This is a genomic window from Arthrobacter sp. HMSC06H05, from assembly GCF_001807395.1.
Lineage (GTDB): Bacteria > Actinomycetota > Actinomycetes > Actinomycetales > Micrococcaceae > Pseudoglutamicibacter > Pseudoglutamicibacter albus.
In genome coordinates, this window is record NZ_KV788972.1 from 13,379 (window position 1) to 65,652 (window position 52,274).

Consider the following 52,274-nt stretch of genomic DNA (forward strand, 5'->3'; position numbering starts at 1 on the left):
GTTTCGCAGATTCTTTGCCGCTACCGGAAGTGTTTTCGTCTTTCGCTTCCTTATCGCTCGAGCTCGCTGACGGTACCGCTTCGGCGGGCTTCGCATCGTCATTTGCTCCACAACTCGCCAGACCGGAGGCAAGAGCCAGAGTCATTGCTGTGGCGATGGAGCTTCGTTTCAGGTTTGTCATGATGGCGCACCTTAGACATGTGTTTATGTTTAGAACCTAAAGTAGCCAAGCGCACTCAAAAGCACCATAGAAGAACAAAACCTTACCTGCCTACCGCGTCACACGAACGTACGAGATGCTCTCATGTGGCTTCTCAACACCAGGTTGAAGCACGCCCTCCGCGACGCGTCGCCACAGTCGTATCAACGCCTTTTGGGCATAAAAATGTCGGGACATCGTGTGAACGATGTCCCGACACATTACAAAAGTGGCAGATGAGGGATTCGAACCCCCGAAGGCAGTGCCAGCTGATTTACAGTCAGCCCCCGTTGGCCGCTTGGGTAATCTGCCATATTCATTTATCTCGCTTGCCCACCCCTTCATGGGCTGTTCAAGCGAACGATTCATAACCATACCAAACCAACCCAGCCCCCACCAATTCGGGGCCAACCCCAACCAGCAACCGCCACCGGCCGGCCGTGGTGGAACCCGCGGCAGCACCGTCCCCAGCTAGGCTTGAAAGCAAACACTTAATCAATAGCACAGCCCAGCTTCAGCTGGCATCACCATCCAGCCCAGCTTCAGCTGGCTCAATCAACTCACCCGAGGAGGCCACGATGGCTAAAGACTCAACGTTCGATGTTGTCAGCAAGGTCGATAAGCAGGAAGTCAGCAACGCGCTGAACCAGGCGCAGAAGGAGATCGCGCAGCGCTACGACTTCCGTGACGTCGGCGCCGAAATCGATTTCGCTGGCGAAGGCAAACTGCTGATCAAAGCCAATGCTGAAGAACGCGCCAAGGCAGTTTTGGATGTTTTCCAATCCAAACTCGTCAAACGCGGCATCTCGCTGAAGTCGCTCGAGGTTGGCGACCCCTACGCGTCCGGCAAGGAGGTCCGCATCGACGCGAGCATCAAGGAAGGCATCGATCAAGCGACCGCCAAGAAGATCTCCAAACTCATCCGCGACGAAGCCCCTAAATCCGTCAAAGCCACCATCCAGGGCGACGAACTCCGTGTCTCCTCGAAGTCCCGCGACGACCTGCAGGCCACCATCGCGCTGTTGAAGAACTTCGAAGACGCAGACCTCCAGTTCGTCAACATGCGCTAAACATGGATTAAACAAAACCGGGGTGAGGTAGCCAAGCGATCCTGACAGGATCACGAGGCGACCTCACCCCGATGTTTAACGCCACAAACACTACACGGAACACGTCCACCATGAAGGCGACGCGCGGGCGTCTGACGGTAACCGGGCCTTAGGCGGCGTTGCGGGCTTCCTGGCGGCTGTTCATCAGACGTGTAGCCAGTTCCGGGCGGCCATTGCGGCGCAACAGCGAATACAATGCGCTGAAGCTGTAAGGGTAACCCGAACGTTCCGGGATCGTATCCGGCTCCGCATGGGTATCCAACAGGAATTCAACGTCCTCAACAACCGCTGCGTCGTACTCCGCTCGCTCCTGACGATTCATGGCTGATAGACCTCCTTGAGTCACTTCACTCCATGCCTGTCTGGCATAACGGCAGAAACCGCGTCAATGTTCCCACCGCATCATTCGTGTGACTAATCACACAGATTTTTTGTTCATCCCCAGGGTTGCCCCATTTCCTCCGCTTGTGCACGTAAACGCTCGATGCGGTCACGCGTTGGCGGGTGGGTGCTGAACAAACCTTTGATCTTGCCAAATGGGTTGGCAAACATCATGTGCGCAGCAGACTCCGTACGGGGAGTCTCCTGCAACGGGGCATCCTGGACGCCCTGTGAAATCTTGAAAAGCGCGGAAGCCAAAGCCGCCGGGTCCCCCGTCAGCTCCGCGCCGGTCGCGTCCGCATCATATTCGCGGGTCCGTGAAACAGACATCTGGATAATCGAAGCCGCGATTGGGGCGAGGAAGGCCATAGCGAGCATCGCCAAAATATTGCCGCCATCACGGTTACGGCTATTGCCTCCAAAGAACATGAGGAACTGCGCAATCGATGTGATGACACCCGCAATAGCGGCCGCGACCGAAGAAATGAGAATGTCGCGGTTATAGACGTGCATCAACTCGTGCCCCAAAACGCCACGCAACTCGCGGCGGTTCAACAACGTCAAAATACCCTCAGTGCAGCACACCGCCGCGTTCTCCGGGTTACGGCCCGTCGCGAACGCGTTCGGGTTCATAGTGGGCGAAACATACAGCCGCGGCATCGGTTTACCCGCACGTTGAGACAGCTCACGCACAATCGCATACATCTCAGGCTGCTCCGCCTCCGAAACCGGGCGGGCCTGCATCGCGCGGATCGCGATCTTATCCGAATTCCAGTAACCGATCGCTGTGCTCACCACACCGAAAGCCGCGAACCCAAACAGCCACACCGAATTGCCGGTACCGGCGCTAATCAAGCCGCCAATCATCAGCAAAAGACCAAACATGCCTCCGATGAGGAGAGCCGTTTTCAAGCCGTTGAACGAGGACTTCACGCTAAAACTTTCGATCGTTGCAGTGTTATACCGGCAATCTTGTTGCCGGTTACACCCGGGTTCCGCTCACGCGGTTTAACCCGGCTGTAATCATTACAACGCATCAATGTTCAAAAACGTTCCCAAAAGCCTGAATGAAAGCTGGGAAGATCCGATGACGAGCCGTAGAAGCGGCTGAGGTCTATTTGAGCGACTGCCCCTTGCGTGCGATCTCAACCATCTCTTCGCGTGGAACAACCTTGATCCGCTCGCGGTCCCCCTTGCCTGCGGCGGCCCACTCTTCACCGAGTTTGCGTTCGTGCGCATCGAGGGCAAGCCAGCCTTCCCACGTGGTGAACTCAACGCCGCGCTCACGCAGCAAATCCACCACGGCGTCTTCGGAAGGGTTCGATGCCGGGGCCAGGTTCTCATGGTCCTCCAGCAGGTTGCCGATCGTCTCCAGGGCGTCACCTTTGGTGTGGCCGATCAAGCCGACCGGGCCGCGCTTGATCCATCCGGTCGTGTAAACGCCGGGGACCACGGCGCCGTCCTCGTCCAGTACGCGGCCTCCTTCATTGCGGATCACGCCGCGTTTCTCATCGAACGCAACCTCCGGGATTTCGGTGCCGAAGTACCCCACCGCCCGGTAGACCGCCTGGACTGGGTAGTCGATCATCTCGCCGGTGCCGCGCACGTTACCTGTGCCATCGAGCTCCTGGCGTTCCATGCGGATACCTACGACCTTGCCGTCCTCCCCCAGGATCTCAACTGGGGCCTGCAAGAAGTGCAGGTGCAGGCGCCGCGATGCGGTCTGCTCTTCCTCTTCCTGCTCAACAACCCAGTTCGTCAGCGTGTTGACCATAGTCTTGACCTGGTTGTTGGTCCGGATCGCCTCGTCCGAGGCGTCATCGAATTCGAAGTCCTCCGGGTACAGGACAACGTCCACGTCACGGGAATGGGACAGCTCACGCAGCTCGAGCGGAGTGAACTTGACTTGGGCCGGGCCGCGGCGGCCAAAAATATGCACGTCGGTGACCGGGGACTTCTTCAGACCCGCGTGCACGTTGTCTGCGATCTCCGTGACCAAGAGGTCATCGGCGTGCTTGGAGAGCACACGCGCCACATCGAGAGCCACGTTGCCGTTACCGATCACGGCGATTTCCTTGGCATCCAGCGGCCAGTCGCGTGGCACGTCAGGGTGGCCGTCGTACCACGAGACCACACGCGAGGCACCGAAAGAACCCTCGAGGTCGATGCCCGGGATGTCGAGAGCAGCATCGTCATTGGCGCCGGTAGCGAAAATCACTGCGTCATACAGGTCGCGAATGTCAGAAAGGGTCAAGTCACGGCCGTAGGTCACATCCCCGATGAATCGGATGTCGCCGCGGTCCAGGACCTTATGCAGGGCGTTGATGATGCCCTTGATGCGTGGATGGTCAGGCGCCACACCGTAGCGGATCAGTCCGAACGGCGCCGGATGCTGGTCGAATAAGTCGATGCTGACCTCAAAATCGCGTTCCGCTTTGGTGAGGATATCCGCGGCATAGACACCGGCCGGGCCGGCACCGATAATCGCCACACGCAGTGGACGCTGGCTGAGGTGTTGCTTCAACGTCAATCCTTTCGGCAATGTCCCTCACGTGTGCACCGTGCTGGCACACACGGTTCTTCAAACTCACTTGTAACTCGTTGTGTTGCGCTCTGGAGGGCGCCCTTGCGAACCGGCGCGCACGCGTGATGCGCGGGGTGAGGGAACGGAAAACATCCGCCCACTATTCTAATGGGCGGGCCTCACGGAACGATCCATCCCAGCCGTTGGGGGTGCAACTGCCCGATGCGGTCCGTCCCCGGAAGGCCGTACCGCATCGGGCACAGACTGACCCAGCCCAGACTAGAGGTCGTCTTCTTTGGCTTCGTCAGGGCGAACCATGAGGTTCACGATGGCGGCGGCGAGCCCGCCCCACACTGTCACGATCGAAAGAATCAGGAAACCGATCGCTGCCGGTGTCATGCTGTTGTCCCTTTCTGGTCGCCGTTGTCAACGGCGTCCTTTCCAGCGTCGTCTTTGCCTGCAGCACCTTCTTCGGCGGCGTCTTTTTCTGCGGCGTCGCGGCGAGTGTACTCTTCGAACTCTGGATCGAATTTGTCCTTGGACTTAGCCGACCACGGGATGAGGCTGAGCAGGATGGCGGCCACGACCAATGCACCGGCCATGCCCCACCCGAACACGTAGACGAACCATTCAGCGTATCCGTTGGCTTCGGCATACGAATTGCGGATGAGCTTCACGAATTCGGAAGCCAACAGGTAGGTCAAAAGGATCGGCAGCAGGCCGCCAACGAGGAACATCCAGAACTTACCGACCTTGAACGAGGAACGGTGGTTGAGGTGTTCGGCAAGCACCGGCAGCTTGCGGGAGAACCACGCAACCGCAATCAGGGTTACGGCGGCGACGAAGGTGATGCCGAAGCTGTTGACGAACTTATCGACAACGTCCAGTAGCGGCAGGCCCGTGGTGGATGCAAAGAGCAGGGTCGATGCGATCGACAGCGGAAGCAGCACGGCCAGCGTAGTCTGGACGCGGCCCCAACCGAGCTTGTCTTGGAACGCGGAGACGATGACTTCGAGGATCGAGACCATCGAGGTCACTCCCGCGAAGGTCAGGGAGCCGAAGAACAGCACACCCAAAACTGGGCCCATGAACGCGTTGGATGCGATGGTTGGGAACGCTACGAACGCGAGGATCGGGCCGCTCGTGACGGCTTCGCTCACGCTCACCCCTTGCGCTTGGGCCATGAACCCGAGGGCCGCGAACACACCGATCCCGGCAAGGATTTCGAAGGACGAGTTCGCGAAGGCGACCACCAGGCCGGAACCGGTCAGATCCGTCTTACGTTTGAGGTAGGACGAGTAGGTGACCATGATGCCGAACGCGATCGACAGCGAGAAGAAGATGTGGCCGTAGGCGGTGATCCACACGCTCGTGTCTTTGAGTGCTTCCCAGTTGGGTGTGAAGAACTCGTTGAGCCCGGTTGCAGCCCCCGGGAGCATGAGCGACTGGATGACCAGCAGAATGAACATCACGGTCAACAGCGGCATGAAGATGTTGTTGGCTCGACCGATGCCCTTACGAATGCCGGCGCTCATCACGATGATAATGAAAACCCACACGAGGATCATCGGGATCAGCACGCCCATAGGGAACGAGGTGGAAAGGCCAGCTTCCGGGGCTTCCATCTGCAGGTATTTCTCGAGGAAGAACTCTTGTTCGCTACCTTTACCCCATGCGAGCCGCGCCGAGTAGACGGTATATACGGCAGCCCACGCGACGATCGCGGCGTAATAGATGCCGATGATCACGCAAATCAGGACCTGCCACCAGCCGAGCGCCTCAGTGCGTTTGTTGAGCCGGCGCATCGCAAGCGGCGCCGAGCCACGGTATTTGTGCCCGATCGCGTAATCGAAGAACAGCAACGGGATACCCGCGGTCAGTAGCGCGCACAGGTATGGGATGAGGAACGCGCCGCCACCGGATTCGTAGGCGACCGATGGGAAACGCCAAATGTTGCCCAGCCCCACGGCGGAGCCGATCGCGGACAGGATGAAGACGTTGCGGGAACCGAACGCTTCACGTTTGGTGCGTTTGTTCCCTGCATTACCTTTGTTCCCCGCCATGCCTGAAGCGGGACTGGTGCTTGCTTGAGACATGCGCCATACATTATGACGATTCCACGCGGTGTTCTACTAAACGACGCTCTATTTCGCTGTTTCTCTGCGGTGGCGCTGTCTGAGATTCTTTTCGTCATTCGTGCCCCACGCGTGCCCGTAACGTGACAAACTGGAAGTATGTCTGAGCTGTTTTCGCAGTCCTACCGGAACCTTGTGACCGACCATTTCGAAGGTGAATGGGAACCAGATGACGGCCTGAGTGAGCAAGAATACGCAGACGCTTTGGCTGAATCTGATGTCTCTGTGTTGCCTGCCGCGTTGGAGCAGTTTTACCGTTCCGTGGGCGCTGTCGAGGACATCATGGAGGCCTACTATTTCGTGTGGGATCCCGATGAGCTCGAGATCCAGGACGGTTTCGTGTGCTTCATGGAAGATGAAGACGACCGTTACACGTGGGGTTTCCCCGTCGAATCGTTGAGTGTCCCTGACCCGCTGGTGTTCCGGCGTTTCAACGCTAAAGACTCCTGGGCTGAAACCGGGGCGACCATCTCCGAGTACCTCCTGGATTATTTCGAGTGGGTGTTCACCGAGGTTGAGCCGGCGGTGGAAGAAGACCTGTGACCGCTACTCCACATGGTTCCGCGCGGGTATGGGCCTCGCACGCTCCAGCCGATTACGCGTGCCCGTTCTGCGAGATCGTTGGCGGCGTGCGGCCGTTTTCGGAAGGTAACCTGTGTGTGCCGAGTGATTTGGTGTACCGGGATGAGGTGGTCTCGGTCATCATCGGTTGTGATGGTTTCGGTGAGCACGCCGGGCACGCGATGGTGATCCCTTCGGGCCACTATGAGGCGCTGTATGACTTACCCGACGATGTGAACGCGGCCTTAGCTGTCATGACCCGCCTGGTAGCGGTCGCGATGAAGCGCGCGTGGGCCCCCGAAGGGATTTCAACGCGCCAACACAACGAGCCGTCCGGTAATCAGCACGTGTGGCACTACCACCAGCACGTGTTTCCGCGTTGGGCCGCAGATGACTTGTACCGGCAGTTACGCCGCCGGTTGCCGGTTGACTTCCGGGCGCTCAAAGCCCGCGAACTCGCTGCCGCGTTACGCGAAGTCCTCAACGAGGAAGGCCGCGACAGCAACGGAATCATCACGGGCTAAACGCGGTAGTTTTCGCGGCGATAGGCCCTCACGGCATGAGCCATAGCGAGGCTATAGTGAGGCTAGCCTTCGCGGGTCACCACCGCGTCAGCGAACGCCTCAAGCGCCGAACGCACCGTCCCGTGCGGTAGCGGGGCAAGCGCCTCGATTGCTTTACGCGACCAAGCGCGGGCCTCATCCCACGCCCGTTGCGTTGCCGGGTGAGCAGCCAGCGCGGTAACCGCGGTCTTGAGGTCCTGATCGCTAGTGAGGTCGCCATCGACCAGTTCAACAACCCGCTGAGCTTCCGCATCGCCGGCAGCGGCATCTTGACGCGCATACAGGACCGGGAGCGTATCCACGCCCTCACGCAGGTCCGTACCGTTGATCTTGCCGGACGCCTTCTCTTGGCCCATGATGTCGATGACGTCATCAGCCAGCTGGAACGCAATGCCAACCTTCTCGCCGTAATCGACCAGCACATCGCGCAGCTCGTCACTCGCGCCACCATAGAACGTGCCGTAATAGCCGGCGCACGCGATCAAGGACGCCGTCTTATCGGACAAAACCTGGATGTAGTGCGCGATGGGGTCCTCCCCCTCGCGCACGCCAGCGAACTCGTGCAACTGGCCTAAGCACAAACGCTCAAACGTGCGGGCCTGAACCTCAACAGCGCCCGGACCAAGCTGAGCCGCGAGCACCGAAGCCCGCGCAAGAATCAAATCCCCGGTGAGGATCGCAACCGAATTCCCCCACACATGCTGCGCGGTCGGGGCGCCGCGGCGCATCGGGGCATCATCCATGACGTCATCGTGATACAGCGTCGCAAGGTGCGTCATCTCAACAATGCAGGCGGCCTTAACGACCTCATCCGTGATCCCCCGCTCCCCCAAGAGGGAAGACAAAACCACCAAAAGCGGACGCACACGCTTACCGCCCGCCTCAGCGAGGTGACGCGAAGCACGGTCAATAATCGGATCAGAATTCGCGACCGCGTTCAATAGCATCTTCTCGACCCGCGCGAGAGCTTCGAAAACCTGCGGCGCGAACTCGACATCATCCGCTACAGCACGGAAACCCTGCGGCAACTGGATTGTCGTAGCAAGAGCCTGGGTCTGCGGATCCAAGTCAACCGACTTCTCGACGTCATGGCCAGCAGACGTCCAAGAGGATTCTGTCACGATACTTTCAGCCTTACTTCTTCCGGAGAGAATTTCGCCGAGTGCTTCCCCGAGTTCCGCCCCGGAGTGCTCACAGTATTGCGCACGGGAGGCACAACACGTTCTAATGCTTGAACTACTCTATCCACCAAAGCCGGTGAATTCCGGTCAGACAAGTTACCCATGGCGCGTACAACAAAACGCATCAACGCATTCGAGCCCATCCCCAACCGGACCGCGGTACGCATGATCTTCGGGTTACCCACCATGTGAGCGAAAACCTTGCCCGCACCATAATGTGCGCCAAAGTGCTGCTGAATCAGCTCGGGATACCGCTGAAGACCGGCATCGAACGCCGCGAGCACCTGAGCCGTTGTTCCGCCACGGTAGCGGGCCGCGATCACCGCGTCATCAATCACATCAGCTGCGATCCGGGCCGACTCCATCGCCGCGTCGATCCCCTCGCCGTTGAACGGGGAAACCAACCCTGCCGCGTCCCCCAGCAACACAGCTCCCGGAACCACGTGCGGGGTGCGGTTGAACGCCATTGGAAGTGCCGCCCCACGCACCACACCAACCTGGTTCTCCGGGACGAAACCGCGGGTCGGCTCTTGTTCCTGCATGACTTCGACCCACTCGCTCAACGTCGAACGCAAGTCGATGCTGCGGAAATCCTTAGCGGTATCCAAAATCCCCAAGCCAACATTCGCGGTGCCATCCCCCACACCGAAAACCCAACCGTAGCCGGGCATCAAATCCCCGTTACGGTCCGGTAGCTGAAGCCACGTCTCCATCCACGGTGAATAGGACATCGGCGAGGTGTAGTACACGCGCTGAGCCACACCCATCGGGCGGTCGGCCCGCGGCAGGATCCCCAGCGACTTCGCGACAGGGGAAGAATTACCGTCCGCGGCCACCACCACATCGGCGGCGACCGTGAACGGCTCACCATCACGCCTACCTTCAGGTGTGGTTCGCTGAACCGTGACGCCGACAACGCGGCCCGCGTCATCCCGGACCGCGCCGCGCACGGTGTGGCCCTCCAGGACCTCAGCCCCAGCCGCGGCCGCCATGCGCGCCAACTGCTGATCGAAATCGGCGCGGGTACGCGTCAAACCATAAGACGGGATGTCCGAGCTGAACCCCTCAAACGAAACCGTCGATGCGCGCCCACCAGCCACGAAACGCAGGCCTCGGGTACGCTGCCAGCCGTCGGCCTCATCGTGAGCCATGCCAAGGTAGTTCATCTCCCGCACAGCACGAGGGGTCAGGCCATCCCCGCAGACCTTCTCACGCGGATAACGCGTCTTCTCCAAAACCGTGACGCGATGCCCGGCGCGAGCCAAATACGTGGCGGCCGTGGCACCTGCCGGGCCACCACCGGCGATCACAACATTGAGGGTCATGAATCTTGGGCAGCCTTAAACCCGCGGTGGATCGCCACAATACCGCCGGTCATGTTGCGGTACTGAACCTTCTGCCAGCCCGCATCCTCAATCCAGTGCGCGAACTCGTCCTGAGCCGGCCAGTCACGGATCGACTCCGCCAAGTACTGGTACGCCTCAGCGTTCGAGGACACCTTGGAGGCAACCCACGGCAGAGCCTTCATGAGGTATTCCTTATACACCACACGGAACGGAGTGAACGTAGGGTCAGAGAACTCCGCGATCACAAGGCGGCCACCCGGTTTAGCCACACGCAGCATCTCACGGAGGGCCTTGTGCGGGTCATGGATGTTGCGGATGCCATAAGAGATCGTGACAACATCGAACGTGTTGTCCTCAAACGGCAGGTTCATCGCGTCAGCCTGAACAAAGTTGATGTCCGGACGGCGGCGGCGCCCCACCGCGAGCATCCCTTCCGAGAAATCCGATGCCACAACATCGATCCCGGCATCCGCGTACGGTTCCGAGCTCGTGCCGGTACCTGCAGCGAGGTCAAGGACCTTCTCCCCCTGCTTGGCATCCACGGCGCGCACCACAACACGGCGCCAGTACGGGGTCAGCCCGAACGTGAGCACATCGTTAGTGAGGTCGTAGCGTTCGGCCACGCCATCGAACATGCGGGCGACGTCATCCGGGTTTTTCTGCAGAGTAGCTCTCATCACGCTAGCTATTGTCTCTTACGACTCGCACGCAGTCGAAACCATCGGCCCGGTGCGTTAGCCCGAAACTAGCTGAACGTTCACACCACACAACCCCTGTGATAGCACCAAAGATGGGGTGCGGCGGCAAAGAACATCCAGCTCGATTGTGGCGGGCTAATACAATGAGTGCCGACATGACTACTTCCGTGAACACTGACGAGCCTGCGTTCAGCCTGCCGTCCCTCCCCCACTTGCGCGTGATCACGCGCGCCCGCGGCACCCATCCGGCGATGGCCGCCCCAGCAACCCTCGCCGATGTTGCAGGCCCGTGGGATCACGTGTGGGCCCGTGGCGAAACCTCGATGGTCGGCGCCGGCGAGGTTCTGCGTCTGCAGGCCCGCGGGGATGGCCGCATCGATGCGTTGGCATCCGCGTGGCGCGCCTTGAGCTCCGCCGCCACAGTGGACGATGCGGTCGCGGCCTCCGGCACGGGCCTCGCCGCATTCTCCTCGGTGGCTTTCTCCCGCGCATCAGGCCGCGACTCGGTGCTGATTGTCCCGCGTGTGGTGTGGGGCCGCAACGGGGACCTCGCCTGGATCACGGTCATCCTCGACCCCGAAGAAGCCGACGCGCTCGGGCCGGACCCGAGCCGCGACGACCTCGAAACCTACGCCGCACAGGTGCGCCGTAAGGCGGCCAGCGATACTCGTGCGTCCGATGGTGTTGTGTTGGCTGGCAGTGCTGGGGCGCGCATCGTCGATGATGCGCACACAAGTGAGGCCCGCTTCCAAGACGGAGTCCGCGAAGCGATCCAGAGGATCCGTTCCGGTGAGTTAGCGAAAGCGGTGCTCTCCCGCGACGTCACCGTGGACGTGCCAGGTGGCGTTCAGGTAGTCCCCACGCTGCAGGCGTTGGCGGCCCGCTACACCGACTGCTGGGTGTATTCCGTGGACGGGATCATTGGCGCTACACCCGAAATGCTGATCGAAGCGCACGAGGGCATCGCGCGCGCCCGCGTGCTCGCCGGAACACTCGACCGCGCGAACCACGGTGAAGACGGCGCGTTCCAGCTGGCCAATGACCAGAAACAGATTGAAGAGCACCAGTACGCGATCGACTCCCTCGTAGAAGAGCTTAAACCGTTCGTGACCGAACTACACTCTCCCGCCGCCCCGTTCGTTTTGACGCTACCGAACGTGTGGCACCTCGCCTCGGACGTGCGGGCACGCATCGGCGCGAGCGAAACCGGCCCCTACAGTGTGCTCGACCTGCTGCGTGCCGTGCACCCTACCGCGGCGGTGTGTGGGACTCCGCGTTTGCATGCGGGGCGTATCATCCGTGAGATCGAGCGTCTTGACCGCGGAGCGTATGCCGGCCCCGTCGGGTGGGTTGACGCCCGCGGCAACGGCGAATTCGGTATCGCTTTGCGATGCGGGGTCCTGGAAGGCTACGGCCCCACCGAGCCGACGGCCGCGTACGTTGGCCAGGGCACGTTCCCGACCGAGGTGACACTGACACGTCCAGGCGGCGATGGTGACACTGGCGAGCCGGTTCCGGAGCGGATCCGTTTGTGGGCCGGCTGCGGGATCGTCGCGGACTCCGAGCCAGCAGCCGAACTGCAGGAGACATGGGCGAAGATGCGGCCGATGCTCCAAGCACTCGGCGTAGCCGCCCCCCGCCCGCAACTAGGCGAGGGCTTCAGCCGCGGCCGCGGCGAGCGCGCGGTGTAGTTCGCGTGGCTTTTCGCGTTCCGTATCCACTACCAGCAGCCGGCAGCCGTGTGCGGTGCGTCCGGCGTCGAGCCATTCGCGCACGTGTTCGTGTGAGCTGACCCGTTGCGCGTCCCAACCGTAGACAAGTGCTAGCTCGACCGCGTCGAGGCCGTGTGGGACACGGAAGAACCTGTCGACGGCTTCCTGGTAGCCGCCGCGGGCTGCGACAGTGCCGTGTTCCAGGGTTGAGAAGATGGTGCCTCCGCCGTCGTCGGCGACCACAACATCGAGCTGGGGAACCGCTTCGAGTGAGGGCACCAGCATTCCCGCCGCCCCGTAGAGGAACGTGACGTCCCCCATGAACGCGAGCGTGCGGCGGCGTTCGGCAAGCGCGATCCCTGCGGCGGTGGAGATAGTGCCATCGATGCCAGCGAGCCCACGGTTCGCATACACGCGCGGGCCGCGGCCCCGCCGCGGGGTTGCGGCGATGTCCATGTCTCGCACCGGCCGTGATGACCCGATCACGGCTGGCCCGGATAGCCCGGACCACACGTCGGCTGCCAGCGATGGGCCCGTGAGCCTACCCGTGACGTGTTCGCGTTCCGCGACCACCATGTTCACGGCCGCCACGACACGTTCGTCGGCCTCACGCCACGCCTCGACCCAGCCTTGCGGGCCTATACCCGCGAACTGGGCGGCTTGAGCGAAACTACGCACGGGCGTCTCGGGGCGTTTGGACAGTTCGCACCACGCGAGCGGACCCGGGGCATAGATCGCCGAGTCGATGTCATCACGGGCAAGTAGAGCGTTGATTGGCCGTGAGAGAGTCGGGCGGCCAAACAAGACCACCGCCTCGATCTGGTCCGCGAACGCCGCCAGCGTGAACTGATACGCCGTCAACGCGTTCTCGCCGTGGCGTGCATTCGAAGAGGGCTCCGCTAAAAGCGGCAGGTCTAAAGCGTGAGCGAAATGCGCGGCTTCCTCCCCCGCATCGTGGCCTGCAACCACAACAGTCCTGCGGTGAACATCGGGGCGTTCGCTGCCTGTGCGGTGTACCGCGCTCTCTTCCGTGCCGCGTGCTGTGGTCCCTTCCGCGCAGTGTTCCGTACCGTGTTCAGCGCCGTGTTCCGTACGCCGTGCCGCGGCTTCCCTGAGTGTTTCGCAGGATAGGGCGCGCGGGACCGGTACTGCGGCTGCGAGCGCATCGATCTCGAGTAGCTCAACATCACTGAGTTCGGGGTATTGGCGGGCGGCACGCTCGGCGGGTTGTTCCGCGGCGGTGATCATCGCGTCATTCGGCGGGTAGAGCGGGTCTTCGAATGCACAGTTGATGTGTACCGGGCCCGGAGCGTGCTGCTTGTTGCCAAGCGTCGCCACCAAGGCTTCAGCGACTGCGGCTGTAGGGCCCTCGCCCGCCGGAATGTGCACGCTTGAACGCGTGTGGTGCGCGAAGATACCAGCCTGTTGGGTAGTTTGTGATGCGCCCGTACCGTGCAAACGTTCGGGCCGGTCGGCTGTCAACAGCACGAGCTTGACGCCCGCGTGCGTAGCCTCCACCAACGCCGGGAACAGATTCGCTACAGCAGAACCGGACGTCGTGACAACCGCAACCGGCGCGTTGGAGGCCAAAGAAAGCCCGAGCGCGAGGAACCCCGCCTCACGCTCATCGAGCCGCGCATACACCGACAGCACACCGTCGCGCTCGGCCTCGGCGAGCGCATACGCCAACGGCGCCGAACGCGACCCAGGCGCCACCACAACATGCCGCATCCCGGCGGAGACACATCCCTGGACGACCAGCCGCGCAGACTCAACAGCAGGCACAGACGGCCCAACAGACATAGAAGGCATAACCCCAGTGTATGAGCGGGGCTATGCGTGCGGAGGCACTCCAGGTGCCTGTTTCTGGGCCAGCAGCTCCTGGACTTTCCGCGGTGTCGGCTCCATGCGGGCGATCGCTTCCCACTCGGGGTGGGACCCCGGCGGCGCAATGCCTTCCAGCCCGGGCCGCATCGGGATCAAGAACAGCCTACGCCGCGGACTGGGGAAGGCATCCATCGCATCAAACAGCATTTTCGCGGGCACCAGAGGCCCTTCGGTGAGGGAATAACGATGCCGTCCATGCTGATCGTAGATGTTCAGCATCCACTGTCCCTCACCGTGCGGCGCACCGTTTTGGTCACGGGCCTGGACCAGCCAGAGCACCGCCTGGTCGAGATCACGCCACGGCAGCTTGGCACTCAAAGGCGCCCCGCCGGTGACATACAATGCATCGCCGAGAAACTGAAGGGTACGGTGCCTTGGAGCAACGAAGAACCCGTCCACAAGCCCGCACAGGATCATGATGGCGAGCCAGACCCCCGAAAGCTCCACTCCGGCAAGCATGAGAACACCGATGACAAGCACCGGGACCGCGAGCACCACCAGGAGCGCTGTGGTGAGCGCTGAAGCGATGATGCGGCGGCGTTTCGCATAGTCGGCGACGTTCGGGACCGGGGCGGGCCAATCAATCCAGATGGTTGGGGAAGTCATAGCTCGATTTTAACCCGCTTTCGTGTGCGGTAACGAGGCCCTCATCAACGCTCACCAGCGCTAGATCATTAGCTGCGCATAGCAGGCCTCTAGCCGATCCATCCACCACGCGCGCCGATGCGCGTCGACTGCCAGGGCCTCCAGTTTCCCACGATCCGGAACTACCGGCCCCACCGGCAGAACACCGCCGCGAGGTTTCAGACCAGGCGTGAGCACGTCGTCGGCAAAGAGCGCTCCTGTACCCAGCCCGCACGCATACTTCAACTCCGGCAACGCTGCCGCCAGAGCGATCCCGCCAGCTAAACCCACCGAGGAATCCAAAGCGGAAGACACCACAGCATCCAGGCCGGACTGTTCCACGATCGCAAGCGCGGCATTCACACCACCCAGCGGCTGAACCTTGACGATAATCACCTCAGCTGCGCCCATGCGCGCAACCTTCAACGGGTCATCGGACTTACGCACCGCCTCGTCCGCGGCCAACCGCACGTCCACGCCCCGGGCGTCCAGCGCCTCCCGCAACTGGGCTAACCCCTCGATTCCCTCGACGGGTTGCTCCGCATACTCAAGATCGAACTCCGCGAGCCGGGTCAACGCATCCACCGCAGTGTGATGATCCCACCCCTGATTCGCGTCCACCCGAATTCGGGCCCCCGGAAGCTCACGGGCAACCGCGGCAACCCGGGCAACATCCTCATCGACTGACTGCCCGCGCTCGGCGACCTTGACCTTGACCGTGCCCACACCGTCGAAACGCGCTAGAACCTCAGGCACCCGGCCCGCCTCAACCGCAGGAACGGTCCCGTTGACCGGCACCACATCACGCACCGGATCGGGCCAACCACACCACGCGGCCTCGATCGCGGCAGCAAGCCAGCGGGATGCTTCCGCCGGCCCATATTCGAGGAACGGCGAGAACTCACCCCAGCCTGCAGGCCCTTCAAACAACAACACCTCACGCTCCACGACCCCGCGGAAACGCACATTCATCGGCAACCTCACCACCACCGCCGCGTCCTTCAGCTCTTCCAGCGAAGGAAACCCCACTTTCGCACCCCACGGCATGTTATTCCCCCGAAACTCACTCATAAAAAATACGATATCCGGCGGCGATGGCTCGCCCGGCGCACTCTATCCAAACTCACACCCGCAAGGCATGCAACACCCGGCGCGGCATCAGCTTCCACCCAGAAGAACGTGACACTCTAGGAACATGCCTAACCTCTCGACAGACACCGCACATATTCGTGCCGTGTCACAATCGAGGCTTTGGCCACGCGCCCTAGCAACCACCGTGCTCAGCCTCGGAACCCTAGGGCTTTTCTCGCTCACATACTGGCTTTTCATCAAGACAGTCCGCGGTCAATGGCTCGACGAACGCGCTCTACTCGGTGCGCGCCGCTTCGTTCAAGAAACCCCCGCGCTCCACAACGAACTCGGGTGGTTCACCTATATCCCCCTCGCGATCGCTATCGGTGGGGTTGCAGTAGCCATCGCCCAAGTATTCATCCGCCGTTCCGTGATCATCCCAGCGATCGCACTGACGTCGGCAGGCTTCGGGATCGTATGCGTGCGGATCCTCAAACAGACCCTCCTCGAACGACCATTCACCGGCGTCTCCGAGGCATACATCAATAGCTTCCCCTCCGGGCATTCAGCACTCGCAATCGGCGGGATGTTCGCTGCTTTGCTGTCGATGCGGGCACGTTCACGCACATGGTTCAGCATCATCGGCGCCCTCATCGCCGCTGCTGGTGGCTCCGTGACCTTCATCATGTCCTGGCACCGGCCAGCAGACATTGTGGGCTCCTACCTTGTGGTGGGCTTCTTCGCGATCCTCGCCGCGGGCATCATCGGGTGGATCGACAACGACCGCCCCGCCGTCACGTTCTCCGCGATCGCATGCACCGTGACGGGAATGGGGCTCGCCGCGCTGACTGCTGCGGCCATGTTGTTGCCGGAGTTCGTGAACGTGGCCCAGTCCCGCCCGCTCACCACAACAGCCGACGACGCCGCGGCTATGGCCAGCCAACTGTTCACCCTGCTCGCGGTGGGCCTCATCGTAGGCACCGCGCTCGCACTCTTCGGTGTTATCGAACGGCTCGCGATGCCCGCCCGCACTGCCCGCTGAAGGCGGCAGTACGCTCACACATAAAACTGCGGGCCCTGTAAAACTGCGGGTCCTGACACGTGAGGTGTCAGGACCCGCAGTCGTCTCTTCGATACTCAAGCACCGTAGCGGCTAGAGGCTTGCCAGTGCCTCCGCCGGGTTCTCAATCGCGTCGGCAACGTAGCGGAGGAACGCGCTCGCGGCACCGCCATCGCATACGCGGTGGTCAAATGCCAGGGTTAGCTCCATGATCGAGCGGACCGTGATCTCACCGTCAACTACCCACGGGCGCTCCTTGATTCGACCCAGGCCCATGATCGCGACCTGCGGATGGTTGATGATCGCCGCGGAACCGTCCACGTTGAACACGCCGTAGTTGTTGAGGGTGAACGTGCCACGCATCAACTCGTTCGGGGTGCACTTGCCATCGCGCGCGGTCGCGACCAGCTCACCGATCGCGGCATCCAGTTCGCGTGCCGAAAGCTTCTGCGCATCAGCCACCGCTGGCACCACAAGCCCACGGTCCGTCTGCGCAGCGATACCCAGGTTCACGCCCTTGAAACGAACGATCTCCGAGGTGCCGTCTTCCGCCTCATCGATGCGGGCGTTGAGTTCTGGAACCTGCATCAACCCAGCCGTGACGAAACGCCCGATCAGCGAGAGCACACCCGGGACGCGGCCTTCCGCGTTCGGTTTGAGCTTCTTGCGCCACTCAAGCAGCTCGGTTGCGTCCACATCGACCCACACGGTCGCTTCCGGAATCTCACGGCGCGAACGCGACATCGTCTCCGCAACAACCTTCCGGACCCCGGTCATCGGGGTGCGGGACTCGACCGTCAAACCGGTACGCGCATCGACCTCGCCGGCGCCAGCACCCTCCGATGCGGCCGGTGCCTTTTCGTTGCTCGGTACAGCGGCGCCCAGGATAGCGCCCGATGTGTGCGGTGCGGACTGCGCGCCAGGTGCGGACTGTGCCCCGCCGTCGATCGCTGCCTGAACGTCTGCGCGCATGATCAGACCGTCGGCCCCAGAGCCTTCCAGCGCGGCGATGTCCACGCCGTTGTCGCGAGCCAACTTACGCACCAGCGGGTTGATGACTCGCGGCGCCACCTGCTCACGCTGCTCCGACTGTTGCTCAAGCTGTGTTGCCTGGCGTTGCGGCTCGCTGTGGTCCTGTGCCGGAGCCGAGCTTTGGTTGACAGGCACCGAGTCCTGACTCACAGATGCCGAGCTCTGGCTCGTAGCAACCGGAACCTCGGCACGGTGGCGGCCGCGACGGCGACGGCGAGCGCCACCTTCGTCTTCGCTCGTTCCGTAACCGATCAGGACGTTGCCGGAACCCGTTCCGGCGCGTTCTTCTTCGCGGTAGGACTGCGCGCCTTCACGCAACACCTCAACGCCGGAAGCCGCGCCGTCATCAGCGCCGCCGCTACTAGAACCGACGCCGTCGTCATCAGCGCCGCCGTCCGTGGTTTCACCCTGCTCGCCTACGGTGATGAGCGAATCGCCCACGACCATCGTCTCGCCAGGTTCTCCATAGAGTTTCAGGACTGTGCCTTCGAACGGGCACGGGATCTCAACAACGGATTTAGCTGTCTCGACTTCGGCGACAATCTGGTCGATCTCGACCGTGTCGCCTTCGGCGACGTGCCAGGCCACCAGGTCAGCTTCGGTGAGTCCTTCCCCGAGGTCCGGGAGAGTGAACGTCTGTGCCATTAGTCCTCCCACGTCATCTCATCGACGGCATCAAGGATGCGGTCTACGCTTGGCAGCTGATATTTCTCCAGCATCGGTGATGGGAACGGGATGTCGAAGCCCGTGACGCGCTTGACTGGCGAGGCGAGCGAGAAGAAGTTCCGCTCCTGGATGCGCGCCACAAGTTCGGATGCGATCGATGCGAAGCCCGGTGTTTCAGCGACCACCAGCGCACGGCCTGTCTTACGGACCGACGCGTCCACGGTTGCGTCGTCGTAGGGAACGATGGTGCGCACGTCGATGACTTCGAGGTCGAAGCCCTCCTCAACGGCTGCTTCCGCGGCCTTCATCGCGGTTGAAACGGAAGCGCCGTAGGTCACGATGGTCGCGTCCTTACCTTCGCGTAGCACGCGCGCGGTCCCGTTGCGGCGCTCTGCTTTCTTCGTTTCGTATTCCTTCTTGAGGGCCTCTAGGTCGGCTTGTTCACGGCCGAAGTAGAGCTTCTTCGGTTCGAAGAACACCACTGGGTCATCCGAGTCGATCGCCTCACGCAACATGAGGTAGGCGTCTTCAACACCGGACGGGATGAAAACCTTCAAACCCGGTGTGTGCGCATACAGGGACTCCGAGGAGTCGCAGTGGTGCTCTACACCACCCACGCCACCTGCGTGCGGTACGCGGATGACCAGCGGCAGGCGCACGTGGCCGCGGGTACGGTTGTGCATCTTCGCGATGTGGCTCAGAATCTGCTCGAGTGCCGGGTATGCGAACGCGTCGAACTGCATCTCGATCACTGGGCGCATACCGTTCATCGCCATGCCCACCGCCATACCGGCAATGCCGGATTCAGCTAGCGGTGTGTCAAAGCAGCGTTTATTGCCGAAACGCTCCTGCAGGCCATCGGTAATGCGGAAAACGCCGCCGAGCTTACCGACGTCTTCACCGAACATCAGCACCGCATCGTCTGCTTCCATCGCATCAGCGAGCGCGGTGTTCAAGGCCGCTGCGAACGATGTGGGGCCAGCCGGGCGCGGGTCGCGGGCTGGCGGGACCGCCGGCTCGTCCTTGCCACGCACCGAATCCGCTACACCACCGAATTCCGCCTGCTTTTCCTCAGGGGACATTTGCTTGGGGCTCACTTGGCCTCACCTTCCTGGGAAGCAGAGTCACGTTCCAGCTCTTCGGCGAGCATTGCGGCTTGCTCGGCGAGCTGTGGGGTCTGCTCAACGTAGACGTATGTGAAGAGATCCTTCGGGTCAGGTGTGATCTCGCGGTTCATCGCGTCGCGAAGCTCTTTGGCTACCTGCTCGGCGTGAGCCTTGATCTGCTCGGCTTTTTCGTCATCGAGCAGGCCCTCGTTACGCAGGTACGCTTCCATACGGACCACGGGGTCTTTCGCTAGCCACTCCTGGACCTCGTCTGATTCGCGGTAGCGCGTGTCATCATCGGCGTTGGTGTGCGCCTGCATGCGGTAGGTCTCCGCCTCGATCAGCAGCGGGCCGGAGCCTTCGCGGGCGATCGTGACGGCACGGTCCAGCACAGCCAAAACAGCGGCGAGGTCATTGCCGTCCACGCGTTCCCCTGCCATGCCATAACCGACAGCCTTGTGGGCAAGCGACGGCGCTACGGACTGTTGTGAGAGCGGAACCGAGATCGCGTAACCGTTGTTCTGGACAAAGAAGATCACAGGCAGGTTGTACACGGCCGCGAAGTTCAGCGCCTCGTGGAAATCACCTTCCGAGGTCGCGCCGTCACCGCACAGCGCGATCACGACCGTGTCTTCACCTCGCATGCGTGCCGCGTGAGCAACACCCACGGCGTGCAGCAGCTGGGTTGTGAGAGGGGTGGACTGAACAGCGGTGTTGTGGTCATACGGGTTATAGCCCTGATGCCATTCACCGCGGAAGCCCGTCATGACTTCCTCCGGGACAACGCCGCGAGAAATCACGGCGACCGTGTCACGGTAGGTCGGGAACAGCCAGTCGCGCTCCTCAAGGGCTACCGCGACTGCAACCTGGCACGCTTCCTGGCCGTGGCTGGAAGGATAGACCGCCATCCGGCCCTGCCGCACAAGGGCCGCGTTCTGATCGTTGATGCGGCGGCCGATGACGAGCTTTTCATACGCGTCAAGCAACCGGGCACCATCCGGCAGTGGGTATTCGTGGCCCGGGGCGATCCCTTGTTCCTCTACCGGGCGCAACCGCCCCTGCTCGTCCACCATCTGGACGCGGCCGCGCGTGGGCAAAAGGTAGTCTTCAACGGAAATACCGAAGGAGTCCGATGCGCGGGAGACCGAGTCCCCTACGCGCGTTTCATCGAGCGGCTGAGTCACCTCAGCCCCCGAGCTTGTGGTTTGGCTCACATGATCAGTCATGGTCTATATGATGCCTGCTTGAGCTTTTCGTCGCCATGTGTGCGAAAATGATCAGAGGATTTGTCGCTCCGCAGTGCGTGCTCAGAAATTTGTCTACGCAACTTGGCGGTTGTTGTCATTTTGTCTAGTGCTTCAAGGAGCTGTGTGCAGTGGCTAAAAACCCAGCGTTTGCTCCCGCTTTAGACGCGGTGGATGCAGCTATCGTCTCCGAACTGCTCAAAGACGGTCGGGCCTCGGTTTCCGCTATCGCAAGCAATGTGCACATCTCACGGGCGCACGCGTATCAACGGATCGCAGGCCTGCGTGAACGCGGCGTGATCACCGGGTATACGGCAACCGTGAACCATGCCGCGATGGGTCTGCGCTCTTCCGCTTACGTATCCCTCAAGTTGCGTCAGCATTCGTGGCGCACCCTGCAAGAGCAGCTCCGCCAGATCCCGGAGGTCCACCATGTGGCCCTCGTGGGCGGAACGTTCGATGTGATGCTTCTGGTGCGCGCGGCCGATAACGAGGCGCTGCGGCGATTTATTTTCGAGGTGCTCCAGCCGATGCCTGAGGTCATGGACACCCAAACCCACTTGATCTTCGAAGACCACGAACCCGAGACTCCCGCCACATGACCACTCAGCCTATGAACCCTGAAGATTTCGGGGCGCTCATTTCTGCTGTCTCTCAAGCGCACTCCGAGTTCGTGTATTCCGCCGAGGTTGTGGCCTCCCACAATGACCTCACTCCCGCCCGCTGGCAGGTGATCTCCGCCGCGGCCCAGACCCCAGCGACTGTCTCTCAGATCGCCCGGGTGCTCGGGCTCACGCGCCAGTCCGTCCAGCGCGTAGCCGACGATGCGGTCAAGCTAGGGCTGGCGGCCTACCGCACCAACCCTAAGCACGCCCGCGCTTCTCTCTTGGCGCCAACCAAGAAAGGCCGCGCCGCGGTTCAAGCCGCGCAAGCCGCCCAAGCGGAATGGGCCGCTGAAGTAGCCGCGAGCCTCACCGCTGAACAAGCGCAGCAGGTGTTGGGCGCCATCGAGCTCATCTTGGAGGCAAGCCAACGCCACTGGGACGAAACCGACCCGGACGCAACCAGCGGCTAACACCGGCGCTGCTAAACGCCGAGGCTCTGGCCAGAGCTCATGCTCCGGCCAGAGCCTCGAAGTATCTAGCTAGCGTCCTTGCTGGCTACCAGCTCTCGCGTGGCGGCGTCGGCTTGAACTCCGGCTTGCGTTTCTCCTGGAAGGATTTGAAGCCTTCCTGGTAGTTATCGGTGGTGCGCAGAACTTCCTGCAAGCGGGCCTCTTCGGCAACGGATGCGTTGAAGCCGAGGTCTTCGTCCCGGATCTGGAACACGAGCTGCTTGGATGCACGGTAGGAATCCAGCGCACCCCGGGCCACACGCCCGGCGGTCTTGCGCGTGAATTCGAGCACCTCATCGGCCGGCAAGGACCGGGAGAACAAGCCTTCGCGCACGGCCTGCTCACCGGAGATCAGCTCGCCCGTGTAGATCAGGTCCAGGGCACGATGCGTGCCCAAGCGAGTCACGAACAAGTGGTGGCCGCCCGAATCAAGCAAGGCACCGAGGTTAGCGAACGGGGAACCGATTTTCGCGTCCTCAGCGACGTAGACGACGTCGCAGGATGCCGCGAGTCCCAAGCCAACACCGAGGCATGCGCCTGTGACGACGGCGAACGTCGGGACCTGTAGCTCGTGGATCGCGTCCATGACTGGGGCGGTGAGCTCACCCAGGTAGTGGTTGACGTCGTCTTTGAGCGGATCAACCTGGGAAATGTCGCGGCCTGCGCAGAACGCGCGGCCCTCACCGCGAAGGATCACGGCCTGCACCGAACCGGAGCTGACCTGCTCGGAGACCGAGGCGAGCGTGGTCTTGAGTTCTTCAAGACCGGCCTCGTCGATCGAGTTCAGCTTCTTCGGGGCATCCAGAACAATCTCGAGAACACCTTGCTGGTTGCTCTCGGTGCGAATCATCGACATGTCGTGTAGTGGACCTTTCGGTTATGAAAACACGGGTGGAAAGCGGACGGCCCGCCGGGTGGGCGGGCCGTCTAGGTTGATTAGGCGTCGAAGTCGACGGCGACCTTATCGGTCGTTGGGACGGACTGGCAGGTCAGGATGTAGCCGGCATCCAGTTCGTCTTGTTCAAGCGCGTAGTTCTCGGCCATGTCCACGTTGCCGCTGACAAGCTTGGCGCGGCACGTACCGCACACGCCACCCGAGCAAGCGAACGGGACGTCCGGGCGGGCACGCAGTGCCGCGTTGAGGATCGTTTCGCGCGCTTCGATCGGCGATTCCACGGTGCCTTTGAGGCCGTCGACCTGGAACTCGATCTCACGGGTCGGCTCGCCTTCTTCGATCTTGACTGGCTTGCCGTGCTGGCCGGTTGGGTCGCCCACCTGGCCGGTCGTGAACAGTTCGAAGCGGACGCGTTCGGCCTCGACTCCCTGCTCTGCGAGGTTGTCGCGGACCATCTGAACCAGTTCCATCGGGCCGCACAAGAACCACTCGTCTGCCAAGTCGGTGCGCAGAACCTTGTTGAGCAGCAGTTCAAGCTTCTCCTGGTCCAGGCGGCCGGTCAGTAGCGGCGAGATCCTCTGTTCACGGGAGAGCACGTGGTGCACCGCCAGGCGGGACGGGTATTTATCCTTCAGGTCAGCCAGTTCCTCAACGAACATCACGTCTGAGGAGGAACGGTTCGCGTACACGAGGTCAACCTGGGAACGGTCGTCTGCTTCCAAAACCGAGCGGGTAATAGCCATCACAGGGGTGATGCCGGAGCCCGCCGCGATCGCTACAAGGTGCTGGGCCTCGCCTGGACGGACCAGATCCTTCTTGGACACGAACGTACCCTGCGGGCTCATGACGTCAATTTCGTCACCCACAGCCAGTGTTTCGTTGGCCCACGTAGAGAACAGGCCGCCCTGGTCCTTCTTGATACCCACCTTGATCTCCCCGCGCACAGGGGCCTGGGAGATCGAGTAGGAGCGGCGCAGCTCGACGGGGGTGCCGTCATAGGACGGGACCATGGCGCGCAACGCTACATACTGGCCGGGCGCGTAGTCGAACTCATCTGCGATTTCCTCTGGAACATCGAAGGTGACTTCAACAGCGTTGGCCGTCAGGCGGCGGATCTCAGAAACCTTGAGCGTATGAAAACGGGCACGTTTACGTGTAGTGGAAGCAGCTTCAGTCATGTCAGTGCACCTTGAAGTAGTCGAACGGTTCGTGGCAGTCATTGCACTGGTACAGCGCCTTGCATGCCGTCGAAGCAAAACGAGTAAGTTCGCGGGTGTTCAGTGAGTGGCAGCGTGGGCATTTGACGCTCAGCCCGAGCATCACTTTGCCGCCATCTTTCGATAACCCGGCTGGTGGAGCGATACCGTATTCAGCGAGTTTCTTCTTGCCTTCTTCGGTCATCCAGTCGGTGGTCCACGCTGGGCTCAGCGTGAGTTCGACGCGCGCGCCGGCATAGCCTGCTTCGCGGAACGCGAGGCGCAGGTCATCGGCGATCGTATCCATGGCCGGGCAACCGGAGTAGGTTGGCGTGATGGTCACGACGGCGGTGTCGCCGTCGAGCTCAACGTCACGCAGGATACCGAGGTCATGGATGCTGAGCACCGGGATTTCCGGGTCGTTCACGCTGGATGCGATGTTCCAGAGCGTGTCCTTGTCGGCTACCGTGTCTTGCTCGGTTGCCGGCGCGCTACGTCGATCAGTTGTCACCACTTAACTCCTGGGTGTCGGCGGGCCAACACCTGCATTTCCATCAGGATGTAGCCCAAGTGTTCAGAGTGGTTGCCGGAACGGCCGTCAACCAGGGCACCGGGCTCCTCTGGGACCTCGAGCGAGGCTTCTTCGAGGACGGCCTTGATACGGGTGTCCCACTCTTCGCGGAGGGTTGATGGCAGTACGGCGATGCCCTTTTCGGCGAGGCGTTCCTGCAGTGGATGGTCGATGAAGATCTCTTCGACGTGTGGCCACAGTACGCGGAACGCGTGGACCATTTTCTCGTGTGATTCTTCGGTTCCCAGGCCAAGGCGCAGGGTCCACTGTTGGGCGTGGTCCACGTGGTACTGGACTTCGCGCAGGGACTTATCAGCGATCGCCGCGATCAGCTCGTCTTCGGAGTTCACCAGCCGCGAGTACAGCAGTTCAAGGTAGACCGAGAACAGCAGCTGGCGTGCGATGGTCACGCCGAAGTGACCGTTGGGTTGTTCAACCATGACGAGGTTACGGAAGTCGTCTTCGTCACGGAAGTATGCGAGCTCGTCTTCGTCCTTGTCCCAGAACTTACCTGCGAAGGTCAGGAAGGAGCGGGCATGGCCCAACAGGTCCAACGCGATGTTGGCTAGGGCGATGTCCTCTTCCATTTCTGGGGCGTTGGAGACCCACTTCTGCAGGCGTTGCGAGAGGATAAGCGCATCATCGCCAAGCCAGAGCGCGTATTCGGCGACGTCTTCGGAGCTTGGGGCTTCCTTGAACGCGATGTCTTCCGGGCGCAGAGCGTGGCCTGGGGTGACGCGAGTAGCGGAGGCGACGGAGTCGCCGTAGCCAGCCAGTTGCTCATCGAGTTCCTCAGACTTCACAGGTGCTTCACCCCTTCAGACTCGGTGTAGTACATGGCGTGGCGGTAGTCCTTGCCCTTTGGCGATTCAAAGAACGCGCCCTTGTCCTGCGGGTCCGAGGCAATGATGTCGTCGGACTGAACAACCCACAGGGATACGCCTTCGTTGCGGCGGGTGTAGAGGTCGCGTGCGTTGCGGACCGCCATATCGGCATCCGGTGCGTGCAGGGATCCGGCGTGCACGTGGGAGAGGCCACGTGACGAACGGACGAAGACCTCCCAGAGAGGCCATTCGTTGGTGTCTGCGAGCGATGCGCCGGTTGCGTTCGTTGGGTTCTCTGCGCTCATCAGGCTGCCTTCCTCACTTTTTCCTGCTGCTTACGTGCGTATGCTGCGGCGGCCTCACGTACCCAGGCCCCGTTCTCGTGTGCCTGGCGACGGTGCTCGAGGCGCTGGGCGTTAGCTGGGCCACCGCCCTTAACGACGCGCCAGAACTCGTCCCAGTTGAGTTCCTTGTGGATCCACTTGCCGGCTTCTTCGTCGTAGTGCAGGTCTGGGTCTGGCAGGGTTAGGCCCAGGAACTTGACCTGTTCTGCGATCATGCCGACGAAGCGCTGGCGCAGGTCGTCGTTGGAGAAGCGCTTGATGTTCCAGGCCATGGACTGCTTGGAGTGCTTCGAGTCAGCATCTGGTGGGCCGAACATGCACAGTGCTGGCTCGTAGAAGCGGTTGATGGCGTCCTGGGCCATCTGCTTCTGCTCTTCGGTTCCGCGGGCGAGCGCAAGCAGGGCTTCGAAGCCCTGGCGCTGGTGGAAGGACTCTTCCTTGCAGACGCGGACCATCGCGCGGCCGTATGGAGCGTAGGAGCAGCGGCACAGTGGAACCTGGTTGGCGATCGCCGCGCCGTCCACGAGCCAGCCGATAGCGCCGATGTCGCCCCAGTACTTGGCTGGATAGTTGAAGATCGAGGAGTACTTCGCGGTGCCGTCGAGCAACTGCTCAACGAGCTCATCGCGTGGAGTACCGAGGGTTTCTGCTGCCGAGTACAGGTAGAGGCCGTGGCCGGCTTCGTCCTGGACCTTGGCGATCAGGATGGATTTGCGCTTGAGGCTTGGTGCGCGGGTAATCCAGTTGCCTTCAGGCTGCATCCCGATGATTTCGGAGTGTGCGTGCTGGGAGATCTGGCGCACCAGCGTCTTGCGGTAGGCCTCGGGCATCCAGTCGCGCGGTTCTACACGTCCGTCTTGTGCGATCAGGGCCTCAAACTCGGCTTGCGGATCAAAGTCCTGGCCGGTTTGCTCGGTCACGGTGGTGCTCATGATCAGCTCCTGCTTCCGATGAATAAGGGTATGAGGGGCCAGTTAGATTTACTGACCGTTCGTTCAGGATATGTGATAGCACTCTCACAAGGCAAGTTATTTCGCTGTGCTCAGGCGGTGCTAACACTGTTAATAATCGCCGCCTAGCGTGGGCCTTGTAAACCATGCGGTGGCCTTATAAACAACGATGCGGTGGCCGGCACACGCTAGGTGTGCCGGCCACCGCATCGTCATGTGGGCCGCTTGTCGCGGACCTTGTTAGAGGACCTTGGCGAGGAAGCTCTGGGTGCGTTCCTGTTGCGGGTTACCGAACAGCTCCTCTGGCGGGCCTTCTTCGCAAATGACGCCGTCGGAGAGGAAGAGCACGCGGTCGGAGACTTCGCGGGCGAAGCCCATCTCGTGGGTCACCAGGATCATGGTCATGCCTTCTTGCGCGAGTTCGCGGATCACCTGGAGCACTTCCCCGACCATTTCAGGGTCGAGTGCGCTGGTCGCTTCGTCGAACAACATGATCTGCGGTTCCATAGCGAGCGCGCGGGCGATCGCTACGCGCTGCTTCTGGCCACCGGAGAGTTCCTGCGGGCGGGCCTTCGCTTTGTCCCCAAGCCCTACGCGCTCAAGCAGTGCCGCGGCTTTTTTGCGACCCTCCTGCTTATTCACTCGTCCCAGCTCAACCGGGGCGAGCATCACGTTCTCTTCAACTGTCATGTTCGGGAACAGGTTGAAGTGCTGGAACACCATACCGATGTTCTGACGAACCTTGTTGATGTTGACCTTGGGGCTGGTGATGTCTCGACCGAGCACCTTGACGGTCCCGCCCGTGGTTTCCTCAAGCCGGTTGAGGCAACGCAGGAACGTGGACTTACCGGAACCCGATGGGCCGATCATCGAGATGACTTCGCCGCGCTTGACGTTGAGGTTCATCCCCTTAAGCACTTCGTTCTTGCCGAAGGCTTTGCGCAGGTCGGTGACCTCGATGACGGTTTCGGCCGCCGCATCGGACACAGTTGGCTCCAGCGCGGCTGCCTCCGCCGCCGCATCCTGTGCCGCTGCATCCTGCGCGGCTGCCTCGTCTACTTTTTTCTCGGTTGCTTCATTGCCGTGTGATTGGGTACTCACTTGTTCACCTTCTTATCCACGAGGTCAGCAATCCACGTGAGGATGGTGATGACCACAAAGTACATAATGCCGACGATGATGAGGGTTTCGGTCACGCGGTAGTTCGCTGCGTAGATCTGTTGCGCCTGGTAGAGCAGTTCTGCGAAACCGATGGTCAGTAGCAGCGAGGAGTCTTTGAGCGTGATCACGAACTGGTTGATGATCGATGGGGTCGAGATCTTGACTGCCTGCGGGACTACGACCCGGCGCATCGACTTACCCCATCCCATGCCGAGGGAACGCGCAGCTTCCATCTGGCCTGGGTCCACGGCTTGGAGGCCACCGCGAACAATCTCTGTGAGGTAGGCGCCCGCGTTGAGGGCCAGCGTTGCGACACCGGCAACGAAGACGTCGCCCTTGACGTCGAAGAGCTGTGGCACACCGAAGTAGAACAGGAACGCCCACACAAGCAGCGGGGTTCCGCGGAAGATCGCGACGTAGGCGCGTGCGATGCCGCGTAGCACGATACTGCCGGAGATGCGCATGAACCCGAAGATGAGGCCCAGCACCATCGCGATCACAAACGAGACGCCGGTGATGACCAGGGTGTTGATGAGGCCCTTCTGAAGCGCTGGCCAGGACTGCTTGAGCAGGCCGATGATGTTGCCGGCGTTTTCAGCTTCCTGTGGGTCGAGGTACTTGCTCATGATCTTCTGGTATTCGCCAGAAGCCTTGAGGTTGGCAAGGCCGCGGTTGAAGGCCTTCAGCAGGTCCTGATTCTGACCTTTCTTGACCGCGAAAGCGTAGTCGCCGCCTGGGATCTTTGGGGTCACGATTTTCAGGCCGGAGCCCTGGGTGATGCCGTAACGCAGCACCGGGTCGTCATCGAAGACACCTACTGCGGAGCCGTTCTTGACGGACTGGACCATCGCGGCGGACTGGTCGAGAGGCTTGATTTTGAAGCCGTATTCTTTAGCGAGCTTCTTGGCGGCGCGTTCACCTTCGGAGCCGCCCTTGGCGACAACGGTCTTACCTTTGAGGTCTTCATACCCCTTGGTTTCGTCATCGTCTTCATTGATCGCCATCACAGAGCCGGACTCGTAGTAAGCATCCGAGAAGTCGAAGATCTTCTTACGTTCGTCCGTGACACCCATACCGGCGATGACGCCGTCGGCCTGGCCGGAGGTCAGAGATGAGACCGCGGCCTGGAAACCAAGCGATTTGAGATTGACTTTGAAGCCTTGGTCTTGAGCGATCGCATCCAGCAGCTCCATGTCGATACCGATCATCTCGCCGGTTCCTGGTTCGCGGAACACGAATGGCGCGAAGGTGGTGTCGGTTGCAATCGTGAAGGTCTTGCCTTCCACGGAGTCTTCGCCTTGTTTTTCAGCAGGCGATGCGGTGGCCGGCACGGTTGCCGATGGCTGGAGTCCAGTGGCGGCGCGAGCTGTTGCGGCTGGCACCAGGATGGCTGCTACTAGAGCGACAAGCATCGCCCAGATGGTCATCCGCGTCAGCGGGAGCTTGCCTTCCTGACTCTGTGCCCCGGTTGCATAAGAGTGCGAGTAACTCATATCGGGTCCGTTTCTTTTGTCTCAAGTTCGATCCGTCGCTAAAGCGCGGCGGCCCTACACCCGAGGCGATGACGAACCAACGGCATTCACCCGTGGGTGAGGAAGGTCACAAGGATGCAAGCCTAGCGGCTCTGAGGCTCTCAATCCACTTGAGATGATGGTTATACCGGTTTTCTAGCCGTCCATTGTCGGTCGATTTGACACCGTATTGAGGCTCGAGAGAAGAGGTCCGATGCCAGGAAATCCGTGGGATGCAGCACTGCATGGAGGGTGGCTCTTAACGCCTGCTAGCAATTCTTGCGTCATCGAGCCTCGTAATATTCAAGCTTCCGTGTGGTTCGCTCGTGGTTCTGCGCATTATCGGGTCCAGGAGCAAGATTCGCTTTGCAACAATTTGATCGCGATTGCCTCCTGGTGCATTGCCGGCAAGGCCGATGCGCAGGTCGATGTGCACGTCGATGTGCACGCGACGCATAACCGCGTCTCTTTCACGGGGCCAGCATCGGAGGTGGAGACAGCTTGGGCACGGCTCGTTCGGTTAGCTTCCGGAGATGCTGAGGTCGAGGCCGCAACCGAGGCTACCCTTCAGCAGGTCTCGCTCACGCATCATTGCCCGCAGCACTGGGTCGCCGATGCAACGATCCGCACGGGCTTCACGGAATGGACGGTGCAGGCCCTCCCGGTCGTCGAACCGCAACGGGGCACCGCCCCGTCAACCTCCGTGGTGACCGAACTTTTCGGCCCCGGCGTCGCTCGCCTGTGCACGTTCACGGGACACGATGCGCCCGAGGAGCACAACCTCGTGAGCCTCAGCAGCCCCGCCACCACCCATGCAGATGATGCGGCTACGGGGTCGGTTTTGCGCGGCGGATCCAGTACGACTAGCACTTCTGGAAACCTCCAGCGGGCAGGGCTATTCGCGATGAAACCCACGAAGGTAGCATTCACAGCGCTACTACCCCACTCCGAGACCGGGTTCGCCGCCGCCCACGTGATCCGCACCCAGCTCAACGCCCATCTAGCACAACAGGCCACGGGCCAGGCCGAATTCGAACTCACCGCGCTCGGCGACACCCTCGGCGTCACCGCACTCACGCCCGCCCCGGTAGCGGATGCGGAACGCGCCGCACTGCTTGAGCACGCCTTCGCGAATCCATCCGAGGACCTAGCCGCCGAAGCCGCAGCCGTGCACACCGGGGCCGCCGAAGCCGGGCACACCGGGGCCACCGCAGCCGCCGGCGAGCGCGGTGCGTTCTCCGGCCCGCCTTTCTCACCTGAGCGGGCGTTCAGTTCGCGGCCGTTTGAGCCAGTAGTCAACGCGGATGCTGTTGCGAAGGTTGTGGGGATGGCTCGCAAGACCGTCCATCTGCCGTTCAGTAGCACCACTGCCCCGGAAGGCCGGGACTGGGTCAGGTCTTTAGAGTGGCGGGTCGGGTCTTTAGAGTGGATTGTGCCGCCGCTGCACATCGACGAGTTCCCTACTGAATACCGGGGATGGGACACGGATGTGCTCGCGACCATCGGCGAGGACACGTTCGCGGTGGCCCGCATGGAGCCCGGCAGTACGTCTGAGGTTGAGTCGTTGCACGGTTTGTCCATCAAACTCCCGGGTGCTGTGATCGAGGATGAGTCTGGCCCGCATACGTGGTTCGATGCTGCGATGCGGCCTGTTGTGTGCTCTCCGGAGGCCTTCCATGGCCAGTTGCGCGAGGACCTGGATAAGGTCTTCGCCCGCGCCCCGCGGTTGAAGGGCCCAGCGCCCGATGCGGTCGTTGCCGCCCGCGCGCACGCCGCGCAGGGTAGGCGGCGGCGCAAGCGTGCACTCATCGGCGGGGCTGTGGGCGTGGTTGCGCTCTCGGCTTCATGCATCGTGGGTCTCCTGACTCTCGTGTAGCCGCGCGCTATGCCGTGAGCGGAGTTGGTTGACGCTTGCGAGGGCTTCTTTATTAGATAAGTCCTATGACTACGAATTCTGAATCTTCTACGCCGGAAGCCACCACCGCGCCGGAAGCCACCGCTGCAACGGAAAGCGCTTCGCAGCCACCTGTAGCTGAGAAGCGGCCCGTTTCGGTCACGCATCACGGCCATACTCGCACGGATGAATACGAATGGTTGCGGAACTCGGAAGACCCTAAGGTCATCGAGCATCTCGAGGCTGAGAACGCATACGCCGATGCCGTCACCGCTGCGCAGAAGCCTCTGCGAGACGCAATCTATGAAGAGATCGCGGCACGCGTCGTACAGACGGATGTTGCGGTCCCGAAGCGTTCGCGCGGCTGGTGGTACTACGCTCGGACGGTTGAGGGATCGGCGTATCCGATCCACGCACGCGTCAAGGCCGCGGACACCGGGAACCTAGCCGCGGACTGGACTCCGCCAGCCCTCAAGCCAGGCGAGCCAGTCGAGGGCGAAGAGATCCTCGTGGACGGCAACGCGCTCGCCGAAGGCCACACGTTCTTCGCGCTTGGCGGGCTCGATGTGTCCCTCGACGGCACCAAGCTGGTTTATGCCGCGGACTTCACAGGCGATGAACGCTTTACTGTGTTTGTTAAGGACCTCACGACGGGGCAGTTGCTTGCCGACCGCATCGAGGGCGCGTTCTATGAGCCGGTTTTCACCCCGGACGGGCAACGCATCGTCTACACGGTGGTGGATGAGACGTGGCGCCCGCACCAGATCAAGGTCCACACGATCGGCACGGATACGGCCGAAGACACGGTCTTGTATCAAGAGGATGACGCCCAGATGTGGCTCGGTGCGGCACCGAGCGATGATGAGCAGGACCTCGTGATCGTAGCCGGTAACTCCGAATACGCTGAGACCTGGATCTGGGAAGGCATGGAGGCTGGAACCGAGCCGCGTCTTCTGGTTTCACGCGAAGAGCGCATCCTCAACAGCGTGGCCCCGGTGACGGTCGATGGCCGCCGCCAGGCCCTCATCCTCCACGATGCGGAGGCTCCGAACGGCCGCCTCGACATCGCGGACCTCGCAACGGTCACGGACCGCTCCACGTGGCGTCCGGTGATCGCCGAGCACCCCGAGACCAAGCTCAACAGTCTAGAAACAACCAGCACCCACGCTGTGCTTTCGGTCCGCGCTGAGACGACCCCACGCATCCGCATCTTCCCGCTGACCGCGCTCAGCGATGAAGCTCTCGCCTCTGGTACAGAGCTGGAGTTCTGGGAGCCGCTTATTGAAGACGCGGGCGATGCCCCGGTTGCGGTCGAAGCGAGCTCGAACAGCTTCGAAGCACCCGTGATCCGCTTGCAGAAGGCAAGCGACACCACCCCAAATCAGACCTACGATGCGGACCCAGCCACTCGCGAATGCCGGCTTCTGCACACCGGGCCGGTCAACAACTACTCACCGGAAGACTATGTTGCGACCCGCGAGTGGGCCACCGCCCGCGATGGCGAGCAGATCCCGCTCACGGTCTTGCGGCGCCGCGATGTGAAAGCTGACGGCACGGCTCCGACGATCGTGTACGGCTACGGCTCCTACGAAATCTCGAACGACCCCCGCTTCGGCTACATGGTCCCGAGCCTGTTGGACCGCGGCGTCGTGTTCGTGACCGCGCACATCCGCGGCGGCGGCGAGCGCGGCCGGCACTGGTACCTCGATGGCAAGAAGCTCAAGAAGGAGAACTCCTTCAATGACTTCGTGGACGCGACCCGCTGGCTCATCGAGGCCGGATGGGCTGATCCAAAGCGCATCGCCGCATTCGGCGGTTCGGCGGGCGGCCTACTCATGGGGGCTGTGCTGAACCAGGCGCCGGAGCTCTACCAGGCGGTCTTGGCAGCGGTTCCGTTCGTTGACCCGCTGACCTCGATCCTGGACCCAGACCTTCCTCTTTCAGCACTCGAATGGGAAGAGTGGGGCAACCCGATCGAGGACGAAGAGGTCTACCGCTACATGCTCGGCTACTCCCCTTACGAGAACATTACGAAGCAGGACTACCCGCTCATCGCGGCCCGCACATCGCTGCATGACACGCGCGTTCTCTACGTTGAGCCAGCCAAGTGGGTTCAGCGTTTGCGCGAGCACACGACCTCCGACAAGCCAGTGCTATTCACGTGTGAAATGCACGGTGGACACGGTGGGGCCTCCGGGCGTTACGAGCTGTGGAAGGACCGTTCGTGGGAGTACGCGTTCATGCTCAGCGCGATCGGCATCACGCAATAGGCACGATGCGCGCCAAGTGAGCTCAGCCCGCTGATATATGTCTGGCCCGGCAACGTGATTTTTGACACGTTGCCGGGCCAGTCTTAAGATCGAATAACCGACCGTTCGTTCAGGCTGGATGAATGAGCTTGCCTTAAACCCACCCCGAACACGGCCGGGATAGCCTACGCGCCGCCCGCCGGCGCACACCGATTCCGTACACCGATCCAACATCCAGCGTTGCCGAACCAGCGCTTGAATGTATACCGATGTGAAAGAGTGCGTCGATGACAGAAACGAACACCGAGCTCGGCTCGCGTCTGGCTAAGCACCACAAGATCCTCGAATTCGATCACTGCACCCACTGGATGGGGATCGAGCCAATCAAAGTTGGGCCCGGCTACGCAGAAGTCGAGATGACGCCCCGCAAAGAGATGCTCAACGGTTTCGGCATCGTTCAAGGCGGAATGCTCTTCACCTTCGCCGACGTCGCGTTCGCTATGGCCTGCAACGAACCAGCAGGCTCCGAAACCAGCTACACCGTCGCCCAGGGTGTTGACGTGAACTTCCTCAAGCCAGGCTTACCCGACCTCCCGCTGCGAGCCGTCGCCCGCGTCGTGAACCAAGCCGGCCGCTCCGGGCTCTACGACATCACCGTGACCCAACAGCGTGCCGACGGTTCAACCGAAACCATCCTCGAGTTCCGGGGCCGCTCCCGCACCATCAACGCAGCCCCACCAACCGTGCGCTAACCAACCCGCGCCAGCCCGCCCCACCACAGACTTTTACAGACCTAGAAGACGCCCCTATCTCCCCGCCAGGAGGACACCATGTCAAAGATCGCTCTCTCCGATCAGGGTCAGCTGGACCCAGAAGAGAAAATGAGCGCGGATCAGATCCGCGAACTCCAGACCGAACGCACCGCCAAGATCCTCAAGTACGCGTACGAAAACGTTCCGCTGTACACCAAGAAGTTCGATGACCAGGGCGTACACCCTGACGACTTCAAGGAACTGTCCGACCTCGCGAAGTTCCCGTACACAACCAAGGAAGACCTCCGCATCACCTACCCGTTCGGTATGTTCGCTGTACCGATGGAGCAAGTCTCCCGCATCCACGCCTCCTCCGGAACCACCGGCCGAGCAACCGTGGTCGGCTACACCAAGAACGACCTCGACACGTGGGCACGCCTGGGTGCACGCTGCTTCCGTATGGCTGGTGTCCGCCCAGGCATGAAGGTCCACAACGCCTACGGCTATGGCCTGTTCACCGGCGGCCTCGGCGCACACGCCGCGATCGAAGCGGTCGGCGCAACCGTCATCCCTATGTCTGGCGGCCAGACCGACAAGCAGATCACCCTGATCGAAGACTTCAAGCCAGACGCGATCGCATCGACCCCAACCTACCTGCTGACCATCGGTGACGCGATGCAGAAGAAGGGCCTCGACCCACGCAAAACCTCGCTGCGCTACGCGATCCTCGGCGCTGAGCCGTGGACCCAGGAAATGCGCGACGAGCTTGAGGACATGTTCGATCTCAAGGCATCCGACATCTACGGCCTCTCCGAAGTCATGGGCCCAGGCGTCGCCGGCGAAAACTACGAACTGCAGGACGGCTCCCACATTTGGGAAGACCACTTCGCCCCAGAAATCATCGACCCATTCGATGAGCGCCGCCAGCTCGCAGACGGCGAAGAAGGCGAACTCGTCTTCACGACCCTCACCAAGGAGGCCCTCCCGGTCATCCGCTACCGCACGCACGACCTCACACGTCTGCTGCCGGGTACCGCACGCGAAGGCCACCGCCGCATCGGCCGCATCTCCGGCCGCTCCGACGACATGATCATCCTGCGCGGTGTGAACCTGTTCCCGTCCCAGATCGAAGAGCTCATCTTCAAGGTCGAGGGCCTCTCCCCTCACTTCCAGCTCGAGATCACCCGACCAAAGCGCATGGACGAACTCACCGTCAAGGTCGAACGCCGCGACGACTGTACGAGCGACCGCGCCGAGGAAGCCGGCAAGGAACTGCAGCGGCTCATCAAGATCCACATCGGGTCTTCCTGCCGCATCGACGTCGTCGATCCAGCCACCCTGGAACGTTCGATGGGTAAGCTCAAGCGCATCTACGACCTGCGCAACCAGTAAAACCCTGCCCTACCCGCTAAGGTAGGTCACAGAGGAGGGGTGGCTTCCGTTCCAACGACGGAAGCCACCCCAACACGCTTAAAGCCCACGGCTACCACCCACACGGGCTAAAGATCAAGGACAGCACACATATGACGAGCACCCCCGGAACTGACCCCCGCTCTGACCCCCGCTCCGAACTCCCTTCAGAGCCAGCGGCGGGAACCGGCGCGCGCCGCGGACGCCCCGGCTACGACACCGCAACGGTGCTGCGCATATGCGTCGACATGTTCACCAAACACGGCTACGACGCAACCAGCATGGGGATGCTCGCCGAACGGCTCGGCATCTCCAAGTCAGCGATCTACCACCACGTGCCATCCAAACTCGACATCCTCCGCCAAGCCCTCGACGCCGCGCTCGATCCGCTCGAAGAAGCGTTCCAGCAGCATCTGGCCAACCCCGAACCCACAGCGCTAGCGACGCTGCGAGCGCTCATGGCCGAAACCATCGAGGTCCTCATCGAGCGCCGCCCCTACGTCCTGCTCCTGCTACGGTTGCGCGGCAATTCCGAGATCGAAGTCGCAGCGATGCAGCGCCGCCGCAAGCTCGACCGGCTCACCGCAACCATCGTCGAGCAAGCCATCGCCGAAGGCAGCATCCGAGGCGACCTGAACCCCGGCAACGTTGCCCGCTACATGTTCGGTACCATCAACTCGCTCGTGGAATGGCTGCGTGTGGATGACTCGATGTCCACCGAAAGCGCCAAACGCGGCGTTATCTCACTGCTATTCGAAGGCCTCGAAACCTCCCGTCCAACCCTGCAATAGCCCACTCGATAGAATGGACCCTTGTGGATCACCTGATTTCTGAGCTTTCCGGCGCGCCCGCCGGTAGCGTGTCCTCCAACTTGACCCTGCTGAACATCGGTTTCCTCGTCTTCGTCGCGATCGGCAACCTCATGCTTGCTCACCGCAACGAACTCGGTTGGTGGTTCAGCATGCTCGGAACGTTCTTCGGTTTCATCTCGGTGGCCCTCTACCCGGGTAGCGCCAACTGGATGCTCTTGCTCGGCGCGGTGCCGCTGTTCGCCGTTGGCGCGGTGGGTCTTGCTTTGTGGGCTAAGCATCCGCTGGCAGGTAAGTTCACCCGCTCGGTACCGGTCGCGAACTTCTCGATTATGGGCGCGATCATGCTGCTCATCTACACGGGCGTGGTAGCGCTTCTGCAGTTCGGCCCAGACCTTGCCTATCCGCAACTGATCTTCTCCGAAACCATGCACATCGCGTGGCTGAACTTTGGTCTCAACGCCCTCATCATGGCGGGCTTGCTCGGTGTCGCTTTCGGATCACGATGGGCGTGGTCGCTCACCGCGATCGGCGGCATCGGCATGACCGTGGCCTCCGCACTGCTGCCACACCTGACCGGTGGGCCGCAGCCGCTGCTGAGCCAACTGTTCGGTATGGTCTTGGTGACCATCAGCGCGATCTATGCGTGGCTCATGTGGTTCCGCCCAACCCCAGAACCCCTCCCGCAGCCGGAAGACGAAGACGACGAAGACTAAAGCGGCCTTCGCCGCTAGTCGGTCTCTGCAGCATGGCCTGCTCTCACGACCTAGCTTGTTCCTGTAGCGCGGCTTGTTGGCAATATTTATTGCACGATTAGAAATCTCTACAAGTTAAACCTCGTCACACAAGACACGATTTCACCTTTTTGCCTCAAAACCTGCAAAAGTGTCTGTAACGCAAGAACCACCTGTGCCATGTGGGCCGGTGGCAGGAACACCTAGTGGGAGGTCTCTATGTCCAAGCCGCAGGCAGTTGAGCAATCTGCTGGCCACCTCATCGTCGAATCGCTCAAGGCCCACGGTGTAGAACGCACCTACGTGGTCCCGGGTGAAAGCTACCTCGATGTGCTCGACGGGCTCTACAACTCCGGCATCGAAAGCATCGTGTGCCGCCACGAGGGTGGGGCAACCTACATGGCTGAGGCGGAAGGCAAGCTCAACCAGGTCCCCGGTGTCGCGATGGTGACCCGCGGGCCGGGCGCAGCTAACGCACACGTCGGCCTGCATACCGCATGGCAGGACTCGACCCCGCTCGTATTGTTCGTTGGTTTGATCCCGTTCCAGCACCGGGACCGCGAAGCGTTCCAGGAATTCGACCCTAAGGCGTGGTTCGGTACCGGCGCCAAGCGCGTCATGGTCCTCGACCACCCGGAGCGTGCCTCGGAGATCGTAGCCGAGGCGATGTTCGCCGCGGTTTCTGGCCGACCCGGCCCGGTCGTCGTTGGTCTTCCGGAAGACGTGATCCGCGAGAAAGTCTCCGTTCCGGTGCACCCACCGATCCCGGTGGCAACCGGAGGTATGACGGTTGAGGACTGGAAGTCGCTGAAGTCCGCGCTGCTGGAATCGGAGAAGCCGCTGTTCGTGTTCGGCGGTAACGACTGGAGCGAGGAAGGCGCTAAGACCTTCACCGCATGGCTTGAAGACCACCAGCTCGCAGCGGCCGCTGAATGGCGCTGCGAAGGCCTCGTGCCGTTCTCTTCCCCGTCCTATGTTGGCCCGATCGGCTACGGACGTCCACGCCCCACCTATGACCTCCTCGAAGAGACCGACCTGCTCGTGTTCGTCGGAACCGTGCCGGGCGACGTCATCACTGACGGGTTCAACATCCGCCAGAATTGGGAGCAGAAGAACTTCATCGTCTCAATCGACCCGTCGCTGCGCGGCCGCTCCGGCCCAGTGACCCACCAGATCGTCGCTAAGCCAGACACGTTCGTGCGCGACCTCGTCCGCATGGATCTGGATGTGAAGCCTGAATGGAAGGCGTTCACCCAGCGCATGCGCGGCGAACAAGAGAAGTTCGCTACCCTTCCAGAGGCCTCGACCCGCAACGAACAAGCCACGATGGATGCCCTCATGGCGCACCTGGTCCCTGCACTGCCGGAGAACGCTATGGTGACCCTCGGCGCTGGCGAGCACACCAACTGGGCGCACCGCTACTTCCCTACCGAGTTCTATACCGCGATGATCTCCGCACGCAACGGCTCGATGGGGTATTCGATCCCGTCCGCGGTGGCCGCCAAACTGGATAAACCAGAGCGTTTCGTCGTGACCATCGCAGGTGACGGCGAGTTCCTCATGAACGGCCAAGAGCTCGCAACTGCCGCCCAGTACAACGCCGCGATCCTCGTGGTGGTGATGGACAACGCCGAATACGGCACCATCCGCACCCACCAGGAACGCCAATACCCAGAGCGTGTATCCGGTACCCAGTTGAAGAACCCGAACTTCGCGAAAATGGCGGATGCTTTCGGCGGTAAGGGGTTCCTCGTTGAAACCAACGACCAGCTCCCAGAGGCCGTCAAGAACGCCGTGGAAACCGTTGAAGGCGGGCAGTTCGCGCTGATCCACCTCAAGGTCCCGCAGCGCCACAAGGCTTACTAAGCGGCGAAGCCGTCGCGCCTACTAAGCGGCAAAGCCACGGTGCCTACTAAGCGGACTTGAACGTTGAAGGGGCGTGCCAGCTAGCTGGCTGGCACGCCCCTTACGTGTGTCTATGGAAGGTTACTTCCAGTCTTTATAGGTCGTGTTTTCCTTCTCGACCAGGGTCAGCACATCGTAGGTTGCCACGATGTCACCGTTCTGGTTGTGTAGCACGGCATCCCATGCGACCTCGCCGTATTCGTCGGTCACGCGTGGGGTGATGCGCTTGGCGGTCAGGGTCACACGCACCGAGTCATCGATGCCCACCGGGGTGATGAAGCGGAGGTTCTCGAGGCCGTAGTTAGCCAGCACTGGGCCCGGCTTAGGCTCCACGAACAGGCCCGCCGCCCAAGAGACCAAGAGGTAGCCGTGAGCGACGATGCCCGGGAAGAACGGGTTGGCTTCCGCTGCCTCGTCGTTGGTGTGCGCGTAGAAGGTGTCACCGGTCGTGTTCGCGAAGTCGGTGATCTCCTGGCGGGTTGCCTTACGCAGACCGGATGCGAAGCCATCCCCCACACGAAGTTCGTTGAGCGGGATGCGGAATGGGTGGCGGTACTTGTCCGAGCCGCCGAACTCTGGGTCGCCAGCCAGGCGCTGTTCCGCCCCGGTGTGCCACACGCCGGTCACGGCGGTCAGCATGTCTGGGGATCCCTGCAGTGCGGTGCGGGACATGTGGTGCTTGATAGCGCGCACGCCACCGAGCTCTTCGCCGCCACCAGCGCGGCCCGGGCCGCCGTGGATCAAGTGTGGAACCGGAGAGCCGTGGCCGGTCGAGGTCTTCATCGTGTCACGGTTGAGCACGTGCACACGGCCGTGGTGGCCAGCGATGCCCTTGGAAACCTCGGCGACGATCTCCGGGTCGTTCGAGCACACGGTCGCGACCAGGGAGCCCTCGCCCATCGCGGCCAAACGTACCGCGGAAGCTGCGTCTTCGTATTCGGCGATCGAGGAGACCGGGCCGAAAGCCTCAACCGAGTGGAGCTCAGGGGTCTCGGCGTCCTCGAAGTCGAGGATGACTGGCGACATGAACGCGCCGTCCTCAACCTTGCCGCCTTCGGCAACCAACGCATCGTCAGCGCTTTCCGGGGTTCCGTAGGCGACCTTCGCGCCGGCGTCGATGAGCTTCTGGACCGCGCCACGGACGTCCTTGAGCTGATCCATCGAAACCAGGGCACCCATGCGGGTTTCCTCAACGCGCGGATCGCCGACCTTGCCGCGCTTATCCAGCTCAGCGCCAAGCGCCTTCACAACTGCGCCCTTGAGGCCCTTCGGAACGAAGATGCGGCGTACAGCGGTGCACTTCTGGCCGGCCTTAGCGGTCATCTCAACGGCAACGGCCTTGACGAAAGCCTCAAACTCAGGGGAGCCTTCGGTCGCGTCAGTGCCGAGGATCGCTGCGTTGAGCGAGTCAGTTTCCGCGGTGAAGCGGACGCCGCCGCGGGTCACATTCGGGTGTTCACGCAACGCGTGGGCGGTGCTGGCCGAGCCCGTGAACGCGACGATGTCGCGGTAGTCGAGGTGATCGATCACGGTGCGTGCCGATCCCGTGATGAGCTGGAGCGAGCCCTTCGGGAGCAGGCCAGAGTTGATCATCTGGCGCACGACCTCAACGGTCAGCTGAGCCGACGGGGTTGCTGGCTTCACGATGGTCGGCATGCCCGCAACGAAGGCCGGAGCGAACTTCTCAAGGAAGCCCCACACCGGGAAGTTGAACGCGTTGATCTGCACCACCACGCCCGGCAGGGCCTGCATGATGTGGGTACCAAGGAAGGAGCCGTCACGCGAGAGGACCTCGACGGGGCCTTCTTCGATCACGTTCGAGTTCGGGAGCTCGCGGCGGCCTTTGGATGAGAACGTGTAGAGCGTACCGATACCGCCGTCGATATCGATCATGCCGTCACGAGCGGTGGCACCCGTCGTGAGGTTCAGGCGGTCCATTTCTTCACGGTTGGCCTGAAGGTACTGGGCGAGCTGCTTCAGAATCAGTGCACGTTCGTGCAGCGTCAGCTCGGAGAGGTTCTTCTGCCCCACTGTGCGGGCATGGTTGATCATGGCTTCAAGGTCGAGGCCCTCTGCGGAGACGGAGCCAATAGCCTCACCGGTCGATGCATCATATACCGGGGTTGCTTTGGCTTCAGCAGCCGGGGTCCACCATTCGTCGCACGCGTAACTTGGCAGAACGTCGGTCACCGTGGAAGTGCTCATAAGGATGCAACATCCCTTTCCTGAACGATCGGTCAGTTTTCCTTACCAGACTACCAGCGCATGAGTCGCAGATCACTCACAAGGCGAAACTTCTTTGGCGGCGCAAACGCACCGTCACAGCGCCGTTAATCAACGATGCGGGCCCGGTTACTACCGGACCCGCATCGTTGATCAGTTAGTAGCTAACACGTGCCTCACGTGCCAGCCGAGAGCGTTCGTTTATTTCTTGCCCCAGTCGTAGAAGCCCTTGCCGGACTTCATGCCGAGTTCACCGCGCTCAACCATGTCACGCATGATCTGCGGCGGAGCGAAACGCTCGCCTAGGGTTTCTTCGAGGTATTCGGCGATACCAAGCCGCACGTCCAGGCCCACGATGTCGGTGGTCTTGAGCGGGCCGGATGCGTGCCCGTAGCCGAGCACCATCGCGTTGTCGATGTCCTCGGCGGATGCCACGCCGGCCTCGACCATGCGCATCGCTTCGAGCGCTAAGGCGACACCGAGGCGCGAGGACGCAAAACCTGGGGCGTCCTTGACCACAACCGCGGTCTTGCCGAGCCCTTCGGTCCAGCCGCGTGCCGCGTCCACGAGCTCTTCGTCAGTCTGCTGGCCTACAACAACCTCGATCAGCTTGGACGCTGGAACGGGGTTGAAGAAGTGCAGGCCCAGGAAACGGCCTGGGCGGACCAGTTCCTTAGCGAGCCCGTCGATCGAGAGCGAGGACGTGTTCGAGGCCAAAACCGCGGTCTCGTCCATGTTCTTCTCAGCCTCCTGGAGGGTCTGGACCTTCAGATCCCAGATCTCCGGAACGGCCTCGACGACGAGCTCGCGGCCTGCAAGGTCAGCCTTGTCCGTGGAGACGCTGAACTTAGCCATCCAGTCATCAACGCTGCCGTCCAGGCCGCGGTCGATCGACTTCTGGACCGAGGTAGCGACGCGTTCAGTTGCTGCCTTGGCCGCATCGTCATTCGCTTCGATGACGATGACCTCGCTGCCGGAGGTCAAGAAACCATGCGCGATGCCGGCCCCCATACGGCCGCCACCGATCACACCAACTTGTGCTGGAAAATCGCTCATCTACGTTGCAACCTTCTACTTCTTTTGCGGTCTACTTCTTCTTGCGATCAAGGAACGCTTGCATGCGGTCGAACTTCGCTTGGGATTCGAACAGGATCGCTTGGGCGAGCTCATCGACGGCAGGGTGGGCGTCCCGCGGCATCGTGAACACGCGCTTGGAGATCCGGACCGCGAGCGGGTCTTGCTTTCCGATGCGGTCGGCGAGCGCGTGGGCGCCAGCCATGAGTTCGGATGGTTCGTGGAGTTCGGTCACGAGCTTGAGCTCGAGCGCTTCCTCTGCGTTGAGGATGCGGCCTGCGAGGATCAGCTCGAGCGCGGTTGGTTCGCCCACGAGTTCTTTGAGCCGCCACAGCGCACCCGCCGCCGCGGTGATGCCGAGGTTGGTTTCTGGCTGCCCCATCTTGACTTTAGGGGTCGCGATGCGGAAGTCGGCCGCGTAGGCGAGTTCGGCGCCGCCGCCGAGTGCGAAACCGTCGATCGCTGCGATCACTGGCATCGGGAGCCGGTGGATGCGGGAGAAGATCTGCGAGTTGATGCCGGCGAGGGCGTCTTCGCGGCGGCGTTCGCGTAGCTGGGCGATGTCGGCACCGGATGCGAAGATACCCCTCTGGCCGGTTTCTTCGTTGGCTTCTACCCCGGTGATGATGAGGATCTTCGGGGTGCGTTCGAGGTATCCGCACAGGGTATGGAACTCGTCGACCATGGTTTGGTCGATCGCGTTGAGAACCTCTGGGCGATTCATGCGTGCTACAACGCGGTCTTCGCTTTCGGTGATCTCAAGGGCCGTGAAGCCCGTTGCGTCGAAGCTCATGGTTTAGACGGCCTCCACGATGATCGCTTGCCCCTGGCCTACGCCGATGCACAGGGTTGCTAGGCCGAGTTTGCGGCCTTCGGTTTCGCCGAGTTCGCGGTCCATGCGCCCCAGGAGGGTGATGACGATGCGCGCGCCGGAGGATCCGAGGGGGTGGCCGAGTGCGATCGCGCCGCCGTCGCGGTTGACGATCTCTGGATCGAGGCCGAGTTCACGGATCGAGGCCAGCGACTGGCTTGCGAAGGCTTCGTTGATTTCGACTGCTTTAAGGTCGGAAATCTCAAGGCCGGCTTTTTTGAGTGCCTTGCGGGTGGATGGGACTGGGCCCATGCCCATAATTTCCGGCGCGAGGCCGGCGGCGGCGTTGGATACGACGCGTGCGCGTGCCTTGAGGCCGTATTTCTTGATGGCTTCTTCGGAGGCGACGATGATCGCGGATGCCCCGTCGTTGAGGCTCGAGGCGTTACCTGCGGTCACTACTTCCCCGCCCTTGACGACTGGGCGCAGCTTGGCGAGCACCTCTGGGGTCGAGCCTGGGCGTGGGCCTTCGTCGGTGTCCACGACGGTTTCATTGCCCTTGCGGTCGAATACGGAGACCGGGACGATTTCGTCCTTGAATCGGCCGGCTTCGATTGCGGCGAGCGCTTTTTCGTGGGATGCGGCGGCGAACACGTCGGCGTCTTCGCGGGAGATGTTGTACTGGCGTGCAACTTCTTCCGCGGTTTCTGGCATGGAGTAGGTGAATTTGCCGTCGCGGGAGAGTTCACCGGAGAGGAACTTAGGGTTCGGGAAGCGCCAGCCGATCGAGGTGTCGTGGACCTTGCCTGGGGTTGCGAAAGCCTTGGCTGGTTTCTCCATGACCCATGGGGCGCGCGACATCGATTCAACGCCACCTGCAACCACGATGTCGGCGTCGCCGGCTTTGATCATCTGGGTTGCCATCGCGATCGCGGACATGCCCGATGCGCACAGGCGGTTGACGGTGATGCCTGGCACGGAGTCTGGATAGCCGTTGAGCAGCCATGCCATGCGGGCTACGTTGCGGTTTTCTTCGCCTGCACCGTTGGCGTTGCCGAGGATGACTTCGTCGACTACTTCTGGGTCGATGCCTGCACGCTCGATGGCTTCTTTGATAACGAGGGCTGCCATATCGTCGGGACGGACAGAGGACAGTGCGCCTCCGTAGCGTCCAACGGGAGTACGTACGCCGCCCACCAGCATCGCTTCAGTCATGGTTCTCCTTTAGTAGAGGGTTCACACCTTGGGTAGAGGATTCACTGCCACGGTGTCATGGGTGTTTTCTTCAAGTGTTTCACGAGCCGCGGCGCAGTGGGAGATCTGTGACTATTCGGCATCATTGTGAGTAGGCTGACCGCAGGCGGCTCGTTGCTCCAATTGTTAGAAGGAATCATGTCTGTGTTGCGTCGAATCCCTTTGCTGGTGTGGGTGTTGCTCGCTATTGCGGCTAGCATCGCGTTTTCGTTACCGACCTATGGTGAGGGGGCTGAGCGGGCCTCGATTATGCCGGGCTGGCTTGCCCGGGTTTTCATGACGTATAACTCGCTGTTTTCGGGGATTCTGACGTTCGCGATCCCTCTGATCATTCTGGGCCTGGTGTTACCGGCGATCGCTGAGTTGGGTCGTGGCGCGGGCAAGCTTTTGGGGATGACGGCGGGGATCGCTTATGGTTCCACGATCGCTGCCGGTTTGTTGGCTTATGCGGTGGCTCATTCGGTGTTCCCGTTATTCTTGGGCGGTGATGCCCCAAGGATCGGTGAGGCGAGCGCGGACATCAACCCTTATTTCGCGATTGTTCAGCAGGCTTCCGAGGAGCCGGTGGTTCCGGAGATCGTGCTACCGCCAGCTATTGAGGTTTTGCCCGCGCTGGTTTTGGCGTTCATTCTGGGTTTGGGGCTCACGGCGATCAAGTCGAATGCTTTGCTCGATGCGGCGATTGATTTCCGCAAGATTGTGGACAAGCTGATCCGCAACATCATCATCCCTGGTCTCCCGTTGTTCATTTTCGGTATTTTCATGGACCTGACCCTTTCGGGTGCTGTGGGCGATGTGGTCAGAAACTTCTTGCTGGTTGCTTTGGTCGCGTTAGTTTTGACGTTGGCGGTCCTGGTTCTTCAGTATCTGATCGCTGGTGCTGTTGCGGGGCGCAGCCCGCTGCGTTCGCTGTGGAATATGCGGTCGGCGTATGTGACGGCTTTGGGTACGGCTTCGAGTGCCGCCTCGATTCCGGTCACGATTGAAGCCGCTAAGAAGAACAAGATTTCGGATCCGGTGCGTAACTTTGTGATCCCGTTGTGTGCAACGATCCACCTTTCGGGTTCGATGGTGAAGATCGTTCTGTTCTCGTTGGCTGTCATGATGCTTTCGGGTGTGGACACCGGGTTCGGGCAGTATTTGCCGTTCGTTTTGATGTTGGGTGTCATGATGATCGCCGCCCCGGGTGTTCCCGGTGGCGCGATCGCTGCCGCATCCGGTTTGTTGGGTTCGATGTTGGGCTTCAACGAGGCCCAGATCGGGTTGATGTTCGCTACCTACATCGCGCTGGATTCCTTCGGTACGGCAGCGAATGTGACCGGCGATGGCGCCATCGCGATGATCGTTGACCGTTTGGCGCGTAACCGCTCGGACAACGCAACGGTGGAGGAGCCGGAGTTCGTCGAGGAGCAGTGAACCGTCGCTGAGCCATGCCCTGCCGAGGAGTAGTAGTTCACCGAGAAATAGCTAGGCCTCTGCGCCGCCTAAACTAGGTTTCATGGCTTTAGAAGATTCCAAACACCGCGATCTCCATATCACTCGTTCGGGTCTTGAGGTGTTGCACACTCAGATCAATGGTGATATCGAGCCGGCCCCGTATAACCAGTTGTTGGGGGTGCGTTTGGTGGATGCCCGCGAGGGCGCAGTGGAGCTGACATGCCAGATGAAGCCAGAGTTTCTGAACAAGATCGGTTCGGGGCACGGCGGTTTCATTTCGAGTCTTTTGGATAACGCGTGCGGCCTGGCCGCGGATACGGTATCCCGACCGGGGCACGCTTTCACGACGATGGATCTGCATGTGCGGATGCTTCGGCCTATCACGTTGGCCTCGGGTGTGTTACGTGTTGTGGGTGAGGTGGAGAAGTCTGGCCGCTCGGTTGCGGTGACTACTGGCAAGCTATTTGCAGAAGACGGGACGCTGCTGGCTAGCGCGACGTCGAGCCTGTTCGTTTTGGACGTCTAGGAGCGTTCTGAATGTCGCTTATAGCCATTGTCTGTTTCGTCCTTGCCGGGGTTGTCGCGGTTGTGGACTGGATTCTGACTCCGCGTACTGATGATACGTGGCGTTGGGTCACGAAGGCCTCGGTTCCTGCGTTGCTGACGGCGAGCGTGGTGTTGACGGGGTTGGCTCGTCCGCATCCGGCGTGGGCGGCAACGTTTGTGGCGGGTGCGCTGTGTTTCGCGTTGCTGGGCGATCTTTTGCTGTTGGACCGCGGGCGTTTCATGTATGGTGCGTTGGCGTTCGCGGGGGCGCAGACCGTTTTGGCGGTGACGTTGGCGTGGCGTGCGTGGGCTGGGCCGGTTCAGCAGAACTCTGTCCCGGGGATCCCCGAGGGCGGCTGGACTGGCCTGGGGGTTGCCGCGGTAGTGGTGGTGGCTGGCTTCCTAGCTGTGGGGATTCGGTTGATTCGGGCCGCGCATCGTGACCGGCTGGGCCTGGTGGTCACGTTCTATATCGTGTTGATTTCAGTGATGGTTATGGCGGCTTCCCTGCATGTTCGTCAGCCTGGTGGCTGGTGGGTTATCGGGGCGGCCCTTTTGTTCTATGTATCGGATGCACTGCTGGGGTGGAAGCAGTTTGTGAGCCGGGATCAAACGAACTCGGTGGCTGTGATGGTCACGTATCACCTCGCTATCTTCGGGTTCGCGTGGTGGGCGCTACTGCAGTCTGGGGTCACAGTCTAGCCTCTGCGGCTTTTCTGCGCGCCCGGCGGCTGTGTGTTGTGTCAACTAGACTGGGCGTGTGACTGATCAAGATTCCGTTTTGCCTGAGAAGGTTTCTGACGTTTTCGACCCGAACGCGTGGCGTGTTGTTGAGGGTTTCGATTTCCAGGACATCACGTATCACCGCCAGGTTGAGCGGGATGCCGAGGGCGGCATTGTGCGTGATCTGGGTGCGGTCCGGATTGCGTTTGACCGTCCTGAGGTGCGTAACGCGTTCCGTCCGGGGACAGTTGATGAGTTGTACCGGGCGTTGGATCACGCTCGGATGACAGGCGATGTAGGGACCGTGCTGCTCACGGGTAACGGCCCGTCGCCTAAGGACGGTGGCCATTCGTTCTGCTCGGGTGGGGATCAGCGTATTCGCGGCCGTGATGGTTACCGTTATGCCGCGGGTGAGACGCGGGAGACGATCGACCCTGCGCGCGCAGGCCGCCTGCATATTCTTGAGGTTCAGCGTCTGATCCGCACGATGCCGAAGGTCGTGATCGCGGTCGTCAACGGCTGGGCTGCTGGTGGGGGTCATTCGTTGCATGTGGTTGCGGATTTGACGATCGCCTCGGCTGAGCACGGTAAGTTCAAACAGACGGATGCCACTGTTGGTTCGTTTGATGCCGGTTATGGTTCGGCGTTGTTGGCGCGCCAGATTGGGCAGAAGAAGGCGCGCGAGATTTTCTTCTTGGCTCGCGAGTATTCGGCTCAAGACATGGTGGATGCCGGCGCGGTGAACGCGGCGGTTCCGCATGCCGAGCTTGAGAAGGTCGCGTTGGAGTATGCCGCGGATATTGCGCGGCAGTCCCCGCAGGCAATTCGCATGTTGAAGTTCGCGTTCAACGCGGTCGATGACGGCATCGCGGGTCAGCAGGTTTTCGCTGGCGAGGCCACGCGCCTTGCCTATATGACGGATGAGGCCGTTGAGGGCCGGGACGCGTTCCTTGAGAAGCGTGACCCGGACTGGTCGGCTCACCCGTACTATTTCTGATCCGGTGTCTGTCTTGCCTGACGATGCGGGGCATGCGTTCGCAGATGCTGTAGCGGATGTGCGTGCAAGGCTCGCCGCCGCGCTGGATGGTACTGGGCCTGCGGTCGAGATCGTTGAGGCGCCCGCTGGCTCCATTACCGGCACCGCTGGCACAAGCACGGAAGCCGGTATCCCGTTCGTGGTCGAGCATCCGGAAGATGCGCCGGAGGGTACGGCGGCGGTGATCCGCACATCGGGCTCTACCGGGATGCCGAAGCGCACCGGTTTAGGCGCTGAGGCACTCAAGGCTTCGGCTGCCGCGACTTCTCAGCGGATCGGCTCAGGCCATTGGTTGCTTGCTCTGCCTTTGCATTATGTTGCTGGGCTTGCAGTGGCTTCGCGTGCCATACTCGCAGGCACCGCGCTGGTGACGATGGACCTGCGTTCGCGCTTCACGGTTGAGGCGTTCGCCGAAGCGACAGAAAGGCTTGCCCAAACCGCGCGCTCCCAACCGGCACACCCGCAAGCGACAGGCTCAGCAGGCGCGAACGCCTCTTCCTCGCACCCGCCGCTGTTGACATCGCTCGTACCTACCCAGCTGAGGCGCTTGTTGGAATCACCCCAGGGCGTAGAGGCGCTCAAACGCTACACAGCGGTTCTGGTGGGTGGAGGCGCTACCCCGCCGGCCACGCTCCAAAGGGCACGCGAGTTGGGCGTCCCGGTCGTTTTGACGTACGGTTCGGCAGAAACCTGCGGTGGATGCGTGTATGACGGAAAGCCGTTGCCGGGTGTTTCAATCTCGATCGATTCCGCGGGCCGGGTGAGCCTTGGTGGACCGCAGGTCGCCACGGGGTATATCGGGGACCCTGAACGTACCGAACAGCATTTCGTGACCTACTCCCCCGATGCCCGGCTAATGCAAACGCGGCCGATGCGTTGGTATGTCACGGATGACCGCGGCACGTTGCTACCTGATGGAACGCTCCAGATCCGCGGCCGGGTCGATGACGTCATCAACACTGGCGGCGTTAAGGTGTCTGCGGCTCGGATTCTCGCGGCGATCGAGTCGATGCCGTCGGTTCGTGAAGCCATCGTGGTTCCGGTCCCCCATCCTGAGTGGGGGCAAACAGTAGGGCTCATCTATTCCGGGAATGCAACCGAGGACGAGATCGCAACGGTTGTGAGGCGGCAGGTTTCAGCGGTTGCTGTGCCCCGCGTCGTGATCCAGACTGATGCGGTCCCGCGGTTAAGTAATCACAAACCGGACCGTCAAACCGCTGTTTCGCGTTTAAGCGCGCTAGTCTAGCTAGCGGGCGGGTATGTCCGCCCGCTCTCCTATCGAAAGGACCTCGTTCTTCGTGGCCACTGCCTCACAATGGATCTCTGGCGCCCGCCTCCGGACGTTGCCGATGGCTGTTTCACCGGTGCTGGTGGGTGTCGCGGCTGGTTTCGCGGCTTCGGGTACGGTCAAGTGGATTCCGGCGTTGCTTGCCCTGATGGTCTCGCTGCTGCTACAGATCGGTGTGAATTACGCCAACGACTATTCCGATGGCGTGCGCGGCACCGATAGCGAGCGTGTGGGTCCGTTCCGGCTCACCGGGTCTGGTGCGGCGAGCCCGCGGGCGGTCAAGTACGCCTCGTTCCTATGCTTCGGGCTCGCGGCCCTGGCGGGCCTGGGGCTTGTGTGGATGACACAGACGTGGGTTTTGTTGATCGTGGGGGCGCTCGCGATCGCGGCCGCGTGGGGTTATACGGGTGGTAAGAACCCGTATGGCTACCTGGGTTTGGGCGAGCTTTTCGTTTTCATTTTCTTTGGGCTCGTAGCAACCGTCGGGACAACCTACACCCAGTTGGGGTATTTGTCTGGGCATTCCTGGCTTGGCGCGATTTCGGTTGGGTTGATCGCGACCGCCTTGCTGATGGTCAACAACATCCGCGACCTACCGACTGACCGTGTTGCCGGGAAGCGGACGTTGGCGGTGCGTCTTGGGGATCGTCTTGCGCGGTTGGTCTATGTTCTGATGATCGTTGTTTCGATCGTGGGGCCGGTGGCACTCGGGTTTGTCACAAACGTGTGGTTCTTTGTGGTGTTATTGACGTTCGTGGTTGCGTTCAAGCCATGTGCGGCGGTCCTGACTGCCGAAGACCGCCGCGACCTCATCCCTGCGTTGGCTAAAACGAGCCTGATCCAGGTGGTTTTCGCTGTGCTGTTCTCGCTTGCGCTCGTGTTGCATAAGCTTTTGATGGCCTAACCGCTGGATACGGCGACGGCCGCGGATCAACGAGGAGTTGATGCCGCGGCCGCGCAGTTTAAGGCTGTTTATACGTGTAGTTCAGCGGTCTGCGAGGTCAGTGGTGTCGGCCTTGTTCTGGCGGGATGCGCTCTCTGGCACGCCGTCGTCTTCTTCACCGTCGCTGTCCCGCACGCCGTCGTCTTCTTGGGCGTCGAGGTATGCATCTTCAACGTGTTCGTCGCTTGCTGCGTCCGCCTCAGGCGCTACACCGGCGGTTTTGGTTTCGGCTTTGCGCCGGTTGAGTGCGCGGCGGAATTGTTGGCTCGCTTCAGCTTGTGCTTTGTTCATGAAGAGGAACGTCACGGCGAACGAGAAGACCGCGCCTACCACTACGGACGCGATCGCCCCACCGACCGGCCAGCGGTTGAACGCGAAAAAATAGTACACGAGCATCGAGACGCCGATCAGGATGACGGCGCGGATCAGACCCATCCAAAAAACCTTCACCGCTCTAGTCTATAGGTGAGCAGCGGGGTGCCCGTACTGGGCGCAAACTAGAATGGACGGTATGCGTTGGCTCGTCTTCATCGTTCCGCTGGTTCTTGTTTTCATTCTGTACGCGTTGTTCAACGCGATCGGCACGCCTCAGCATCGTGTGCGTTCGTTACCGAAGGGTGTGTGGATCGCTGCGATCATCGTGTTGCCAGTGGTTGGAGCGGTGCTGTGGTTGACGTTGGGCTCAGATAAGACCGCGCCGGCGCCTACTCCTCGCGGGCAGGGCCCGGATGATGATGCGGCTTTCCTTGAACGGTTGAACCTTGAGCGTGACCGCAAGAAGATGCGGCAGGATGCGTTGCGCCGCGAGAAGGAACTTGAAGCGCGTGAGGCCGCGTTGCGTGAGCGCGAGCAGGCCGCCGAACGTGACCGCCAGCGCGGCAACGCCGGAGCTGTTAACCCTGACCGTGATAGTTCAGGCCCTGGTCAGCGCGACGACGGCCAGCCAGGTAGCAACCAGCCAGGCAACGGCCAGCCAGGCGACGTTGAGGATTCCGATGGCGGTGAAAGGCCATGATCGCGCCTACTGTGTTGCTCCCTTCTGTGTGGTTGCCGTTCAATCCCACCCATTACGATGGACCGGTCACCGATAGCCAGCCGACGTGGCTGCCGGTGATTTTGGGGGCTGTGGGCGTTCTGGTTTTGATCGCGATTTTCGCGACGTTCATCGTGTGGCTGATGCGCGGTGATCGACGCGATAAAGAGGCGGGCCTGCACCTGGAGGAATCCCCGTTCTTTGAGACGCGGGAGAATCCATACGAGGAACAGTTCCGACGCAAAAACCATACCGACCAAGGCAACTCAGACAGCTAGTTATTCGATGGCCCTGTCCGACTAGCAACATCTTTAGGCGTTATGAATCTAAGCTATTTTAGAATTGGCTTTGATTAACTATAGTTTTCACGATTCTTGCTGACTAACTCTGGTTTCCTTTGAGGCCCAGCGGTAGCGTGATCTGCATCACCACCAGGTGATGCGGATTACTTACCAAACTAAAGAGGCATCATGAAAAAACCTTCTCGA

Annotated in this window: 50 protein-coding genes and 1 tRNA gene; 22 read left to right on the forward strand and 29 right to left on the reverse strand. The window is 61.4% G+C overall.

The genetic code is table 11. The annotated features are described in order from the left end of the window. The coding region (locus HMPREF3160_RS09950; protein WP_218078951.1) for a hypothetical protein at positions 1-181 on the reverse strand (181 nt) is incomplete at its 3' end. 248 nt (positions 182-429) lie between these two features. Beyond that, positions 430-511, reverse strand: a tRNA-Tyr gene (locus HMPREF3160_RS01385). Between the two features lie 266 nt (positions 512-777). Here HMPREF3160_RS01385 and HMPREF3160_RS01390 point away from each other — a divergent pair. Continuing rightward, on the forward strand, positions 778-1,269 hold the full coding sequence (locus HMPREF3160_RS01390) for a YajQ family cyclic di-GMP-binding protein (RefSeq protein ID WP_070506601.1): 492 nt from the start codon (positions 778-780) through the stop codon (positions 1,267-1,269). Between the two features lie 148 nt (positions 1,270-1,417). Here HMPREF3160_RS01390 and HMPREF3160_RS01395 read toward each other — a convergent pair whose 3' ends face one another. The 5 genes from HMPREF3160_RS01395 to HMPREF3160_RS01415 all read right to left on the reverse strand — a co-directional run bounded on the left by HMPREF3160_RS01395 (position 1,418) and on the right by HMPREF3160_RS01415 (position 6,276). Beyond that, positions 1,418-1,630, reverse strand: a complete 213-nt coding sequence (locus HMPREF3160_RS01395; protein ID WP_035757955.1) for a hypothetical protein — start codon at positions 1,628-1,630, stop codon at positions 1,418-1,420. Positions 1,631-1,743: 113 nt separating this feature from the next. Then, complete coding sequence (gene htpX, locus HMPREF3160_RS01400) at positions 1,744-2,622, reverse strand: zinc metalloprotease HtpX (RefSeq protein WP_083285255.1); 879 nt, start codon at positions 2,620-2,622, stop codon at positions 1,744-1,746. Positions 2,623-2,803: 181 nt separating this feature from the next. After that, positions 2,804-4,213, reverse strand: coding sequence for an FAD-dependent oxidoreductase (locus HMPREF3160_RS01405; RefSeq protein WP_176744675.1), 1,410 nt, complete (start codon positions 4,211-4,213; stop codon positions 2,804-2,806). A 279-nt stretch (positions 4,214-4,492) separates the two neighbouring features. After that, positions 4,493-4,612, reverse strand: a complete 120-nt coding sequence (locus HMPREF3160_RS01410) for a methionine/alanine import family NSS transporter small subunit (RefSeq protein WP_070490250.1) — start codon at positions 4,610-4,612, stop codon at positions 4,493-4,495. Beyond that, complete coding sequence (locus tag HMPREF3160_RS01415; RefSeq protein ID WP_070506604.1) at positions 4,609-6,276, reverse strand: sodium-dependent transporter; 1,668 nt, start codon at positions 6,274-6,276, stop codon at positions 4,609-4,611. The genes HMPREF3160_RS01410 and HMPREF3160_RS01415 overlap by 4 nt, the downstream gene beginning before the upstream one ends. 171 nt (positions 6,277-6,447) lie before the next feature. Here HMPREF3160_RS01415 and HMPREF3160_RS01420 point away from each other — a divergent pair, with 171 nt between their 5' ends. Together HMPREF3160_RS01420 and HMPREF3160_RS01425 are read left to right on the forward strand one after the other, a co-directional pair. Continuing rightward, positions 6,448-6,891, forward strand: coding sequence for a hypothetical protein (locus tag HMPREF3160_RS01420; protein ID WP_070506606.1), 444 nt, complete (start codon positions 6,448-6,450; stop codon positions 6,889-6,891). Then, positions 6,888-7,433, forward strand: coding sequence for an HIT family protein (locus HMPREF3160_RS01425; protein ID WP_070490254.1), 546 nt, complete (start codon positions 6,888-6,890; stop codon positions 7,431-7,433). Before HMPREF3160_RS01420 ends, HMPREF3160_RS01425 begins: the two co-directional genes overlap by 4 nt. Positions 7,434-7,495: 62 nt before the next feature. On the opposite strand, the gene HMPREF3160_RS01430 is transcribed toward HMPREF3160_RS01425, so the two are convergent. Genes HMPREF3160_RS01430 through HMPREF3160_RS01440 form a run of 3 tightly spaced genes read right to left on the reverse strand, consistent with a single transcriptional unit; the run spans position 7,496 to position 10,679 of the window. Beyond that, positions 7,496-8,593 (reverse strand): polyprenyl synthetase family protein, encoded by a 1,098-nt coding sequence (locus tag HMPREF3160_RS01430; RefSeq protein WP_035757941.1) that lies wholly within the window; start codon positions 8,591-8,593, stop codon positions 7,496-7,498. Continuing rightward, positions 8,590-9,978, reverse strand: a complete 1,389-nt coding sequence (locus tag HMPREF3160_RS01435; protein WP_070506610.1) for a geranylgeranyl reductase family protein — start codon at positions 9,976-9,978, stop codon at positions 8,590-8,592. The genes HMPREF3160_RS01430 and HMPREF3160_RS01435 overlap by 4 nt, the downstream gene beginning before the upstream one ends. Further along, on the reverse strand, positions 9,975-10,679 hold the full coding sequence (locus tag HMPREF3160_RS01440; RefSeq protein ID WP_070490257.1) for a demethylmenaquinone methyltransferase: 705 nt from the start codon (positions 10,677-10,679) through the stop codon (positions 9,975-9,977). Before HMPREF3160_RS01440 ends, HMPREF3160_RS01435 begins: the two co-directional genes overlap by 4 nt. 173 nt (positions 10,680-10,852) lie before the next feature. On the opposite strand from HMPREF3160_RS01440, the gene HMPREF3160_RS10130 reads away from it, so the two are divergent. Continuing rightward, entirely contained in the window at positions 10,853-12,388 is a 1,536-nt protein-coding gene (locus HMPREF3160_RS10130) for an isochorismate synthase (RefSeq protein WP_256173777.1), read from the forward strand. On the opposite strand, the gene menD is transcribed toward HMPREF3160_RS10130, so the two are convergent. The 3 genes from menD to HMPREF3160_RS01460 are packed head-to-tail and all read right to left on the reverse strand — an operon-like array spanning position 12,344 to position 15,991. Beyond that, a complete protein-coding gene (gene menD / locus HMPREF3160_RS01450; protein WP_083285261.1) occupies positions 12,344-14,221 on the reverse strand; it encodes a 2-succinyl-5-enolpyruvyl-6-hydroxy-3-cyclohexene-1-carboxylic-acid synthase in 1,878 nt (625 codons plus the stop codon). The genes HMPREF3160_RS10130 and menD overlap by 45 nt on opposite strands. 21 nt (positions 14,222-14,242) lie before the next feature. Further along, positions 14,243-14,902: a hypothetical protein gene (locus tag HMPREF3160_RS01455; protein ID WP_070506617.1), complete on the reverse strand. Its 660-nt coding sequence runs from the start codon at positions 14,900-14,902 to the stop codon at positions 14,243-14,245. A gap of 60 nt (positions 14,903-14,962) precedes the next feature. Next, the gene (locus tag HMPREF3160_RS01460) at positions 14,963-15,991 is read right to left on the reverse strand and encodes an o-succinylbenzoate synthase (protein ID WP_256173779.1); all 1,029 of its coding nucleotides are present in this window, start codon (positions 15,989-15,991) and stop codon (positions 14,963-14,965) included. Positions 15,992-16,154: 163 nt separating this feature from the next. On the opposite strand from HMPREF3160_RS01460, the gene HMPREF3160_RS01465 reads away from it, so the two are divergent. Next, complete coding sequence (locus tag HMPREF3160_RS01465; protein ID WP_141739778.1) at positions 16,155-17,033, forward strand: phosphatase PAP2 family protein; 879 nt, start codon at positions 16,155-16,157, stop codon at positions 17,031-17,033. Positions 17,034-17,144: 111 nt separating this feature from the next. Here HMPREF3160_RS01465 and HMPREF3160_RS01470 read toward each other — a convergent pair whose 3' ends face one another. The 3 genes from HMPREF3160_RS01470 to pdhA form a co-directional block, all read right to left on the reverse strand. Continuing rightward, positions 17,145-18,728, reverse strand: coding sequence for a dihydrolipoamide acetyltransferase family protein (locus tag HMPREF3160_RS01470; protein WP_070506621.1), 1,584 nt, complete (start codon positions 18,726-18,728; stop codon positions 17,145-17,147). Continuing rightward, on the reverse strand, positions 18,728-19,681 hold the full coding sequence (locus tag HMPREF3160_RS01475; protein WP_370977351.1) for an alpha-ketoacid dehydrogenase subunit beta: 954 nt from the start codon (positions 19,679-19,681) through the stop codon (positions 18,728-18,730). Before HMPREF3160_RS01475 ends, HMPREF3160_RS01470 begins: the two co-directional genes overlap by 1 nt. A gap of 161 nt (positions 19,682-19,842) precedes the next feature. Continuing rightward, the gene (gene pdhA / locus HMPREF3160_RS01480; protein ID WP_070490270.1) at positions 19,843-21,081 is read right to left on the reverse strand and encodes a pyruvate dehydrogenase (acetyl-transferring) E1 component subunit alpha; all 1,239 of its coding nucleotides are present in this window, start codon (positions 21,079-21,081) and stop codon (positions 19,843-19,845) included. 149 nt (positions 21,082-21,230) lie between these two features. Here pdhA and HMPREF3160_RS01485 point away from each other — a divergent pair, with 149 nt between their 5' ends. Both HMPREF3160_RS01485 and HMPREF3160_RS01490 read left to right on the forward strand, forming a co-directional pair. Then, positions 21,231-21,701, forward strand: coding sequence for an Lrp/AsnC family transcriptional regulator (locus HMPREF3160_RS01485; RefSeq protein ID WP_035757919.1), 471 nt, complete (start codon positions 21,231-21,233; stop codon positions 21,699-21,701). Next, the gene (locus HMPREF3160_RS01490; RefSeq protein WP_070490272.1) at positions 21,698-22,174 is read left to right on the forward strand and encodes a MarR family winged helix-turn-helix transcriptional regulator; all 477 of its coding nucleotides are present in this window, start codon (positions 21,698-21,700) and stop codon (positions 22,172-22,174) included. The genes HMPREF3160_RS01485 and HMPREF3160_RS01490 overlap by 4 nt, the downstream gene beginning before the upstream one ends. An 85-nt stretch (positions 22,175-22,259) precedes the next feature. On the opposite strand, the gene HMPREF3160_RS01495 is transcribed toward HMPREF3160_RS01490, so the two are convergent. From HMPREF3160_RS01495 to HMPREF3160_RS01530, 8 genes are all read right to left on the reverse strand, one after another. Continuing rightward, entirely contained in the window at positions 22,260-23,069 is an 810-nt protein-coding gene (locus HMPREF3160_RS01495; protein ID WP_370977347.1) for an enoyl-CoA hydratase/isomerase family protein, read from the reverse strand. 80 nt (positions 23,070-23,149) lie between these two features. Then, on the reverse strand, positions 23,150-24,286 hold the full coding sequence (gene paaE, locus HMPREF3160_RS01500; RefSeq protein ID WP_035757917.1) for a 1,2-phenylacetyl-CoA epoxidase subunit PaaE: 1,137 nt from the start codon (positions 24,284-24,286) through the stop codon (positions 23,150-23,152). Between the two features lies 1 nt (position 24,287). Beyond that, complete coding sequence (gene paaD, locus HMPREF3160_RS01505) at positions 24,288-24,815, reverse strand: 1,2-phenylacetyl-CoA epoxidase subunit PaaD (RefSeq protein WP_083285265.1); 528 nt, start codon at positions 24,813-24,815, stop codon at positions 24,288-24,290. Continuing rightward, complete coding sequence (gene paaC, locus HMPREF3160_RS01510; RefSeq protein ID WP_035757915.1) at positions 24,812-25,678, reverse strand: 1,2-phenylacetyl-CoA epoxidase subunit PaaC; 867 nt, start codon at positions 25,676-25,678, stop codon at positions 24,812-24,814. The genes paaD and paaC overlap by 4 nt, the downstream gene beginning before the upstream one ends. Next, a complete protein-coding gene (gene paaB / locus HMPREF3160_RS01515; protein WP_035757913.1) occupies positions 25,675-26,004 on the reverse strand; it encodes a 1,2-phenylacetyl-CoA epoxidase subunit PaaB in 330 nt (109 codons plus the stop codon). The genes paaC and paaB overlap by 4 nt, the downstream gene beginning before the upstream one ends. Next, positions 26,004-26,975 carry a 1,2-phenylacetyl-CoA epoxidase subunit PaaA gene (gene paaA / locus HMPREF3160_RS01520; RefSeq protein WP_070490274.1) on the reverse strand — a complete coding sequence of 324 codons (972 nt, stop codon included), beginning with the start codon at positions 26,973-26,975 and terminating at the stop codon, positions 26,004-26,006. The genes paaB and paaA overlap by 1 nt, the downstream gene beginning before the upstream one ends. 258 nt (positions 26,976-27,233) lie before the next feature. After that, positions 27,234-27,980 (reverse strand): amino acid ABC transporter ATP-binding protein, encoded by a 747-nt coding sequence (locus HMPREF3160_RS01525; RefSeq protein ID WP_305366908.1) that lies wholly within the window; start codon positions 27,978-27,980, stop codon positions 27,234-27,236. Between the two features lie 110 nt (positions 27,981-28,090). Beyond that, on the reverse strand, positions 28,091-29,647 hold the full coding sequence (locus HMPREF3160_RS01530) for an ABC transporter substrate-binding protein/permease (RefSeq protein WP_256173783.1): 1,557 nt from the start codon (positions 29,645-29,647) through the stop codon (positions 28,091-28,093). Positions 29,648-30,041: 394 nt separating this feature from the next. On the opposite strand from HMPREF3160_RS01530, the gene HMPREF3160_RS01535 reads away from it, so the two are divergent. The 7 genes from HMPREF3160_RS01535 (at position 30,042) to HMPREF3160_RS01565 (ending at position 39,379) form a co-directional block, all read left to right on the forward strand. Beyond that, positions 30,042-31,541 carry a hypothetical protein gene (locus tag HMPREF3160_RS01535; RefSeq protein ID WP_070490276.1) on the forward strand — a complete coding sequence of 500 codons (1,500 nt, stop codon included), beginning with the start codon at positions 30,042-30,044 and terminating at the stop codon, positions 31,539-31,541. Positions 31,542-31,606: 65 nt separating this feature from the next. Next, the gene (locus HMPREF3160_RS01540; RefSeq protein ID WP_070490277.1) at positions 31,607-33,829 is read left to right on the forward strand and encodes a S9 family peptidase; all 2,223 of its coding nucleotides are present in this window, start codon (positions 31,607-31,609) and stop codon (positions 33,827-33,829) included. Between the two features lie 266 nt (positions 33,830-34,095). Further along, the gene (locus tag HMPREF3160_RS01545) at positions 34,096-34,560 is read left to right on the forward strand and encodes a hotdog fold thioesterase (protein ID WP_070506623.1); all 465 of its coding nucleotides are present in this window, start codon (positions 34,096-34,098) and stop codon (positions 34,558-34,560) included. Positions 34,561-34,638: 78 nt separating this feature from the next. Continuing rightward, positions 34,639-35,952 (forward strand): AMP-binding protein, encoded by a 1,314-nt coding sequence (locus HMPREF3160_RS01550; RefSeq protein WP_070490279.1) that lies wholly within the window; start codon positions 34,639-34,641, stop codon positions 35,950-35,952. Positions 35,953-36,083: 131 nt separating this feature from the next. Continuing rightward, positions 36,084-36,761 (forward strand): TetR/AcrR family transcriptional regulator, encoded by a 678-nt coding sequence (locus HMPREF3160_RS01555; protein ID WP_070490280.1) that lies wholly within the window; start codon positions 36,084-36,086, stop codon positions 36,759-36,761. Between the two features lie 23 nt (positions 36,762-36,784). Next, entirely contained in the window at positions 36,785-37,495 is a 711-nt protein-coding gene (locus HMPREF3160_RS01560; RefSeq protein ID WP_070490281.1) for a hypothetical protein, read from the forward strand. A 237-nt stretch (positions 37,496-37,732) separates the two neighbouring features. Beyond that, positions 37,733-39,379: a thiamine pyrophosphate-dependent enzyme gene (locus HMPREF3160_RS01565; protein ID WP_070490283.1), complete on the forward strand. Its 1,647-nt coding sequence runs from the start codon at positions 37,733-37,735 to the stop codon at positions 39,377-39,379. Positions 39,380-39,499: 120 nt separating this feature from the next. On the opposite strand, the gene paaZ is transcribed toward HMPREF3160_RS01565, so the two are convergent. The 4 genes from paaZ to HMPREF3160_RS01585 form a co-directional block, all read right to left on the reverse strand. Further along, positions 39,500-41,623, reverse strand: coding sequence for a phenylacetic acid degradation bifunctional protein PaaZ (gene paaZ, locus HMPREF3160_RS01570; protein WP_035757901.1), 2,124 nt, complete (start codon positions 41,621-41,623; stop codon positions 39,500-39,502). Positions 41,624-41,842: 219 nt separating this feature from the next. Then, positions 41,843-42,697, reverse strand: coding sequence for a 3-hydroxyacyl-CoA dehydrogenase family protein (locus HMPREF3160_RS01575; protein WP_070506625.1), 855 nt, complete (start codon positions 42,695-42,697; stop codon positions 41,843-41,845). 31 nt (positions 42,698-42,728) lie between these two features. Continuing rightward, positions 42,729-43,508 carry an enoyl-CoA hydratase/isomerase family protein gene (locus tag HMPREF3160_RS01580; RefSeq protein WP_035757895.1) on the reverse strand — a complete coding sequence of 260 codons (780 nt, stop codon included), beginning with the start codon at positions 43,506-43,508 and terminating at the stop codon, positions 42,729-42,731. Positions 43,509-43,511: 3 nt separating this feature from the next. Next, positions 43,512-44,741, reverse strand: a complete 1,230-nt coding sequence (locus HMPREF3160_RS01585) for a thiolase family protein (RefSeq protein ID WP_070506628.1) — start codon at positions 44,739-44,741, stop codon at positions 43,512-43,514. Between the two features lie 177 nt (positions 44,742-44,918). On the opposite strand from HMPREF3160_RS01585, the gene HMPREF3160_RS01590 reads away from it, so the two are divergent. The 6 genes from HMPREF3160_RS01590 to HMPREF3160_RS01615 all read left to right on the forward strand — a co-directional run bounded on the left by HMPREF3160_RS01590 (position 44,919) and on the right by HMPREF3160_RS01615 (position 50,714). Then, on the forward strand, positions 44,919-46,196 hold the full coding sequence (locus HMPREF3160_RS01590) for a dicarboxylate/amino acid:cation symporter (RefSeq protein ID WP_070506630.1): 1,278 nt from the start codon (positions 44,919-44,921) through the stop codon (positions 46,194-46,196). Between the two features lie 82 nt (positions 46,197-46,278). Further along, positions 46,279-46,743, forward strand: a complete 465-nt coding sequence (locus HMPREF3160_RS01595; protein WP_070506631.1) for a PaaI family thioesterase — start codon at positions 46,279-46,281, stop codon at positions 46,741-46,743. Positions 46,744-46,754: 11 nt separating this feature from the next. Further along, positions 46,755-47,465: a lysoplasmalogenase family protein gene (locus HMPREF3160_RS01600; RefSeq protein ID WP_070490292.1), complete on the forward strand. Its 711-nt coding sequence runs from the start codon at positions 46,755-46,757 to the stop codon at positions 47,463-47,465. A gap of 58 nt (positions 47,466-47,523) precedes the next feature. Then, positions 47,524-48,483 (forward strand): 1,4-dihydroxy-2-naphthoyl-CoA synthase, encoded by a 960-nt coding sequence (locus tag HMPREF3160_RS01605; RefSeq protein ID WP_070490294.1) that lies wholly within the window; start codon positions 47,524-47,526, stop codon positions 48,481-48,483. Positions 48,484-48,487: 4 nt separating this feature from the next. Beyond that, positions 48,488-49,768, forward strand: coding sequence for an AMP-binding protein (locus tag HMPREF3160_RS01610; protein WP_256173786.1), 1,281 nt, complete (start codon positions 48,488-48,490; stop codon positions 49,766-49,768). 52 nt (positions 49,769-49,820) lie between these two features. Further along, positions 49,821-50,714, forward strand: a complete 894-nt coding sequence (locus tag HMPREF3160_RS01615) for a 1,4-dihydroxy-2-naphthoate polyprenyltransferase (protein WP_070506633.1) — start codon at positions 49,821-49,823, stop codon at positions 50,712-50,714. A gap of 81 nt (positions 50,715-50,795) precedes the next feature. On the opposite strand, the gene HMPREF3160_RS01620 is transcribed toward HMPREF3160_RS01615, so the two are convergent. Beyond that, positions 50,796-51,203, reverse strand: coding sequence for a hypothetical protein (locus HMPREF3160_RS01620; RefSeq protein WP_141739779.1), 408 nt, complete (start codon positions 51,201-51,203; stop codon positions 50,796-50,798). A 61-nt stretch (positions 51,204-51,264) separates the two neighbouring features. Between HMPREF3160_RS01620 and HMPREF3160_RS01625 the strand changes: the two genes are divergently transcribed. Both HMPREF3160_RS01625 and HMPREF3160_RS01630 read left to right on the forward strand, forming a co-directional pair. Next, a complete protein-coding gene (locus HMPREF3160_RS01625; RefSeq protein ID WP_070506638.1) occupies positions 51,265-51,768 on the forward strand; it encodes a PLD nuclease N-terminal domain-containing protein in 504 nt (167 codons plus the stop codon). Beyond that, the gene (locus tag HMPREF3160_RS01630) at positions 51,765-52,064 is read left to right on the forward strand and encodes a hypothetical protein (protein WP_070506639.1); all 300 of its coding nucleotides are present in this window, start codon (positions 51,765-51,767) and stop codon (positions 52,062-52,064) included. Before HMPREF3160_RS01625 ends, HMPREF3160_RS01630 begins: the two co-directional genes overlap by 4 nt. Positions 52,065-52,274 lie beyond the last annotated feature (210 nt).

Bases quoted from the DNA above. Each gene is read 5' to 3' on its own strand.
- HMPREF3160_RS01580 (WP_035757895.1), bottom strand. From the start codon at position 43,508: ATGAGCTTCGACGCAACGGGCTTCACGGCCCTTGAGATCACCGAAAGC.
- HMPREF3160_RS10130 (WP_256173777.1), top strand. From the start codon at position 10,853: ATGACTACTTCCGTGAACACTGACGAGCCTGCGTTCAGCCTGCCGTCC.
- HMPREF3160_RS01585 (WP_070506628.1), bottom strand. From the start codon at position 44,741: ATGACTGAAGCGATGCTGGTGGGCGGCGTACGTACTCCCGTTGGACGC.
- paaB (WP_035757913.1), bottom strand. From the start codon at position 26,004: ATGAGCGCAGAGAACCCAACGAACGCAACCGGCGCATCGCTCGCAGAC.
- HMPREF3160_RS01455 (WP_070506617.1), bottom strand. From the start codon at position 14,902: ATGACTTCCCCAACCATCTGGATTGATTGGCCCGCCCCGGTCCCGAAC.
- HMPREF3160_RS01460 (WP_256173779.1), bottom strand. From the start codon at position 15,991: ATGAGTGAGTTTCGGGGGAATAACATGCCGTGGGGTGCGAAAGTGGGG.
- HMPREF3160_RS01550 (WP_070490279.1), top strand. From the start codon at position 34,639: ATGTCAAAGATCGCTCTCTCCGATCAGGGTCAGCTGGACCCAGAAGAG.
- HMPREF3160_RS01410 (WP_070490250.1), bottom strand. From the start codon at position 4,612: ATGACACCGGCAGCGATCGGTTTCCTGATTCTTTCGATCGTGACAGTG.
- paaA (WP_070490274.1), bottom strand. From the start codon at position 26,975: ATGAGCACCACCGTGACCGAGCAAACCGGCCAGGACTTTGATCCGCAA.
- HMPREF3160_RS01530 (WP_256173783.1), bottom strand. From the start codon at position 29,647: ATGAGTTACTCGCACTCTTATGCAACCGGGGCACAGAGTCAGGAAGGC.
- HMPREF3160_RS01470 (WP_070506621.1), bottom strand. From the start codon at position 18,728: ATGGCACAGACGTTCACTCTCCCGGACCTCGGGGAAGGACTCACCGAA.
- HMPREF3160_RS01595 (WP_070506631.1), top strand. From the start codon at position 46,279: ATGGCTTTAGAAGATTCCAAACACCGCGATCTCCATATCACTCGTTCG.
- paaE (WP_035757917.1), bottom strand. From the start codon at position 24,286: ATGACTGAAGCTGCTTCCACTACACGTAAACGTGCCCGTTTTCATACG.
- HMPREF3160_RS01555 (WP_070490280.1), top strand. From the start codon at position 36,084: ATGACGAGCACCCCCGGAACTGACCCCCGCTCTGACCCCCGCTCCGAA.
- pdhA (WP_070490270.1), bottom strand. From the start codon at position 21,081: ATGACTGATCATGTGAGCCAAACCACAAGCTCGGGGGCTGAGGTGACT.
- HMPREF3160_RS01475 (WP_370977351.1), bottom strand. From the start codon at position 19,681: ATGGAAGCAGACGATGCGGTGCTGATGTTCGGTGAAGACGTCGGTAAG.
- HMPREF3160_RS01435 (WP_070506610.1), bottom strand. From the start codon at position 9,978: ATGACCCTCAATGTTGTGATCGCCGGTGGTGGCCCGGCAGGTGCCACG.
- HMPREF3160_RS01590 (WP_070506630.1), top strand. From the start codon at position 44,919: ATGTCTGTGTTGCGTCGAATCCCTTTGCTGGTGTGGGTGTTGCTCGCT.
- HMPREF3160_RS01490 (WP_070490272.1), top strand. From the start codon at position 21,698: ATGACCACTCAGCCTATGAACCCTGAAGATTTCGGGGCGCTCATTTCT.
- HMPREF3160_RS01495 (WP_370977347.1), bottom strand. From the start codon at position 23,069: ATGTCGATGATTCGCACCGAGAGCAACCAGCAAGGTGTTCTCGAGATT.
- HMPREF3160_RS01600 (WP_070490292.1), top strand. From the start codon at position 46,755: ATGTCGCTTATAGCCATTGTCTGTTTCGTCCTTGCCGGGGTTGTCGCG.
- HMPREF3160_RS01420 (WP_070506606.1), top strand. From the start codon at position 6,448: ATGTCTGAGCTGTTTTCGCAGTCCTACCGGAACCTTGTGACCGACCAT.
- HMPREF3160_RS01415 (WP_070506604.1), bottom strand. From the start codon at position 6,276: ATGGCGGGGAACAAAGGTAATGCAGGGAACAAACGCACCAAACGTGAA.
- HMPREF3160_RS01625 (WP_070506638.1), top strand. From the start codon at position 51,265: ATGCGTTGGCTCGTCTTCATCGTTCCGCTGGTTCTTGTTTTCATTCTG.
- HMPREF3160_RS01540 (WP_070490277.1), top strand. From the start codon at position 31,607: ATGACTACGAATTCTGAATCTTCTACGCCGGAAGCCACCACCGCGCCG.
- HMPREF3160_RS01565 (WP_070490283.1), top strand. From the start codon at position 37,733: ATGTCCAAGCCGCAGGCAGTTGAGCAATCTGCTGGCCACCTCATCGTC.
- HMPREF3160_RS01390 (WP_070506601.1), top strand. From the start codon at position 778: ATGGCTAAAGACTCAACGTTCGATGTTGTCAGCAAGGTCGATAAGCAG.
- paaZ (WP_035757901.1), bottom strand. From the start codon at position 41,623: ATGAGCACTTCCACGGTGACCGACGTTCTGCCAAGTTACGCGTGCGAC.
- HMPREF3160_RS01545 (WP_070506623.1), top strand. From the start codon at position 34,096: ATGACAGAAACGAACACCGAGCTCGGCTCGCGTCTGGCTAAGCACCAC.
- HMPREF3160_RS01575 (WP_070506625.1), bottom strand. From the start codon at position 42,697: ATGAGCGATTTTCCAGCACAAGTTGGTGTGATCGGTGGCGGCCGTATG.
- HMPREF3160_RS01395 (WP_035757955.1), bottom strand. From the start codon at position 1,630: ATGAATCGTCAGGAGCGAGCGGAGTACGACGCAGCGGTTGTTGAGGAC.
- HMPREF3160_RS01630 (WP_070506639.1), top strand. From the start codon at position 51,765: ATGATCGCGCCTACTGTGTTGCTCCCTTCTGTGTGGTTGCCGTTCAAT.
- menD (WP_083285261.1), bottom strand. From the start codon at position 14,221: ATGCCTTCTATGTCTGTTGGGCCGTCTGTGCCTGCTGTTGAGTCTGCG.